Below are 53888 nucleotides of genomic sequence, written 5' to 3' on the forward strand. Positions count from 1 at the left end.
AGACCCACAGACCCTCAGACCCTCAGACCCACAGACCCACAGACCCTCAGCCCTTCAGACCCACAGGCTGTCAGGCCATCAGCCTCTCGGACTGCCATCCCCTCAGTCGATATTCTGTGCGATGCGCCACAGCACGCCGGCGGGATCGTACAGACAGAACTCCTTCATGCGCCACGGCTGGGTGACGAGCTCTGTGACCCGGACGCCGTAGCGGGCGGCGATCTGGCTCGCCTCCACTTGGGCCCGCCAGGCGGCCACGTCCTCCACCAGGAGGTGCATCATGAGCTGCTCGGCCAGCCCCGGGGGGTTGCCATCCTGCAGCAGGAAGCTTGCGTTGCCGAGATGAAAATAGGCTACGCCGTCGCCATCGGAGGCCAGGGTAAAGCCGAGATCCTGATAGAACTGCTTTGACAGCGGGAAATCCCGGGCAGGCACGAACGCCTTGATTTCGGTCACGTTGAGATTGGGCATGGGCTCCTCGCGGCGCTGGGAACAGGGGAAGATGGCTTGCCAGTATGACCGGGCATTTCGGGGCAGACCAGACGAATGGTGCGAGTTTGCACTCTTAAAGTGCTTGTGCCCCTCGGGTGGGGGGATATTGGTCGTCAGCCTCATTTGATTTCACCATGGTATGGCCCATTTCATTTATTTCATAAATACCTTAGCGGGATAGATAAGCCTGCCAGGGTGACATCACCACGGGTTCGCCCCGTCATTGTGAAGCGATTGGGTCATCCTGGTGCATTTTCCCGGCAATGCACAGCCAAAGTGCGATTTTCCCCCTGTAACCGGGCGTCGTGCGCCAAGATGGTGCGTGTTGAATATGATAAAAACATAACGCCATGAAATAAAAGGATTATTTTTCTTGGCCTGCTTTATGCTTTCCCCATGTCATGTCGCCATGATGTCTCCGTGAGCCACACAGGTGCGGTGGGCAGGTGGCCAGGTTGGAAATGCATATCAGGAAATGGACCCGGATGCCGGGACGACAAGGAGAGGGCTGTATGTTCAAGAGACTCGTAATGACTGGCCTGCTGGCGCTGGCCGCCACCATGGCCGCCCCGGGCTGGGCCGAAGAGGTGGCCGCGCAGGCCGATGTGGTACAGGCGGCCGCGACCGTGACCATCAACAAGGGGGACAATACCTGGCTGATGGTGGCGGCGGCCCTGGTGATCCTGATGTCCGTGCCGGGCCTCGCCCTCTTCTACGGCGGCCTGGTGCGCGCCAAGAACATGCTGAGCGTGCTGATGCAGGTGTTCACCCTGTTCTGCCTCATCACCGTCCTCTGGGTGGTCTACGGCTACTCCCTGGCCTTCACCGAGGGCGGCGCCTTCTACGGCTCCTTCGACAAGGTGCTGTTGATGGGGGTGACGCCGGATTCCATCGCCGCCACCTTCAGCAAGGGGGTCGGGATCAGCGAGTTCATCTACGTGGTGTTCCAGGGCGCCTTTGCCGCCATCACCTGCGGGCTCATCGTCGGCGGCTTTGCCGAGCGGATGAAGTTCTCGGCGGTGCTGCTGTTCGCGGTGATCTGGTTCACCTTCGCCTATATCCCGATGGCGCACATGGTGTGGTACTGGGCGGGTCCGGATGCCTACACGGATGCGGCCGCCGCCGAAGCGGCCGGTGCCACCGCAGGCTATCTGTTCCAGCACGGCGCTCTGGACTTCGCCGGCGGCACAGTGGTGCACATCAACGCCGCGGTGGCCGGTCTGGTTGGGGCCTTCATGGTGGGCAAACGGGTTGGCTATGGCCGTGACCCCATGACCCCCCACAGCCTGACCATGACCATGATCGGTGCCGCCCTGCTGTGGTTCGGCTGGTTCGGCTTCAACGCCGGCTCCTCCCTCGAAGCCAACGGCACGGCGGCCCTGGCCTTCGCCAACACCTGGATCGCGCCGGCCGCTGCCGCCCTCTCCTGGACCTTCGCCGAGTGGGCGATGAAGGGCCGTCCCTCCCTGCTTGGCGCTGTCTCCGGTGCGGTGGCGGGCCTGGTCGCCATCACCCCTGCCGCCGGTTTCGTCGGTGTGGGGGGCGCCCTCATCATCGGCCTGCTCAGCGGTGTGGCCGGTTTGTGGGGCGTGCACGGTCTCAAGCGTCTGCTGGGGGCCGATGACAGCCTGGACGTGTTCGGCCTGCACGGGGTGTGCGGGATCCTGGGGGCCGTGCTGACCGGGGTGTTCGCCAGCCCGGATCTGGGCGGCACCGGGGTGTGGGACTATGTGACCAACCAGGTGGCCGAGGGATACTCCATCCTGGCCCAGGTCAAGGTACAGGTCATCGGCGTGGGGGTGACCGTGGTCTGGACCGCCCTGGTCTCGGCCGTGGCCTACAAGCTGGTGGACCTGCTGATCGGTCTGCGGGTGAAGGAAGATGCCGAGCGCGAAGGGCTGGACGTGACCAGCCACGGCGAGAAAGCCTACAGCCATTGATCCTGCTGCCATGAATGTCATACCGCCGGCCCCGTCCGGCGGTTTTTTTATTGGGGCGGGCTGGCCAGGCTGCCCGGACCGGGCCGCTGGTGGCCGGGGTCGCTATTTGTGTTTGCGGGGTCTTTTATGCCTGCATTTTGGGCGGATCTCCGCTAAACTCTGCCACCCTTTATTCGGGGTCGCCGGGTCTGCCCCGTCGTCACCCTCTCTTTCATGCCTTCGGAGCCGCTCATGCCGTTAGTGGGACACCAACATCAGATCGATATTCTGGAACTGACCGACAAGGGGGATGGCAAGGGTCGCCTGTTCGATCGCCCCCTGTTTGTCGAGGGTCTGCTGCCCGGTGAGCAGGCGCTGGTCGAGTTGACCGAGGTCAAACCGAACTACCTGCACGGCAAGCTGGTCGAGCTGACCCAGCCGTCCGCCGACAGGGTGCCGGATTTTTGCCCCAATACCGAGTGCGGTGGCTGCCAGGTGCGCCCGCTGGCCTATCCGGCCCAGCTTGCCCTCAAGCAGAGCCTGGTGCAGAGCGCACTGGAGCAGGTCGGGCTGGGTGAGGCCGTGGTCAACCCCATCCTCGGCATGGAGACGCCGTTTGCCTACCGCAACAAGGCCCAGTACGCGGTGCGTGGCAGCGAGGCGGGCGCCGAGATCGGCTTCTACCGCAAGCACTCCCATGACCTCATCACCGCCGATGATTGCGCGGTGCAGGACTCGCTGCACGTGGAGCTCAATGCCCGGGTACGCAACTGGATGCGCGAGCACGACATCGCGGCCTATGACGAGGTGGCCCACACCGGCTGCGTGCGCAACCTGATGACCCGCAAGGGCTTCAAGAGCGGCGAGCTGATGGTGGTGCTGGTGACCCTGGGCGAAGCGCTGCCGTTCGAAACCGAGCTGCTGGCGGCCCTGGCGGATCTGCCGGTCACCACCCTGGTGCAGAACATCAACGAAGTGCGTACCAACCGCATCCTGGGTGACAAGAGCCGGGTGCTGCTGGGCAGCGGGGTGATCCGCGACAAGATCCACGAGCTCGAATTCGAGATCTCGCCCCTCTCCTTCTTCCAGAACAACCCGAGCCAGACCGACGTGCTCTACTCCAAGGCGCTGGAGTATTGCGAGCTGACCGGCAACGAGACGGTGTTCGACATCTATTGCGGCATCGGCACCATCTCCCTGTTCCTGGCCGGCAAGGCCGCCAAGGTGGTGGGGATCGAGTCGGTGGAGAGCGCCATCAACGATGCCCGTCGCAATGCGGCCCTCAACGGCATCGAGCAGACCGAGTTCCACGTGGGCAAGGCGGAGCAGCTGATGCCTGCCCTGCACGCCGACGGGGTGAGTGCCGACGTGGTGGTGATGGATCCGCCCCGCAAGGGCTGTGACAAGGCGGTATTGCAGACCCTGGTGGCCATGGCGCCGCGCCGGCTGGTCTATGTCTCCTGCAACCCCCAGACCCTGGCCCGGGATCTCGCCTGGCTGGTCAAGCAGGGCTTCGTGCTGGACGAGGTGCAGCCGGTGGACATGTTCCCGCACTCCATGCACGTGGAAGCCGTTGCTCGCCTGAGCCTGCCAGCGAAGGCCTGATCATCGCTCGGGATCTTCCCCTCGCGCGATGCAGGTGGAAGCGGTCGCCTGCCTGAGCCTGCCAGCGAAAGCCTGATCGGGCCGAGGGCGTGGCGTTAGCCAGATGGCTCTGATAAAAACGACTCCTGAGGGAGTCGTTTTTTTTATGGTCGTGGTCGGCAGAACCACCAGGCAGGGAGGTCGGCGTGATGATTCGTATGGCAGGGGTGGAGGATGCGGCGGTGCTGGATCGCTTCTTCGGGCAACTGGACAGGGAGACCCGCTTCATGCTGTATGAAGCGGGAGAGCGCCCCTCGGACATCGAGGGGCAGCGCAGGCGGCTCGAGGCCATGGCCGCGGCCCCCAATCAGGCCATGTGGCTGCTGGAGCTGGCGGGGGAGGTGCAAGGGTTTGCCGCGCTCCTTGGTGGCGGCCTGGCACGCAACCGCCACTGCGCTCTGGTGGTGATGGGGCTGCGTTCGGGGGCGCGCGGGCAGGGATGGGGGGAACGGTTGCTGCGTACCCTGATCGCGACCGCGAGGGATCTCGGTATCCACCGGCTGGAGCTGGGAGTGATGGCCCACAACGAGGTGGCCCACGCCTTGTATCGCAAGTGCGGGTTCGTGGAGGAAGGGGTGAGACGGCAGGCCTATCGGCTGGACGAGGGCTATGTGGACGAGATTGCCATGGGGCTGCTGCTGCCGCTGGACAGGCCATGACGCCGCTGGCCCCGAGATGCTGGTCTGGGGAGTTGGATTGGGGCAGGCTTGTGGGGAAACCATCAAGACAAGGAGGCGCCCATGAAGGGGATATTGCTGCGTTGGCTGGCTCGCTACGATGCCTGGTGCCAGGAGTGGGGACTCACACCGGAGAACCGGCGCTGCTGCGCGCCGGTACGCCATGATGAAGATGAGAAGCGCCCGGAGAAGGGCGACGACCTCACTGGAACTGGCGGGTCACGGCGCCAGTGACGCTGTTGTAGTCGAACGAGAGCCCGTCGGGGTATGCCGGGAAGCGGCCCACGGAGCTGCGCAGGGTATAGCGGCAGTTGTCGTGACGAAGGGCGCCGTCAGCCTGAGCGTCTGCCGGGATGAGCCGGGAGATGTAGTCACTGTCTGAATCCTGGTGCAACTCATCGGCCACCGTCAGATCGGTATCGAGCAGGGCGCCAAACAGGCTCTCGCAGTCGTCCCGGCTGCTGACGGAGATCTGATCGCTGTCGCCACCGGGGAAGACGGTATCGGGCCCCTGACCTCCCTGGTCCTCCTTGGTGCCAACCGGCCAGCCATGGCTGTTGATGTCGAGATCCTGCCTGCCCATGCCGCTAAAGTTGTAGAGTGCCAGGGGCTCCCCCTTCACCTTGACCGCCCAGCCGGCGTGGGCGAGCCGGGCGGCACTGGCAAAGCTGCCCGCCGTGGCCGAGACGCTGCTCTTGAGCCCGTCGTCCTGGATGTTGATGAAGCGGGGCAGGGCGGTCACGGCCAGGATCCCCAGCACGATGATGACCAGCACCAGTTCTATCAGGGTAAAGCCTCGGGAAACGTGTGTTGGCATGGAATGAACCCATTGAGTACGACAGACAGGTAAGCGCGACATGGAATTGATAGACACCCACTGCCACCTCGATTTTCCGGTCTTTGACACCGATAGGGAGGCGCTGCTGACCCGGTGGCGCCAGCTGGGGGTGGGCGAGTATATCATCCCCGCCGTGGGAGAGGAAAACTGGGGGCGGGTGATGGCGCTGGCCGGGCGCCACGACGACATCCGCTATGGCCTGGGGATCCATCCCTGGTATGTGGGCAAGCAGCCTCGGGATGCACTGACCCGGTTGGAGACCCTGCTGGCGAGTCGGCCCCGTGGGCTGGTGGCCGTGGGGGAGTGCGGGTTGGATCTGCGCTCCCATGTGCCGCAGGAGGGGCAGGTCGAGATGTTCGAGGCGCAGGTGCGGCTGGCCATGGCGCATGAGCTGCCCCTCATCGTCCACTCGGTGCGTGCCAACGACACGGTCGCCAAGATCCTGCGGCGCTTCACTCCGCCACAAGGGGGGGTCATTCACGCCTTCAGCGGCTCCCTGCATCAGGCGGAGGTGTTCTGGCAACTGGGTTTCAGGCTGGGGATCGGGGGGGTCATCAGCTATGAGCGCGCCAACAAGACCCGGGAGGCGATACGCCAGATGCCGCTGGAGGCCTTGCTGCTGGAAACCGACGCTCCCGACATGCCGCTGCAAGGCCAGCAGGGGGAGGTGAACACGCCGGCCAGCCTGCCGACCATAGCCCGCTTGTTGGCACAATTGCGGCAGCAACCGCTGGAGGATGTTATTTCGGTGTTACATGGCTCCACCCGGCGGCTGTTCCCCCCAGGAAATCATGAAATTAACATTTGATTATCAAATGATGACCGAGTGATAAAAAACAGGGCCCATAAAAATCGTTTGCGGTCTAATTAAACGATGTTCAGGCCGTTTGTGGCTTATAAAATGTGACCAGTATTCTATTTTGTCGCACCGTAATTAGTATAATGCGCACCCTTGATTAGCGGCTTCAATACACAAATCGTTAACAAGCTGGCAGGTGCTACTAAAGAGGAAGTGTTAATAATGAATCTGATAATGGGTCTGGTAGGGATGGCGACGCTCATCCTGATTGCGGTGCTGTTCTCCAGCAACCGCAAGGCAATCAAAATTCGTACCGTAGGTGGCGCCTTTGCCATCCAGGCCGGTCTGGGGGCCTTCGTGCTCTACGTGCCGGTCGGTCGTGACATCCTGGTAGGCGTGTCCGACGCCGTCTCCAGCGTCATCGGTTATGGCCAGAACGGCATCGAATTCCTGTTCGGTGGTCTGGTTGGCAACAAGATGTTCGAAGTATTCGGTGGCGGTGGCTTCGTCTTCGCCTTCCGCGTCCTGCCCGTCATCATCTTCTTCTCTTCCCTGATCGCGGTACTCTACTACCTCGGCATCATGCAGTGGGTGATCAAGCTGCTGGGCGGCGGTCTGCAGAAGGTGCTGGGCACTTCCCGTACCGAATCCCTCTCCGCCACTGCCAACATCTTCGTCGGTCAGACCGAAGCCCCGCTGGTGGTACGTCCCTTCATCTCCAAGATGACCGACTCCGAGCTGTTTGCCGTCATGTGTGGTGGTCTGGCTTCCGTTGCCGGCTCCGTGCTGGCCGGTTACGCCTCCATGGGCGTCAAGATGGAATACCTGATCGCCGCCTCCTTCATGGCTGCCCCGGGTGGTCTGCTGTTCGCCAAGCTGCTGGTACCGGAAACCGAGACCCCGAGCTACGACGAGAACACCGCAGAAGGTGAGCTGGACGACAAACCTGCCAACGTGATCGACGCCGCTGCCGCCGGTGCCTCCGCCGGTCTGCAACTGGCCCTGAACGTGGGTGCCATGCTGCTGGCCTTCATCGGCCTCATCGCCATGATCAACGGCATCTTCTCCGGTGTGGGCGGCTGGTTCGGTTACCCGCAACTCTCCCTGGAGCTGCTGCTGGGCTGGCTGTTCTCCCCGCTGGCCTTCCTGATCGGCGTGCCCTGGAGCGAAGCGGTCGTGGCCGGTTCCTTCATCGGTCAGAAGCTGGTGGTCAACGAGTTCGTGGCCTACCTGAACTTCGCTCCCTACCTGAAGGATGAAGTGCTGATCAACGGTGCGGCCATGTCCGAGCACACCAAGGCGATCATCTCCTTCGCCCTGTGCGGCTTCGCCAACCTGTCCTCCGTCGCCATCCTGCTGGGTGGTCTGGGCTCCATGGCACCGAACCGTCGCGGCACCATCGCCAAGTTCGGTCTGAAGGCCGTGCTGGCAGGTTCCCTGTCCAACCTGATGTCTGCGACCATCGCAGGCTTCTTCCTGGCGCTGTCCGGCATGTAACATCGCCTGACTGACAGGATAAAGACGAACGCCACAGCGATTTGCTGTGGCGTTCTCGTTTGGGGTGGTGACAACCGTTTTCCTGTCAAGACTAATAATAAAGTGAGTCAAATCGGAGGTTCTATGAATGAAGTGCTACTGGCTATGGCGGCCGGCTTTATCGTTGGGGTGTTGTTTTCTTTCCTCAAGTTGCCGATACCGGCGCCGCCCGTCCTCTCCGGCGTCATGGGGATCGTGGGGGTCTATCTGGGGGGCATTGCCTACTCCTGGATCCTGACCCGCTTCTTCTCTTAAGCGCCTTCCAGCGCTGGATTTGCCGGGTGTGAGGTACCTCTGAAATTGGCAAATCCGGCTTGCAAACACGGGGTATCTCGGCTGAAATAGGCGATGCCAGCAGGGTGCTGGCATTGACTAATGCCCGGTGAATCCGGGTGTTGGCGGTCAAATGGAATTGATTGGGAAGTCGGGTCTGCGTAGTCGGCCTTTCTCAAGTCTTCATGGAACCAAGTCCGCACTTTTGTAAGAAAGTGACAGGGCTCTTGCCTTATTTGCAGCCGTATTGCCTGTGCATTTGCGCTGCAATTCCATATCCCGTTGCTCCGGGAACGTCTCTGCCGACCCTTGGTGTTCGGTGAAGCCGATCGCGGGTGATGGGGCTTAACAAGACTTTGGAGACATAGCATGACTGATCTGAAAGTGGCCGCCCAACGCGCCCTGAACCTGATGGACCTGACCACCCTGAACGATGACGACACCGATCAGAAGGTGATCGACCTGTGCCACAAGGCCAAGTCTCCGGCCGGCCTGACCGCCGCCGTCTGCATCTACCCCCGTTTCATCCCCATCGCGCGCAAGACCCTGCGTGACATCGGCGCCGCCGACGTGCGCATCGCGACCGTGACCAACTTCCCCCACGGCAACGACGACATCGAGATCGCCGTGGCCGAGACCCGCGCCGCCGTGGCCTACGGTGCCGACGAGGTGGACGTGGTCTTCCCGTACCGCGCCTTCATGGCTGGCAATGAACAGGTCGGCTTCGATCTGGTCAAAGCATGTAAGGAAGCCTGCGGCGCCAAGGTACTGCTGAAAGTGATCATCGAGACCGGCGAGTTGAAGGAAGAGGCGCTGATCCGTCGCGCCTCCGAGATCTCCATCGACGCCGGTGCCGATTTCATCAAGACCTCCACCGGCAAGGTGCCAGTGAACGCGACCCCGGAAGCTGCCCGCATCATGATGGAAGTGATCAAGGCCAAGAACCCGAAAGTGGGCTTCAAGCCGGCCGGTGGCGTGAAAGACGCCGCCGTGGCGGGTCAGTACCTGGCCATGGCCGAAGAGATCCTGGGCAAGGACTGGGTATCCGCCCGCACCTTCCGCTTCGGCGCCTCCAGCCTGCTGGCCAGCCTGCTGGCGACCCTGGGGCATGGCGACAAGCCTGCCAATACCAGCGGTTACTAAGCGGTGGCAGGGGGCGGTGCGCCGCCCCCTTCCGGATCTGGTTCGGTCTGTGTTCGTGCGTGATGCACGGAGGGAATGAAAGATGTTTTTGCCTCAAGAAATTATTCGCAAGAAGCGCAACGGTGAAGCGCTCAGTACCCAAGAGATTCAATTCTTCGTCCAAGGCATAACCAACAACACCATCGGTGAGGGGCAGATCGCGGCCCTGGCCATGGCGGTCTACTTCAAGGACATGACCATGGATGAGCGGGTCGCCCTGACCTGCGCCATGCGCGACTCCGGCATGGTATTGACCTGGGATCACCTCAACCTGGGCGGCCCCATCGTCGACAAGCACTCCACCGGCGGTGTGGGTGACGTCGTGTCCCTGATGCTGGGCCCCATGGTCGCTGCGTGCGGCGGTTTCGTGCCCATGATCTCCGGCCGTGGTCTCGGCCACACCGGCGGTACCCTGGACAAGCTGGATGCCATCCCCGGCTACCAGACCTCAGTCGACAACGACCGCTTCCTGAAAGTGGTGAAAGAGGCGGGTGTCGCCATCATCGGCCAGACCGGCGATCTCGCCCCGGCCGACAAGCGTATCTACGCGGTACGGGATATCACCGCCACCGTCGAGTCCATTGCCATGATCACCGGCTCCATCCTCTCCAAGAAGCTTGCCTCCGGGCTGGAAGCGTTGGTGATGGACGTGAAGGTGGGCTCCGGCGCCTTCATGCCGACCTTTGAAGCCTCCGAGGAACTGGCCAAGAGCATCGTCGCCGTGGCCAACGGGGCCGGCTGCCGCACCTCTGCACTCCTGACCGACATGAACCAGGTGCTGGCCTCCAGCGCCGGCAACGCCGTGGAAGTGCGCGAAGCGGTGCGCTACCTGACCGGTGAGTATCGCAACCCGCGCATCCACGAAGTGACCATGGCCCTGTGCGCCGAGATGCTGATCTCCGCCGGTCTTGCCAGCGAGGACGGCGATGCCCGCACCAAGCTGCAAGCGGTGCTGGACAACGGCAAGGCAGCCGAGATCTTCGGGCGCATGGTGACCGGCCTCGGTGGTCCCGCCGACTTCATGGAGCGCTACGACGCCTACCTGCCCAAAGCCGCCATCGTGCGCCCCGTCTACGCGGCCCACAGCGGATTCGTCACCGCCATGGACACCCGTGAACTGGGTCTGGCCGTGGTGGCCATGGGCGGCGGTCGCCGCGCCGCCGCCGACAAACTCGATTATGCGGTCGGTCTGACCGACTTTATCCGCCTGGGTCAGAGCGTCGATGCTGACAAGCCGCTCGCCCTGATCCACGCTCAGACAGAAGCTCAATTTGCCGAGGCTGCCCGCATGGTGCAGGCTGCCGTGAAGATCGGCGACACCCGACCAGAGGCGCTGCCCGAGGTTTACCGTCGCATCGGTCTGGCTGATTTGTAACAAGGGGAAGTCCCATGAAACGTACCTTTATTCTGATGATGGACTCTTTCGGTATTGGTGCTGCCGCCGATGCCGACAAGTTCGGCGACGTGGGGGCCAATACCCTTGGCCATATCGCCAAGGCGTGCGCCGCCGGTGAGATCGAGGGCCGTGGCGCTCTCAACCTGCCAAACCTCAGCAAGCTGGGTCTGGGCCACGCGGGCGAACTCGCCAGCGGCACCTTCCCGGCCGGACTGAACAAGGATGTCGAGGTGATCGGTGCCTACGGCTTTGCCCAGGAGCTCTCCTCCGGCAAGGACACCCCGTCCGGTCACTGGGAGATTGCCGGCGTGCCCGTCTTGTTCGAGTGGGGTTATTTCCACGACCATCACAACAGCTTCCCGCAGGAGCTGCTGGATGCCATCGTCGAGAAGGCCGGTCTGCCCGGGTATCTGGGCAACTGCCACGCCTCCGGCACCCAGGTGCTGGACGATCTGGGCGAAGAGCACATGCGCACCGGCAAGCCGATCCTCTACACCTCTGCTGACTCCGTGTTCCAGATCGCCTGCCACGAAGAGACCTATGGCCTCGAGAAGCTCTATGAGCTGTGCCACATAGTGCGCGAGCTGCTGGAGCCCTACAACATCGGCCGCGTCATCGCGCGTCCGTTCGTGGGCAGCGGCAAGGGCAACTTCAAGCGCACCGGCAACCGCCACGACTACTCCGTGCTGCCGCCGGCGCCGACCGTGCTGGACTACATGAAGGAAGCGGGTGGCCAGGTGGTCTCCATCGGCAAGATCGCCGACATCTATGCCCAGCAGGGCATCACCAAGCAGGTGAAGGGGACCGGTCTGACCGAGCTGTGGGACAGGACTCTGGAAGAGGTGAAAGCGGCCGGTGACCAGACCATCGTCTTCACCAACTTCGTGGACTTCGACTCCTCCTACGGTCACCGCCGTGACGTCAAGGGCTACGCCGATGCGCTGGAGTACTTCGACTCCCGCCTGCCGGAGCTGTTCGACCTGCTGCAGGATGGCGACGTGGTGGTGCTGACCGCCGACCACGGCTGTGACCCGACCTGGAGCGGTACCGACCACACCCGCGAATACATTCCGGTACTGTTCTACGGCAAGCCGGTCAAGGCGGGCTCCGTCGGTCGTCGCGAGACCTTCGCCGACATCGGCCAGAGCATCGCGGCCTACCACGGCCTGCCCAAGCTGCAATACGGTACCAGCTTCCTGTGATGGTGACCCCGGGCCGGTTCGCCTGCCCGGGGTGCCACAGGGCCCCGGTTTCCTGTAATGTACCGCCGCCGCGCAGGCAGCGGACAATCCATAAAGACAATAAAACTCAACCTAGTGTGAAGGAATAAAGAGAATGGCAACTCCTCATATCAATGCGAAAGATGGCGCCTTTGCTGATACCGTGCTGATGCCGGGCGACCCCCTGCGTGCCAAGTACATCGCCGAAACCTTCCTGGAGAACGTCGAGCAGGTGTGCGACGTGCGCAACATGTTCGGTTTCACCGGCACCTACAAGGGTCGTCGCATCTCCGTCATGGGTCACGGCATGGGCATCCCGTCCTGCTCCATCTACGCAAAAGAGCTGATCACCGACTACGGCGTGAAGACCCTGATCCGCGTGGGCTCCTGCGGTGCCGTGCGTGAAGACGTGAAACTGCGTGACGTGGTGATCGGCATGGGTGCCTGCACCGACTCCAAAGTGAACCGTCTGCGCTTCAAGGACCACGACTTCGCCGCCATCGCCGACTTCGACCTGGTGGCCAATGCCGTTCAGGCCGCCAAGAACAAGGGCGTGGCCGTGCGCGTGGGCAACATCTTCTCCGCCGATCTGTTCTACACCCCGGACCCCTCCATGTTCGACGTCATGGAAAAATACGGCATCCTGGGTGTCGAGATGGAAGCCGCCGGTATCTATGGTGTGGCCGCCGAGTACGGTGCCAAGGCGCTGACCATCTGCACCGTCTCCGACCATATCCGTACCGGTGAGCAGACCACCTCCGAAGAGCGTCAGCTGACCTTCAACGACATGATCGAAATCGCGCTGGACTCCGTCCTGCTGGGTGACAACTGATCCCCCTCGCGCATAAAAAAACGGCGGCCCTCGGGCCGCCGTTTTTTTATGCGAAGCACGGTCAGAGATCGAGGGCGAAGCGCCCCTTGCCCGACTGCTTGGCCCGGTACATGGCGGCATCGGCCCGGTGCAGCAGATCGTCGATGTGACAATACTGGCCCGAGTGGCAGAGGGCGCTCCCTATGCTGCCGGCAAGGGGCAGCCGATGACCGGCTACGTCCCCAGGAACCGCCATGGCCGCCAGCAGCCGCTCGCACAGGGCGGGCAGCTCCTGCGCCGGTTGGCGCAAGGCGGGCAGTATGATGGTGAACTCGTCGCCGGCCAGGCGCGCCACCATGTCCCCCGGGCGCACCTCGGCACTCAGCACCTGGGCGAAGCGTTGCAACAGGGCATCGCCGACGTGGTGTCCCAGCCTGTCGTTGATCCCCTTGAAGCCGTCGAGATCGAGGAACAGCAGGCCCAGGGGTTCGGCATTCTGGCGCACCCGCTCCAGCTCCCGGGAGAGGCGCAGGGTGAAGGCGCGTCGGTTGGGCAGGCCGGTGAGGGGGTCGTGAGCCGCCTCGTGTTCCAGCTGGCTTTGCAGCGCCTTGAACTCGGTGATGTCGCTGCCGAGGATGTAGACCCCGGGCTCGTCGCCCCGGCTCGGGATCATGGTGATCCTGAGGTCGCGTCTGCCTATGGGGAGATCGAAACGGTGCTCGAAACTCACCTGCTCACCGGCGAGGGCCTTTGCCACATAGGCCATGGCCCTGCCGTGGGCCTCCTCGCCGATGACGTCCCGCACGCTCATTTCCCGCATCTGTTCGGTATCGAGCCCGAAGTAGCGGCAATAGGCCTGGTTGGCGAACAGGTAACGCCCCTCGGGCGACACCATGCTGATGGTGACCGGCAGGCCATCGGTGATGGCCCGCAGTCGGGCACGGCCACGCTCGATCTCCGCGAGCACCTGGCGGCGGGCCGTGATGTCGTGCAAAAACAGGGCGATGCGCACCTTGCCGTCGAACTGGTAACGCTCGGCAATCACCTCGACCGGGATGTGCCGGCCTGTGCGGGTGATGATGTCGCACTCCAGCCGCCGTGGCGGACTCTGCGGGTTGCCTGACAGGCTCAGCAGGGGATGCTCGGCGCCGAGCAGCCCGAAGAGGGGACGGCCCAGCATCTCGTCGGCGTGCCAGCCGAGCAGGGTGGTGGAGGCCGGGTTCCAGCCTGTGATGATGAAATCGGCATCGAGCTCGAGGAAGGCGTTGCTGGTGTGCTCCAGCATGTGCTGCAGGCGGCGCTGCTCCTGCCACAGCTGCTGCTGCATGGCGCCGCGCTCGCGCATCTCCTGATGCAGCTGTTCCACCGTGCGGGAGAGCTCCCGGGTCCGTGACTGCACCTGCTGCTCGAGCCCTTGCTGCAGCCGCACGAGTTCGGCTTCGGCCTGTTTGCGCTCGGTGAGGTCGGCAAACACGGCGATCATGTGGGGGGCCATGGTGCGGCTCTGGCAGAGGGTCACGCTGAGCTGGACCCAGCACAGGGTGCCATCGGCCCGGATCATCCGCTTCTCCAGCCGGTAATCCTGCCGTTGCCCCGCGATCAGGGCATCGAACAGGGGCTGCTCCCGTTGCAGATCTTCGGGATGGGTCATGGCGAGCCAGGTCCGGCTCAGCATCTCATGCTCGCTGTAACCGAGCAGCCGCTCCAGCCCCGGGTTGGCCCGCAGCCACTTGCCTTCGAGGGAGGAGAGGGCCATGCCCACCGACGACTGGTTGAAGGTGAGGGTGAAGAGATGCTCCTTGTCTTCCAGCACCTGGTTGAGGGTGCGCACCTGGTGGCGCCGCTCCAAATCGTGCAGGGTGTTCTCCACCAGGCGGCCGAAGTCGTCGAGATCCCGGCAGGCATCTTCGTCGAGATGGCGCGGCACATGGTCCACCAGGCAGAGGGTGCCGAGCACCACGCCATCGAGGGCGCGCAGTGGGCGGCCGGCGTAGAAGACCACGCCGGGATCATCGGTCACCAGCGGGTTGTCGGCAAAGCGGAGATCCCGTCTGGCATCCGGTACCTGCATGATGTCGGGGCGCAAAATGGCATGACCGCAGAAGGAGTGTTCCCGGTTGAACTCGCACATATCGACCCCGGTGCGGGCGAGAAACCACTGCCTGTTCACGTCGGTCAGGGAGACCATGGCGATGGGGAGTGCGAAATGCCGGGTGATGAGCCGGGTGAGGCGATCAAGCTGATCGATGGGCTCGTGGTCGAGCAGGCCGAGGATGCGCAGTCGTTCCAGTCGACTGTGTTCATCCCGCGGCAAGGGGGGGGCAATCATGTGGCTCTCCTGCCAGTGATCTTGCCAGTGTTATATACAAGCCGGAGGATGTGATCCACTCCCGCTTATTGCGGAGCGGCGGGTTTGCTCTGTTTCTTGTGCTTGCGCACCCGCATGTAGTTGCGACGCACCCCGTAGGAGATGAGCAGGCCGGCCAGCAGCATCACCAGCAGCATCAGGCGCTGTTTCTCCTGGTTGACCTTGAGATGGGTATCTTGTGCGGCCAGCAGTTTCTGCTCTTCCAGGGTGATCCTCAGATAGCCCAGGGTCAGGTTTCCGTCCTGGATCTCCTGGACGAATTGGATGCGCCCCTTGCCCTGCTCCGGCAGGGATTTGTTGTCGCTGCCGATGGGCAGCAGGCTGTCCAGCGGCAGGGCGTTGTCCGACTGGGCGAGGGGAATGCCGCGGGCGTCATAGAGGGTGACGTCCAGAATGTCAGGCTCGGCGGCCAGATCCTGCGCCAGTCTCTCCAGCTCGCTCTCCTTGTCCTCCTTGATCCAGCGGCGCATGTCCCGGGCGGCATAGGCGACCAGCGCCTGTGCCCTGTCCCGTGCCGCCGCGTGCAGGGCGGCCTGGCTCTCTCCCTGCATGTGGATGAGCAGCACCAGCACCCAGAGACCGAGCAGGACTCCCGCCGCCAGACTGACAACACGTTTGATGGGAAGATGACGCACAGAACCGGGCCTCTGGTAATGGATGAGCGGGGCTGGCTGGTGCCCCGGTGCCGCGAAGCGGGAAACAGGGTGGTCTGTTTCCATGTCTGCCCGCACCGCAGGCGGGATCTTGGCGCTTGCCTGTACAAAAAGCAATACGCTACTCTGGGCCCGCATGATGAACCCCATGATTTCCAAGGAAGGCGTCTCTCTTATGTTGTTGTCCCAACTTCCCCGCTCCCTGCACGACTGGTCCGGGGCCCTGAGCTGTGCCCCCTGCTGGCAGCTCACCAACGAAGCCCTGCTGCCCGCGGCCAACGCCCACGACAGCGCCTGGATTGTCCTGTTTGGCAAGGGGCTGGAGGCCGGTCATCTGGCCCGCCTGGCCCAGCAGCTGGATGCCCTGGGGCTTGAGTCAAGCCTCTATCCCGCAGGGGAGCAGGCCGGTATTCCGCTGCTGCTGCTTGGCACCAACCGCTTTTCCCCCGAGCTGGTGCAGGCGCTCAAAGCCCAGGAGTGGGACATCGACCTGTGTCATCTGGCCGCCCTGCCTACCCTGAGTGAGCCCGGTCTGCTGGTGATGGACATGGATTCCACCGCGATCAGGATAGAGTGCATCGACGAAATCGCGCGGCTGGCCGGGGTCGGTGAGCAAGTGGCGGCCGTTACCGCGGCGGCCATGCAGGGCAAGCTGGAGTTTGCCGACAGTCTGCGTGCCCGGGTGGCGCTGCTGGAAGGGGCGCCGGTCACCATCCTCGACGAGGTGGCGGCCGACATGCCCTGGATGCCGGGCCTGCCACTCATGGTCGATGCCCTCAAGCAGGCTGGCTGGAAGGTGGCGATCGCCTCCGGTGGCTTCACCCGCTTTGCCGGCGAGTTGCAGCGTGCTCTGGGTCTGGATGCCATTTTCGCCAACGAGCTGGCGGTGGAAGGGGGCTTGCTGACCGGCAAGGTGAGCGGCCCCATCGTCGATGCCGCCGCCAAGGCCGAAGCACTGCAACAGCTGGCCTCGGAGTACGGGGTGGTTGCATCCCAGACGGTTGCGGTCGGCGATGGTGCCAACGATCTCAAGATGATGGCGGTGGCGGGGCTTGGCATTGCCATTCATGCCAAACCCCTGGTACGTGCCCAGGCGGCGGCGACCCTCAATCACCACGATCTGGAAGGGGTGCTCTGCCTGCTCGGCGCCCTGGCTTGTCGCGACCGACGCTGGTGCTGATCCCGCTCAAGGAGGAGCCGATCACGAGATGGAACTGTTACAGCAATCCCTGTTTGTCCCCTGCGGTGAGCATCGACTCCATGTGCGCCATATCCAGCCCGGTGTCGCGGTGCATGCCGACCCCATCCTGATGGTGCACGGGGCCATCGAGAACGGCCGCATCTTCTACACCGAATCGGGCAAGGGGCTTGCCTGCTTTCTGGCTCGCCACGGGTATCAGGTCTATGTGGCGGATCTGCGTGGTCGGGGTCTGAGCACACCGACCATCGCCGAGCGGGCCGGCCACGGCCAGCATGAGCTGATCACCGAGGATCTGCCCGCCCTGCAGCGCTGGGTATCGGCCCGCCATGCCGGTGCCCGGGTGCACTGGATGGCCCACTCCTGGGGCGGCGTCATCATGGCCTCGACCCTGGTGCGCTTCCCCGAGCTGGCGGAGCAGGTTGCCAGCCTGGTGTTCTTCGGCACCAAGCGGGGGGTCTCGGTGCAGAACCCGGAGCGCTGGTTGAAGGTGGATCTGATCTGGAACCGGCTCGCCCCCTGGCTGGCGCGCCGCCGGGGGTTTCTGGCCGCCCGCCGGTTGAAGATAGGGGCCGATGATGAGCCCCTGCGCTACCTGCAGGAGACCATCCCCTGGGTCAAGTGCGGGCCCTGGCAGGATCCCTTTGACGGTTTCGCCTATGACGAGGCGGCGAGCCGGATCAACTGGCCCCCGCTCTGGATGATCTCCGCCAAGGCGGACAAGGTACTTGGCCACCCCGTCGACGTGCGCCGCTTCAGCGACGAGATGGGCTCGGCTGCCCGCCACACCCGCCTTGGGCGGGACAACGGCAACCGGCTCGATTACGACCACATCAACATGCTGACGGCCCCCCAGGCACAGGAGGATCACTTCCCCGACATCCTCGCCTGGCTGCGCAACCCCCAGGCTGCCTGATAGACAAAAAAAACGGGCGCTTGCGTGCCCGTTTTTTGTTGTCTCCCGGCCCTGCTGGCTAGCGGGGCCCGGATGGTATGCCAAGGCGGAACAGGGTCGCCTCGGTGGTATCGGTCAGTTCACCCACGCCCACGACACTCCAGAGCTCCTCTTCCAGCTTCTTGGCCTTGTGAATGGCGAACTTGGCGATGTAGTCCAGTTCACCCGCGATGAAGCTGGTGTCCGGGCGGCCGGTGCGCGAAATACCCACCAGTACCGAATAGAACTCGCCCTGTTGCCGGGCCAGCTCGATGAAGCGGCGCTTTTGATCCGGTGAGCTGAAGCTGCTGGCCAGGTGGCTGCGAAACAGGGGTGTTCCCCCCTGAGAGTGGAGTGCGGCGATGTAGACCTCCTCCTCTTCCGGCTTGTCTTCCCGCTCGATGGCGCGCAGGGGATTGAGCAGGAGGGCCTTGAGCAGTGCCCCCTGGAACAGGGGATACAGGTTCAACTGCTGATCCTGCTCGGTACAGATGCGCAGCAGACGGGAAAGGCTGCGTGGCTGTGGCGAGAGGCCGGCCGCGGCCAGTTTCGGTGCGGCCTTGAGCTTGTTCACATAGACGGGGGTGTTGAACAGGTGGTGGGTGTAGAGGTTGCGCAGCGCCCTGGCCATGCCGCGATAGCGATTGAACTCCCGGGTGGTCTTGAGCTTGTTCTGGTTGCTTTCGATCAGCAGGCTGAAGAACTGGTGGCCGGTATGGCGCTCGGCCGTCCCCTCGATGCACAGATGCAGCACTGTTCTGCTCAGGTTGAGGCTGACCAGCCGATAGGGTAGGCGTTGCAGGTCCATGTTCCTGGCGAGCTCCTGCAAGCGGGGCAGAGCCACAGTGATGATGTCTCCCTTCTCCCCGTCGAACGGCTCCTCCAGCTCGATTTGCATGCCGTGGGCAGAGATGTCTCGGGTCCAGCCGACCCAGGATCGCTCCTTGTGATGCAAGACGATGGCCGTCTTGTGCATGTAGCGCGCCTCCTTGCGCAGTTGCACATAGTGCAGCGTCTCTATCTCGAAGGGGGCGGCATGGATGTCATGGCCAAAGCGCTGCAAGGCGTTGGCGTTGAGCGGATCCTGACCCGTCTCTCGCTGGAACTCGTCGCGCTGGTTGTCCAGGTTTATCTCCTGCAGCATGCCCACGTAACCGAGCTGGGCCAGGCGCTCGCGCAGCAGCCTGTCCTGCAACTGGCTCGCCCCGCCCTGGGGGTTGTCGAGGTCGGCCTCCCGCAGGGTGCAGGCTTCCATGCTGAACTTGTACACCCGCCAACTGGGGCGGCGGGCGCCGATCTGGAAGAAGAGCGCGGTCAGTCCGCTCTGTTCCAGCTCCTCCCGGGTCGCGGAGAAGAAGTAGAGGTGGCTGCGTACCGCATGGGTAAAGCTGTAGATCAGCGTCTCGCGCAGTCCCTCTTTGCCTGGGAGCAACGAGGGCATGCGGGCAGCGGTGAAGAGGCTGGCGAGCATGTCGCGATTCTTGGCGTCGCGCCAGTATTCGAGAATGTGCTGGTTGTTCTCGGTGCGCAGGGCGATCTCGAGGGCGGGGACGCTGCCCTTGCCGAAATAGAGGGGCATGCCGGTCATGCGCGGCAGATAGAACTGCTCATACCCCTTGATGACGGCGGCGGAGAGCAGGTAGTCGACGCTGACGCGATAGCGGCTGCGGTTGCGCTCGATGAAGTCGCGCAGGAACTCGTCGAACACCGGATGCTCGCCGTTCTTGAGCAGCCTGAGCCAGAATTTGTCCTCTTTTCTCTCCTCCCCCAGGATCTGGTAGCTGACCGGGTCACGCAGCAGGGGATGGGGATGATCGCGTTCCAGTCCGGTGAAGAAGACGGCTATCAGGTCGCCTGTCTGGTAGTCGGGCAGATAGGGCACGGATACCCGGATGCCGCCGAGGGAGATGTCGGAGCTCTTGGCGAGGATCTTCTCGCCGTTGGCGAGCTGGAGCACCATGGGAGAGCTGAAGTGCATGCGCTCTTCCTGTCGCCCGTAATGGCTGGCGAAGGGGATGGCGCTGACATCGAACGGACGAAACGGGCTGATGGGCAGCGCCAGATTGTCGCTGCGCCCCTGGTTGAGTTTGTACCAGGCTTGCAGCGCCTCGTAGACTCCCAGGGTGTAGCTGTCCCGGTAGAGGTAGCACTGGGATTGAAACAGCTCAATGGCCTCGGCGGGCATGAAGTGGGTCACCCCGTCGAACTCATGCACCTGGCAGAGGGCGCCCAGCTCGTTGCGCATGTCGATGACGCGCCGACAGGGGGTGCACTTGCGTTTGAGTTCCATCTTCAGCAGGAACCGGCTGTTCGTATTTTCGTTCTGGGTCAGACGGTTGAAGATTTCGTCGAAGTCCTTTTCCCGGAGCAGGGGGACAAGTTGTTCTATCAGATGTAGTGGTTGTTCTGAATCCATGTATTCCTGCCGCGGAAAGTCACTTTTCCGATTCTGGGTTTGATCTGCCGGTCGCAAACAAGTATATCAAGCAGGAATTCATCCTGTCCCCGAGTTATCCATGGCCAAAAACAAAACCGCCTATGTTTGTTCCGAATGTGGAGCCGACTTCACCCGCTGGCAAGGCCAGTGCAGCGAGTGCAAGGAATGGAACACCATCACCGAGGTGCGACTGGGGGTGACGACACCCGGCAAGAGCGCTCGCTATACCGGTTATGCGGGCGCCGTCGGCAGCCAGGTGCAGACCCTGGCGGAGATCGCCACCACGGAGATCCCCCGTTTCAGCTCGGGCTTCAAGGAGCTGGACCGCGTACTCGGTGGCGGCGTGGTCCCTGGTTCGGCCATTCTCATCGGCGGCAACCCCGGGGCCGGCAAGTCGACCCTGTTGCTGCAGACCATGTGCGGCCTGGCGCAGCGCATGAAGACCCTCTATGTGACCGGTGAGGAATCACTGCAACAGGTGGCGATGCGGGCCGGTCGGCTGGGTCTGCCCACGGACAAGCTGCGCATGTTGTCCGAGACCAGTGTCGAGCAGATCTGCCTCATCGCCCAGCAGGAGCAACCTCAGATCATGGTCATCGACTCCATCCAGGTGATGCACGTGGCGGATGTGCAGTCTGCGCCGGGGTCCGTCTCCCAGGTGCGGGAGTCGGCGGCGCTGCTGACACGCTATGCCAAGCAGAATCATGTGGCCATCTTCATGGTGGGCCACGTCACCAAGGACGGCACCCTGGCGGGCCCCAAGGTGCTGGAGCACTGCATCGACTGCTCCGTGCTGCTGGATGGCGGGCACGACTCGCGTTTTCGCACCCTGCGCTCCCACAAGAACCGCTTCGGTGCGGTCAACGAACTGGGGGTCTTCGCCATGACCGGGCAGGGAATGAAGGAGGTGAGCAACCCTTCCGCGATTTTCCTCAGCCGCGGGGAGGAGCAGGCTCCGGGCTCCATCGTCATGGTGATCTGGGAAGGCACGCGCCCCCTGCTGGTGGAGTTGCAGGCGCTGGTGGATTACTCCCAGCTCTCCAATCCGCGCCGGGTGGCGGTGGGGATGGACCACAACCGTCTCGCCATGCTGCTGGCGGTGCTGCATCGTCACGGCGGGTTGCAGATGGCGGATCAGGATGTGTTCATCAACGTGGTGGGTGGCGTCAAAGTCGAGGAGACCAGTGCGGATCTGGCGCTGCTGCTGGCCATGGTGTCGAGCTTCCGGGATCAGGCCCTGCCCAAGGATCTGGTGGTCTTTGGCGAAGTGGGGCTCTCCGGCGAGATACGGCCCGTGCCCTCGGGTCAGGAGCGACTGCAGGAGGCGGCCAAGCACGGTTTCCGCCGAGCCATCGTCCCGCATGCCAATGCGCCCAAACATCCCATCGAGGGGATGGAGGTGGTGCCGGTGAAGAAACTCTCCGATGCCCTCGAGGCCCTGTAACCGACCATGAAAAAGGAGCGTATGGACGCTCCTTTGTTTTTCTGCCTGCCCGCTCAGGATTCGGGGGGGACGTGGTCTCGGTGCTCTTGCAGCAACTGCTCCAGCTCGCGATGGAGCAGTTGCTCCTCTCCGATGTTCAGCTCGATCATCCGCTTGAGGTGAGTGGCGCTGTCGATGTCGATGTGGTGGCAGTAAAACCCCAGCTTCTTGCTGGCTTCGTGGGTCAGCTCGACCTGCATCTTGATCTCGATGTCGCTGCCCCCGAGCACGAAGCAGATTTCGTACTCCTTGTCCTCGCTGGCGACCCAATCCTCGGGTCTGAGCAGCAGGGCTCCCTGCAGGGAGACATCGACCAGCTGGGTGCGCCACTGGTGTTCACCCTGGGTGAGCTTGGCGGCGGTCAAATAGAAAATCCGAGTAAAGTGGCGGCGCTCGGCCATGGTCGTCTCCGGTCTGCGTGCGAGCAAGATGCTCATCCTTCATGTTGCAGAGTGTAATGTAGCTGGTGCATCAGGATGTTGAACTGGCTCCGATATTGAATATCAGACCTGCTGATGGCTGAGGGATTCCACCACCTGCAGCGCCTTGACCAGCCGATCCTCCTGTTTGAACCTGTCCTCCAGCACGGGGCCGAGCTGGTTCAGATCCTCGTCCAGTTGCAGCAACTGGGCTTCGTCGGCGTTGCTGTACTTGTCGTTGAACTCCAGCGCGAATTCGGTACAGGCACGGATATGGGGGTAGATACGCTTGGCCAGCTCCAGTTTGTCCCCGCTGGCTTGCTCAAAGGCGGTGACGACGTGGTTGTAGATCTCGAAATGGCCTGCGCTGACGTAATCGACCAGTTGTTCGCAAAAACGTTGCAGTTCGACGTGGCCTGGGAGGGTGCGTTGCTTGCACTTGGCGGGCATGAGGCCTGCAAGTCGCATGTACTCGACCAGCAACGCCTGTCTGGCATCCAGCCAGTCATCTATTGCTCTGTGCTTGCCTGCCAGTGCGCGCTTGGTTTTTTCCAGTTCAGTTAACATAGTCCCTCCATGGGCATGGCATGCGGCTCTCGGGTCGCATGCCTTCGGTCATTCTCATCGACTGACGACACTCCTATAACTAGGGAAAATCCAGTTGACCGTCAATAGGAGTGTAGGGATATTGTTACATCAGGTGGGGATTTGCATGCCTCTCCCCACCGGTACTTCGCATCCTGTCGCCCATCCAGGGGACAAGGGGGCGATATATGTGACTATTTCCGCAGATCTTGATGAAAACCCCAGCATTCAAGCCAATCCGGCTGATAAAGCCTTTGCCTGAGTGTTTTTTTTTGAATAGAGTGGCACGGTGCTAAATGCCCGATCATAAAGGAAATGTTATGAACAAAGCTCAACTTGTCGATGCAATTGCCGCCAAAGCAGACCTGAGCAAAGCTCAGGCCAAAGTCGCTCTGGAAGAGATCATCAATGGTATTACCCAGAGCCTGAAAGAGGGCGATGCCGTTCAGTTGGTGGGTTTTGGTACCTTCAAGGTCAACCATCGCGCGGGCCGTACCGGTCGCAACCCGCAAACCGGTAAAGAGATCCAGATTGCAGCTGCCAATGTGCCGTCCTTCGTGGCTGGCAAGGCGCTGAAAGACGCTGTCAAATAAGATCGTCTTGTAATCAAATGAAACCCGGCTTGTGCCGGGTTTTTTCTTGCCATCTTCGTCAAAATTTGTTTCAGATACACTCAGGATATGGCATGCGCTGTAGCGAGGTGGATATGGAACAGAAAAATGCCATTCGGCAGGTAGCCGTCCCCTGGGCTCCCTCTCGTCAACTCCCTCCCGGCCTGGTCGTTGCCGAACTGCATCAGGATATCTGGAGCGACACCCTGACCGTCATGCTGGGGCGCGCTCGCAGCATCGATCTGCCTCCGTTGCCCCTGTGCCGGGTGAGTTTTCGCCACATCTTCGCGGTGCGGGTGATGGAGGACTGCGATCTGGCGGAGGGGCGTGATAGCCACGTCATCGAGGAGCAGATCCAGCTCATCACCCCGTCCCGTTTCGCCAGCTGGTTCCATCAGGAATCCGATGGACTGCACTTGGATGAAGATTTGCAGCACTACCGCATCTCGACCTGGGATTACTGCGCCGATGTGCTGACCTCTTCTCCCCCTGAACTCCAGTTCATGGTTCAGGAGGAGTAAGCCAGACTGTCGGGCCGCCTCCGTGGTGACAAAAAAGCCGGCGCAGGGGCGTCGGCTTTTTCTTGTTCGGGAGAGGTGGCGTTCAGCCCAGGAGTTGGTCCCGGTGCAGCCCCAGCACGATCAGCAGCCCGATGAAATAGAAGGCGCTGAGCTTGATGCCGAGAATGGTGAGCAGGCCGGCGCACAGACGCACCAGGGCCTTGTGCAGCCAGGATCCGGTGAAGCGGTACATGATCACTCCACCGCGTCGGCTGGCGCGAACTCCGGCACCTTGGCCATGGCGTCCAGCACCACTTGAATGTCGGCCCCCGGCTTGCAGGCATTCTCGCTCAGATGGCGACGCCAGGCGCGCGCCCCCTGCATGTTCTGGAACAACCCCAGCATGTGGCGGGTCATGTGGGAGAGGTAGTTTCCCTTGGCCAGCTCCTGTTCGATGTAGGGCAGCATCATCCGCACCACCTCGTGGCGGCTTGGCACGGCACGGTTCTCGCCGAACACCAGATTGTCCACCTGGGCCAGAATGTAGGGATTCTGGTAGGCTTCGCGGCCCATCATGACCCCGTCGAGGTGCTGCAGATGTTCAAGAGTCTGTTCCAGACTGGTCACTCCGCCGTTGATGGCAATGGTCAGATCCGGGTAATCCTGCTTGACCTGGTAGACGCGAGGATAATCGAGGGGCGGGATCTCGCGGTTCTCTTTCGGACTCAGGCCGCTCAACCAGGCCTTGCGGGCGTGGACGATGAAGGTATCGCAACCGGCGTCCCTTACCTGCTCGATGAAGGCCTGCAAGAACTCGTAGGAGTCTTGCTCGTCGATGCCGATACGGGTCTTCACGGTGACCGGAATGTCGACTACGTCGCGCATCGCCTTGACGCAATCAGCCACCAGTGCGGGTTCGCCCATGAGGCAGGCGCCGAAGCGGCCGTTTTGCACCCGATCGGAAGGGCAGCCGACGTTGAGGTTGACCTCGTCATACCCGCGCTCCTCGGCGAGCCTGGCGCAGCGGGCCAGGTCTGCCGGGTTGCTGCCACCCAGTTGCAGGGCGAGAGGGTGTTCCTGCTCGCTGTAACCCAGATAGTCGCCCTTGCCGTGGATGATGGCGCCCGTGGTCACCATCTCGGTATAGAGCAGGGTCTGGCGGGTCATCAGACGGTGGAAATAACGGCAATGCCGATCGGTCCAGTCCAGCATGGGGGCGATGGAAAAGCGCTGCGCCTGCATAAAAATCATCCGGGTTGGCCAAACAAGGGGCGGGATTCTATCACAACGTGAGACAGCCCCAGAAAATGAATTTTGTCGCCGCGCACTGGGGGCCCTGTGATAGTATCCGGCTAATTGACAGGGTATCTGCGTGAACATGAATCAAGACCAACTTCTACAACGAGCGGAGCGCCTCTGCGAGCAGCGCGGGATCCGTTTCACCCCGACACGGCGCCAGGTGCTCCGGCTGCTTGCCGCCCACGGCAATGCCATCAGTGCCTATGATTTGCTGGCCCAGTTGCAGCAGACCGAGGCTCATGCCAAACCGCCTACCGTCTATCGGGCGCTCGACTTCCTGCTCGAACAGGGCTTTGCCCACAAGGTGGAGTCGCTCAACGCCTTCATCTTCTGCTGCCACTTCGACCATGCCCACCCGATGCAACTGCTGATCTGCGATCGTTGCGGTGAGGTAGTGGAGCTGCACGATCCCGCCATCGACGGCGCCTTTTCCGAGCAGGCTCATCAGCATGGTTTTACTATTACCAACAAGACCATAGAAGCCCATGGTCAATGTGCCCGCTGTTCCGTTACCGTAGGAAGTCAAGATGAAGGCTGATTTTGTAAACCCGTTCCTGCTCTCCCTGCTCAACGTGCTCTCCACCATGGCACAGCTGGAACTCAAACCGGGCGCGCCCAAGCGCAAGACGGACGAGCTGGCTCGGGGAGATGTCTCCGGCCTGATTGGCATGGTGGGTCCGCAGACCCGGGGTTCCCTCTCCATCAGCTTCGAGAAGGGGCTGGCACTGGAGATCATGCGTCGCATGCTGGGGGAGGCGCCGGCGACCATCAACGAGGAAGTGACCGACATGGTGGGCGAGATCACCAACATGGTGACGGGCGGCGCCAAACGCATGCTGGGGGAGAAGGGCTATGAGTTCGACATGGCGACCCCGGTCATCGTCTCCGGTCCCAATCACACCATTACTCACCGGGCCGACGGCGCCAAGATCATGATGCCGTTCGAATCGGAGTATGGCCGTGCCACCATCGAGATCTGCTTCGAGTAATCGCCATGTGGAAGATGCTGAAATGGAGTGTCATCGGTGGGGTGGTGCTGCTTATCCTGTCGGATATCGAGATCAGCACCTCTCTCTACAAGTACGAAGACAACCGCGTGGAGATCAACTTCCCGCGCTGGCAGGCTGACCAGCCCTGGGGCACCCTGCGCTGGCATGCGGGCCGGTTTGAGCATCACTGGTACGGTCTTGCAGGCAAACCCAAGCCAGCAACCGTCCTCTGAAGAGCGCTCTCCACAACGGATGAACCAGATTGCACCAACAAAAAAGAGGCCAGCGAATGCTGGCCTCTTTTTTGTTGGTCAAGATCTGTTATCAGGCAGCTTCTGCTGCCAGCTTGCCATTGCCACGCACCATGACACCGAGGCCACAGGCCAGCAGGGTCGGCAGCAACCAGGCCAGGCCCTTGTCAAACAGCGGCAGGAAGGCGAAAGCATCCATCTTCATGCCGGCGGCGCCCAGGCCGTCCAGGCAGCCGAACAGGAAGGCGACCAGCAGCACGGAGCGGAACACCAGGCGGGGGCGACCGAAGTAACCCTTCAGGAAGGTGACCAGTACCAGCGCCACGGCAACCGGGTAGATGGCGACCAGCACCGGAATGGAGAGGCTGATGAGCTGGCTCAGGCCCACGTTGGCCACGACGCCGCAGATGACACCCAGCAGCACGACCAGCTTCTTGTAGCTCATGCCGGTCAGGTTGTGGAAGAAGTCGGAGCAGGCGGAGATGAGGCCGACGGCCGTGGTGAAGCAGGCCAGGGTGATGATGGCAGCCAGGATGAACTGACCCGGTTGGCCGAACAGACTCAGCACGTAGGCGTTGACGATGGCACCGCCGTTGCTCACGTCTGTGGCGACGCCGGCAGCGGTGTTGCCCAGCTGGAACAGGGAGACATAGACCACGGAGAGACCGATGGCGGAGATGATGCCCGCGATGGCCAGGTACTTGAACTGGCTCTGGTAGTCATGGATGCCTTTCTGGCGCAGCAGGTCGACGATCAGGGCGCCGAACATCAGGGACGCCAGGGTGTCCATGGTGTTGTAGCCTTCCAGAATGCCTTTCACGAAGGGGGTGCTCTGGTAGTCACCGGATGCGGCAGGCATGCTTCCTTGCGGTGCGACGAAGACACCGATGGCCAGGGTCAGCAGCAGCAGCATCAGCAGCGGGGTCAGGTACTTGCCGATGGCATCCATCAGCTTGCCCTGGTTGAGGGAGACCAGGATGGCCACGCCGAAGAACAGTACTGTGTAGGCAGCCAGACCGGATGGTCCCATGTCGCCAAGGAAGGGCTTGAGGCCCATCTCGTAGGCCACCAGGCCGGTACGGGGGGCGGCGAAGGCCGGGCCGATGATGATGTAGATGGCGACGGCCAGTGCGGTGGCCACGCCGGCCGGCAGCAGCTTGGTCATGCCGGCCCAGCCGTTGCCAGCCTTGGCGACGGCGATGATGGTGATGAGGGGCAGGCCCACGGCGGTGACCAGGAAGCCCAGCATGGCCAGGGAGAGGTGCTCACCCGCCATGAAGCCGGCCAGGGGCGGGAAGATGATGTTGCCTGCGCCCAGATAGAACGCAAAGGTCATGAAGCCCAATCCGAGTACATCGGACAATGTGAGTGATTTCGTCAAGTTCAACCTCGTCTGTCTTGTAAACTATTGCTTGTTATAGTTTTTTATTTGTCAGTGACCGGCACTTTCCGGGGGTAAAAAAAAGAGCCCCGCTGGTTTTTTCATCGCGACCAGTGGTTTGAACTGGTCTTGAGCGGGCGCTCATTTAGCAGTCAGCATAATGATGTGAAAAAATAGTTCAAGGCAAAATTTACATCTTCAAATAGAAGGGGCTGGTTAGTTGGATATATCTGTCGGAATAGCCTCCCGTGGCAGAATGGATCACAATTTCACCCCTCTCACACTTGTTTAATCCTCTGCCAAGCAGCAATAAAACACGATTTGCCTCTTTCCCCTCTCTGGTGGTAACAGCCAGATAACAACGCTCATACAGATCATAACTCGACGAAATGCATAAAATTTCATCCGCCATCGCCGTGGGCAGCACCAGGGCCAGTTGCCCGGTACGGCTCAGCAGGCGATCGCTGGCGGCCAGCAATCCCCTGGGGTCGAGCCCCCCGGTATGTCGCGCCAGAGCCCTGGCCGGATCGCGAAGTGTCTGGCCTGCCGGGAAATAGGGCGGGTTGGAGACGATGAGATCGTAAGGGGGGGCGAGGTGATCCTGAATGGCGCTCTCTATGATGGTGACCCGCTCACGCCAGGGGGAGGCCGTCACATTCTCATGGGCCTGCATGGCTGCATCCTTATCCAGCTCCACCCCGTCTATGTGGCAGTCGTTCGTGCTGCGCTGGGCCAGCATCAGGGCGATGAGGCCGCTGCCGGTGCCGATGTCCAGCACCCGGCGGGCGCTGTCGACCGGCGCCCAGGCTCCCAGCAGAATGCCGTCCGTACCGACCTTCATGGCGCAGCGGTCGTGATCGATGTGAAATTGCTTGAACGTGAAACCGTTGTTGCGCCCCATTCGGCCCTCCTCCTGTGCCTGCCCGCGGAAAATGGCCGGCGATTATAGCGGCTAAGCCACAGTCACCATAGGAGCCGGCGGCATAATCGCCTATAATCTGCCGCTTCCTTAATGACCGAGTATTGCCATGAGCCAGTCCTTTGATGATTTCGACCTGAATCCAGCCCTCAGTCGGGCCTTGGCCGAGATGGGATTCACCCGCCCCACCACCATCCAGCAGATGGTGCTGGAGCCAGCCCTGGACGGCCGCGATATTCTGGCTTCTGCGCCGACCGGAACCGGCAAGACCGCCGCCTTCCTGCTGCCCGCGATGCAGCACTTGCTGGACTTCCCGCGTCGCAAGCCGGGTCCGTGCCGCATGCTGATCCTGACTCCGACCCGCGAGCTCGCGCTGCAGGTGAGTGCTCACGCCAAGGCCCTGGCGGTGCACACCCATCTCAGCATCGAGACCATCATCGGTGGCGTCAGCCATGAAGAGCAGCTGCCTGCCCTGACCAAGACCACCGACATCGTGGTGGCCACCCCGGGCCGTCTGCTCGAGTACATCGAGAAAGAGGAGTTCGAGAGCCACGACATCGAGGTGCTGGTGCTGGATGAAGCGGACCGGATGCTGGACATGGGCTTCATCAAGGACGTGAACCGCATCGTGGAAGAGGCGCGCTACCGCAAGCACACCATGCTCTTCTCCGCCACCCTGGAAGGGGCCGGCCTCGAGAAGTTTGCGAGCGAGATCCTCAAAGACCCGGTTGAGCTGCACGCCGAGCCGCCCCGCAGCGAGCGCCGCCCCATCACCCAGTGGATCCACCTGGCCGATGATGCCGCCCACAAGCTGGCTCTGCTGGTGCACATCCTGAAAAACCCGGAAACCCAGAAGGCCATCATCTTCGTCAAGACCCGTGAGCGACTGGCGGAGCTTTCCGGCCAGTTGCAGGCGGCAGGCGTGCCCTGCGCCTGGATCCGTGGCGAGATGGAGCAGGCCAAGCGCATCGAGTCTATCCGCAAGTTCCACGAAGGGGAGGTGCCCTTCCTCATCGCCACCGACGTGGCCGCCCGCGGCATCGACCTGCCGAACGTCAGCCATGTCATCAACTACGACATGCCCTACGGCGCGGATGTCTATGTGCATCGCATCGGTCGTACCGGTCGTGCCGGCAACCGCGGCTGCGCCATCAGCCTGGTGGAAGCTCACGACATGGCCATGGTCGCCAAGATCGAACGCTACACCGAGGAGCGCCTCAAGCGCCGGGTGATCGATGAGCTGCGCCCCAGACACAAGGAAGCGCGGGTGCCGGTGAAGAAGAAAAAGCCGAAGGATGCCAAGAAGTCGGCAAAGAAGAAAAAGAAGTAATGCCCCCGAGCACAGTTGAAACGGCCATCCCAGGATGGCCGTTTTGCTGTCTGCTGCCTGGGGAGTGGCCTGAGAGAGGCGCAGAAAAAAGCCGACGCAAGGACGTCGGCCAACAAAAAGTGCTTACAACAGAGGATTCACAGAGTCAGACCCGAGGATCTCCGACTTGGTTCCCTTGAATGTGTAATTAATTTTCAGCGCGCTTGAACATCAGGGTATTGGCGTCGGACTCTTCCGGTACAAAGTTGTAGCCGTCGGCATTGAAACCGGTCAGCTGTTCCACCCGGGTGAGCCGATGCTTGATGATATGACGTGCCATCATGCCGCGGGCCTTCTTGGCGTAGAAGCTGATGATCTTGAACTGGCCGTTCTTCTCGTCCTTGAAGACCGGGGTGATGATGCGCCCCTGCAGGGCTTTCGGGCGCACCGACTTGAAATACTCGTCGGAGGCGAGGTTGATCAGTACGTCGTCCCCCTGGGCTGCCAGCGCCTTGTTCAGGTGCGCAGTGATGATGTCGCCCCAGAACTGGTAGAGGTCCTTGCCGCGCTGGTTGTCGAGGCGGATCCCCATCTCCAGGCGGTAGGGCATCATGAGGTCAAGCGGCCGCAGTACGCCATAAAGGCCGGAGAGCATGCGCAGGTGGGCCTGGGCGAAGTCGAGGTCGGCCTCGCTGAAATCTTCTACGGCCAGACCGGTGTAGACGTCCCCCTTGAAGGCCAGCAGCGCCTGGCGGGCGTTGGCCGGCGTGAAGTCAGGCCGCCACTCGGCAAAGCGGGCGGCGTTGAGGCCGGCGAGCTTGTCGCTGATCTTCATCAGGCTGGCGATCTGGTCCGGGCTCAGTTGACGAGCCCGGGTGATCAGTGCTGCGGAGTGGTCCAGCAGTTCGGGTTGGGTGAAACGGGAGGTCACCAGGGGTGACTCGTAATCCAGCGTCTTGGCCGGGGAAACCACAATCAGCATAACTGTCCTTTACTAGCGATGACGCACGCCCCTCATTCATCCAGGGTCACGTTGTCGAGAGTGCCTGCGCCCAGCTGCTCGCGACCCGACAGCTTGATGAGCAGTCGCAGGTCGTTGGCGGAGTCGGCATGGGCAAGGGCCTCACTGTAGCCAATTTGGCCGGCGCAGAACAGGCCGAACAGCGCCTGATCGAAGGTCTGCATGCCGAGCTCGCCGGATTTGGTCATCACCTCCTTGAGTCTGTGCATCTCTCCCTTGCGGATGATGTCGGTGACGAGCGGGGTGTTGAGCAGGATCTCGAAGGCGGCGACCCGGCGCTGCCCGTGAGCGGAGGGGAGCAGCTGCTGGGCGACGATGGCGCGCAGGTTGAAGGAGAGATCGAACAGGAACTGGCGGTGCTTCTCCTGGGGGACCAGATGCAGGATGCGATCCAGCGCCTGGTTGGCATTGTTGGCGTGCAAGGTGGCGAGGCAGAGGTGCCCCGTCTCGGCGAACTGGATGGCGAATTCCATGGTCTCCTGGGAGCGGATTTCACCGATGAGGATGACATCCGGGGCCTGGCGCAGGGAGTTTTTGAGGGCGACATCGAAGGATGCGGTGTCGATCCCCACCTCCCGCTGGGTCACCAGACAGCGATCGTGCTGATGGACGAACTCCACCGGATCCTCCACCGTCAGGATGTGGCCGTCACCGTGTTGGTTGCGAAAGCCGATCATGGCCGCCTGGGTGGTGGACTTGCCGGCGCCAGTGGCGCCGACGAAGAGCACCAGCCCGCGTTTGGCCATGGCGACCTCCTGCAGGATGGGAGGCAGCACCAGCTCGTCAAAGGTGGGGATGCGGGTCTCGATGCGGCGCAGCACCATGCCCGGCATATCCTGTTGCCAGAAGGCGCTGACCCGAAAGCGCCCCAGCGAGCCCCGCTGGATGGCGTAGTTGGCCTCGCGGGTGTGCAGGAAGCGCTCGAAGTGGGTCTCATCCAGGCTCTCCCTGATCAGCGCCAGCGCTGTCGTCTTGTCGAGGGGGGCTGGTCCGAGCGACACCAGACGCCCGTTGACCTTGAGGGTCGGGGGGGCATCGACCGTGATGAAGAGATCCGAGCCCTTTTGTTCAACCAGTGCGGCGAGCAGAACATCCATGTTCATGGCGACTCCTTGGGTGTGCGAGCTTAAATGGTATTGGGATCGACCGCCTTGGCTTTGGCATCGAGAGAGGCGACGACCCCCCGGTTGACCAGCTGCTTGAGGCTCTGGTCCATGGTCTGCATGCCGTGGGTCATCCCGGTCTGGATGACGGAATAGAGCTGGGCCACCTTGTCTTCCCGGATGAGGTTTCGCACCGCCGGGATCCCCAGCATGATCTCGTGGGCCGCCACCCGGCCGCCACCGATACGCTTGAGCAGGGTCTGGGAGATGACCGCCCGCAGGGATTCGGAGAGCATGGAACGCACCATGTCCTTCTCCGAGCCGGGGAAGACGTCGATGATACGGTCGATGGTCTTGGCGGCCGAGGAGGTGTGCAGGGTGCCAAATACCAGGTGACCGGTTTCGGCGGCGGTCATGGCGAGGCGGATGGTTTCGAGGTCCCGCATTTCACCTACCAGGATGATATCCGGGTCTTCCCGCAGGGCCGAGCGCAGGGCGTTGCTGAAGCTCTTGGTGTCGCGGTGTACTTCCCGCTGGTTCACCAGGCAGCGCTTGTTCTCGTGCACGAATTCGATGGGATCCTCGATGGTGAGGATGTGGTGGTGGAAGTTGTCATTGATGTAATCGACCATGGCGGCCAGGGTGGTGGATTTGCCCGAGCCGGTGGGTCCAGTCACCAGCACCAGGCCGCGAGGGTACTCCGCTATCTTGCGAAATATCTCCGGCGCCCCCAGATCGTCCAGGGTCAGAACGGTGCTCGGGATGGTACGAAACACGGCGCCCGAGCCGCGCGCCTGCTGGAAGGCGTTGACCCGAAAGCGTGCCATGCCGGGTACTTCGAAGGAGAAGTCCACCTCGAAGTTCTCCTCCAGCTCCTTGCGCTGGTGGTCATTCATGATGTCGTAAATGAGAGCATGGACTTCCCGGTGATCCAGGGCGGGCAAATTGATCTTGCGAACCTCCCCATCAACCCTGATCATCGGGGGGACCCCGGCCGAGAGGTGTAGATCCGAGGCCTTATGCTTTACACTGAATGCCAATAACTCTGTGATATCCATAGATTTGTTATTCTCCCATCACAAGATTACGAACGAAATATGAGCCAGATTGCCCAGCACCTGCTTCAGGTAAAGGAACGTATTGTAGAGGCTGCCCGGCGTGTTGGCCGCAGCCCAGATCACATCCAGTTGCTTGCTGTCAGCAAAACCAAGCCGCTGGGGGACATTCAGGCTGCCTATGCCGCCGGTCAGCGGCGCTTTGGCGAATCCTACGCCCAGGAGGCCGCGCTCAAGATTGATGCCTTGCGCGAGCAGAACGCCTGTACAGACATAGAGTGGCACTTTATCGGCCCGCTGCAATCGAACAAGTCCAAGCTGGTGGCGGAGCGGTTCGACTGGGTTCAAAGTGTCGATCGCGACAAGCTCATCGAACGCCTCAACAATCAGAGACCGAGTGGGCTCGCGCCGCTAAATATCTGTCTGCAAATCAATATTAGCGGAGAGAGCAGCAAATCCGGTACGTCGGAGCAAGAGATTTTCCGCCTGGCCTCTCTGGTGGCCCAAAGCGAGCGGCTGCGGTTGCGCGGCCTGATGGCCATCCCCGAGCATACCCGCGACGAGGGGGTGCTGGCGGCCCAGATGGCGCGCATGCAGGCTCTGTTCACCGAGCTTGCGCAACAATACCCGAGCGTCGACACCCTTTCGATGGGAATGACCGAGGATCTTGAGCCTGCCATTGCCCATGGCAGCACCATGGTGCGGGTCGGGACCGCCATCTTCGGGGCCCGTGACTATTCATGAGCAAGAGCCGGGGCGAGAAACACCCCCGGTCGTGCTTTTTTTTTCAGGTAACAGGCGCGTGTGATGCTGTCAGCCCGCACAGGCTGGGTCGGCATCCGCTGCGATGTCAGTAACAGGAGTGTTTGATGCAGCAGAGAACCCTCGCCTTCATCGGGGCAGGCAACATGAGCCGCAGTATCATTGCCGGCCTCATCCAGGCGGGTTACCCGGCAGAGCGTATCATCGCCGCCAATCCGAGCCGCCCCAAGCTGGACGAACTGGCCAGCCAGTTCGGCATCCGTATCACCCAGGACAACGCCGAGGCGGCCCGGGAGGCCGAGGTGATCGTGCTGGCGGTCAAGCCCCAGCTGATGGCGGGCATGCTGACGGCGCTGGTGGCCGAGCTTGGCTCGCTGGATGGCAAGTTGCTCATCTCCATCGCCGCCGGCATTCGCGTCGCACGCTTGCAGGAGATGGCGGGCGGTCACGATCGCATCATTCGCACCATGCCCAACACCCCCTCCTTGCTGGGGCTGGGGATGACCGGGCTCTATGCACCGCCCGCCATCGGGCAGGCCGATCGTGCTGTGGCCGAAAAGATGATGCAATCCGTGGGCAAGACCCTCTGGGTGGATGAGGAGGCCAGTATCAACGGCGTTATCGCGGCGGCGGGCAGTGCCCCGGCCTACTTCTTCCTGTTCATGCAAGCGATTGCCGAGGAGGCCGAGGCCATGGGCTTTACGCCAGAGCAGGCCCGCCTGCTGGTGCAGCAAACCGCCCTGGGGGCGGCCGCCATGGTGGAGCAGAATCCCGAGCTGTCGCTGCAGACCCTGCGCGAGCAGGTGACCAGCAAGGGCGGGACCACGGCCGAGGCCGTCAAGACATTCCAGGAGCAGGGGCTGATGCCGCTGACCGCAAGAGCCATGCAGGCGGCCGTTACCCGGGCCGGCGAAATGGAAACCCTTTTCTGAATCCCTTTTAGCAAGGAGCCCGGATGAACACGGCTTACTTTTTGATTAACACTGTCTTTGATCTCTACCTCATGGTGGTGCTGCTGCGGGTCTGGCTGCAGTGGGCGCGGGCCGACTTCTACAACCCCATGAGCCAGATGGTGGTCAAGCTGACCAACCCGCTGGTGGTGCCCCTGCGCCGCGTCATCCCGGGTTTTGGCGGGCTGGACATGGCCTCTGTGCTGCTGGCGCTGCTGATCGCCGTTGGCAAATTGGTCCTGCTCAAGAGCATGAATGTGCTGCAGGCGGACTGGCTCACTCTCTGTCTGTTTGCGACGCTCACCGTGCTGAAGAAGGCGGGTTCCATGATCTTCTGGATCCTGCTTATCCGCGCCATCCTGAGCTGGGTCAGCCAGGGTCGCAACCCCATTGAATACGTGATGCACCAGCTCACTGAACCCTTCCTGGCCCCCATTCGCCGCATCCTGCCTGCACTGGGCGGGCTGGATCTCTCCGTGCTGGTCGCTTTCATCGCGCTGCAGGCCATCAACTACCTGATGGGGGATCTGTTCGGCCAGTTGTGGTGGATGATCTGATGCCCGCCGTCCTGCTGGAAGGGGACGAGCTGGTGTTGCATCTGATGATCCAGCCCAAGGCGAGCCGGGATCAGATCATCGGATTGCACGGTGACGAGTTGAAAGTGGCCATCACGGCACCGCCGGTGGATGGTCAGGCCAACAGTCACCTGATCAAGTACCTGGCCAAGCAGTGCAAGGTGGCCAAGGGGCAGGTTCGCATCCTGCGGGGGGAGCTGGGTCGGCACAAGACGGTCGCCATCGACGCGCCAAAGCAGATCCCCGCCGAGATTGCCGCTCTGCTCGATAATCAGGGTTGATACGAGAGGGATGACATCATGAAAACAGCCTGGATGAGTTGCCTGCTGGCACTCCTGATGACGCTGCCGCTGCGGGCTGAGCAGATGCAGGAGCTGGGCCCCTGGAAAGTGCACTACAGCGCGTTCAACTCCAGCTTCCTCACCCCCGAGGTAGCCAGGACCTATGGCCTGGAGCGCAGCCGCTATAACGGCATCGTCAATATCGCGGTGCAGAACAAGCAGGGGGTGGCACAGGCGGTGGGGATCAGCGGCGAAGCCCGCAATCTGACAGGCACCCTTCGCACCCTGAATTTTCAGGAGGTGAAAGAGGGGAATGCCATCTATTACCTGGCAGTGCTGCCCTATCGCAATGAGGACACCTACCAGTTCACCCTGAAGATCATGGGGGAGGGGCAGCAGCAGACGCTGACCTTCCAGCAGACCTTCTACGTCGACTAGATTGCAGGGTGAATGCAGATGCCCTGCCCCTACGGGGGCGGGGCATTTTTTTGCCCGGTGAATCGGTGCTCGACGTCAGTGGCTGGCCAGGGGATAGGTAAACAGGGCCAGGTGGGCGAAGTTGAACAGGAAGTGGAGCAGGATGGCGACACTGAGGCGCCCGCTCAGCTGGAACGCCAGGCCATAGCAGGCCCCCGCCAGCGCGGCGAACAACACTAGCAACGGGCCACCGGCAAGATGGGCTGCGCCGAACAGCAGGCTGGCGACCAGGAGACCTGCCCAGGGCGTGCTTCGGCTTGCCACCCCTTGCTGGATGCATCCCCGGAACAGCGCTTCTTCCGCCACACAGGTGAACAGCAGGTTGTTGAACGCGAACAGCCACCACCAGTGGGGCAGTCCCGCTTCGGGTTTGAGGGCGCCCAGTTGCCAGGCGGTGATGAGCAGGGCCGCGAGCGGCAGGATGAGCAGGGCCAGCGGCCGCCAGCGCATCGTTCCACCCGGGCCGAGCAGGCCGGGGATGGCCAGCAGCAGGGCGAAGAAAATGAGCGGCTTGTCCAGATTGAGGTAAAGGGTGAAGGGCACGCTGGCCGGGCCCGCCTGTACCTTGTCGAGCACCCTGATATTGTCAAAGCCGGGCACCAGATGCAGCGTCAGGGCGAGGGACCACAGCAGGATCAGCGTCAGTGCGACGCCACGCCAGGGTGGGGGCAGGGTGGGGGTACGCCAGGCCAGCAGCAGACCGGCGAGGCTGACAAGAGCGGCGAGGGGCGCGAGTCGCTCAAGCCAGAGGGCGGTAAGCAGGGCAAGTCCCAACAGGAGCATGCCGGGCCTGGTCCGGCGGGCGAGGCAGCAGAGTACGGAGAGCCCCAGGACGAGCCAGATGAGGATATCGGGGAGTGGTAACATCGAGTCTCCTTGTATGAATGAAGGGCGCACCTTAACGATCCCCATGGTCTGGTTCAAGGAAAAGGGACTGGCCGGCAGAAGACGCGCAATGAAAAGCCGGAGCTGGGCTCCGGCTTGGGCGGCGGCAAGATGCCACCGAGAGAGGCGATGGCCTTCCCGTATCAGCGACCGGACTCGGCGATGACCCGGGCGATGATGTCGGCGCGTTTGCTGGCTTCCAGCTCGCCCAGGGCGATGAGACCGGCCTTGAAGATGACGTTCTTCGGCAGACTGACGTCATCCAGGGTGGTGATGGCCTCGACGTGCATGCCGTTCAGGCGGCTGGCATCGCGCGGGCTCAGGTTGACCTGGGTGTTCAGCACCTGCTTGCCCTTCTTCTTGGGCTGGGCGGGTTTCTTCGGTTGATCCAGCTCGTCTTCCGGCAGTTCGTCATCAAAATCGTAAATGGACATAGTCAATCCTGTTGGGTTGCAAGGGGCATGCTCGCCCGAATGGGGGTAATCAGCCCATATCCTCGTTGCGGATAAAGGCGCGCCAGGAGCCGAGCACCTGGGCAAAATCTTCCAGCCCGCACATGGCCAGCTGTTCATCATCGTAGTAGGCGAGATCGTCGAGATCCTCATCCTGCTCGATATTGAGGACGTTGGCTTTCACCTCGGCCTCCTCGTGGGTCAGCAGCAGGGAGTAGTCGCCGCCAAGCAGCCGGTATTCGACGCGAGTCCGGCTGGAGAGCTGATCGATGATGGCGAACAGCTCGTCGAGCTTCTCCTCGTCCTTGCCCACCTCGTCGATCAACCACTGGCCGATGGCTTCATGGCCCATGGAGAACCGGGCGCGATAGCCACCGAACGGGTCGCGGCGAAATTCATAATCCATAGCGGAGTCCATATCGGAGGGTGAAACCACCACGGCGCAAAGCGGCATGATGCCGGATCCTTGATCCATGGTGGGGCACTGATAGCGTAAAGTGGCCTATTCTAGCGATCCCCCCCGCGCTTGTCTTGATGATGTGGGATCTTTAACGGGTGATCCCGGTGATGGCGCACGCCGGGGACCCTGTCAACGAATGGTATGGAGAGGCAATGCAGCTCAACGACGCGCTCGCGCATCAGATAGTCAGCCGGGCGATGAAGATCCTCTCGTTCTCGGTCAACGTCATGGATGAGCGGGGACTCATCATTGCGTCCGGCAATCCGGAGCGGCTGCACCAGCGCCACGAGGGGGCCGTGCTGGCCCTGACCGAGAACCGGGTGGTGGAGATAAGCGAGGCCACCGCCCGGGAGCTCAAGGGTGTGAGGCCCGGCATCAACCTGCCCATCGCCTATCAGGGGGAGCTGCTCGGCGTCATCGGCATCTCTGGGGATCCGGACATCGTGCGTGCTTACGCCGAGCTGGTGCGCATGACCGCCGAGCTCATCCTGGAACAGGCGGCACTCACCGAGCAGTTGCAGTGGGACAAGCGCCACAAGGAGGAGCTGGTGTTGCAGCTCATTCGCGGCGAAGGGCGGGCCGATCAACTGCAACAGGTGGCCCGCTTCCTCGAGCTGGATCTCGCCCAGCCCCGGGTGGTGGCCGTGCTGGCGCTGGAGGAGGCCGAGCCCGCCCAGGTGAGGGAGCTGGTTCACCTGCTGGAAAACCCGGAGCGGGACAACTTGGTGGCCATCAACGGCCTGGACGAGATAGTGGTGCTCAAACCCGCCCAGCTCAGCGACGGCGTCTGGCAGTCGGCGCAGGAGCGCAGCCGGATCCGGCAGCTGCTCTCCCGTATTCCCCATTTCAAGGTTCGCATCGGGGTGGGTGATTACTTCGCCGGCATCCCCGGGCTGGCGCTCTCCTACCAGACGGCGCGAGACACCTTGCGCCGTGGCATGCGCCAGTCGCCCCGCAAGCAGGTCTATTTCTTCGAGGATTACCGGCTCTCAGTGCTGCTCGGCACCCTGGCGGACTCCTGGCAGGCGGATCAGCTGCGGGCTCCGCTGCAAAAGCTGGCGCAGGAGGACACAAAGGGAACGCTGCAAAAGACGCTGCGCCAATATTTCTTGCAGGATTGTGATCTGCATCCCTGTGCCGAAGCCCTGTTCATTCACCCCAACACCCTGCGTTATCGACTGACCCGGATAGAGCAGATAACCGGCTTGAATTTCAACAAGTTAGATGACAAGTTTCTGCTCTATCTCGGGCTCAGTCTCGATAGCTGATTTGTCATTTCTAACAAAAATACAAGGCCGGTAAATGCTTTTTTTGGTTTTATGGCCAAAGCATTCCAGGCGGGGATCCCCATAATGGCGCCACTCATTACAACAACAAGGTGCCCGTCATGATCCCAGTCTCCGCGCTCGGCGCGCTCGGCGCGCTCGCCGCGCTTTCCATCGCCATCTTCCTCATCCTGAAGAAGGTGCCGCCCGCTTACGGCATGATTGTCGGTGCCCTGGCCGGTGGCCTGATCGGTGGCGCCGACCTGACCCAGACCGTCGCCCTGATGATCGGCGGCGCCCAGGGGATCACCACGGCAGTGATGCGGATCCTGGCGGCGGGTGTGCTGGCCGGGGTGCTCATCGAATCGGGCGCCGCCACCACCATCGCCGAGACCATCGTCAAGAAACTCGGCGAAACCCGCGCCCTGCTGGCCCTGGCGCTGGCCACCCTGATCCTGACCGCGGTCGGCGTCTTCGTGGACGTGGCCGTCATCACGGTCGCCCCCATTGCGCTGGCCATCGCCCGCCGTGCCGATCTCTCCAAGGCGGCCATCCTGCTGGCGATGATAGGCGGTGGCAAGGCGGGCAACGTCATGTCTCCCAACCCCAACGCCATCGCGGCAGCCGACGCCTTCCACCTGCCTCTCACCTCGGTGATGGCGGCGGGCATCATTCCCGGCCTGTTCGGTCTGGTGATGGCCTACTGGCTCGCCAAGCGCCTCAACAACCGGGGCAGCAAGGTGGCCGCCGACGAGGTGGTGAGCTTTGACGGTGCCAAGTTGCCCGGCTTTGCCGCCGCCATCAGTGCGCCCCTGGTCGCCATCCTGCTGCTGGCCCTGCGTCCCATCGCCGGCATCGTGGTGGACCCGCTCATTGCGCTGCCCCTCGGCGGCCTGGTGGGGGCCCTGATGATGGGCAAGTTCACCAAGGTGAACCAGTTTGCCGTCTCGGGCCTGGCCCGCATGGCGCCGGTGGCCATCATGCTGCTGGGGACGGGGACCCTGGCGGGCATCATCGCCAACTCCGGCCTGAAAGATGTGCTCATCAGCGGCCTGACCGCTTCCGGTCTGCCCTCCTATCTGCTGGCCCCCATCTCCGGTGCCCTGATGTCGCTGGCGACCGCCTCGACCACGGCCGGGACCGTGGTGGCCTCCAACGTGTTCAGCGCCACTCTGATTGAACTGGGGATCAGCAGCCTGGCAGGGGCCGCCATGATCCACGCCGGCGCCACCGTGTTTGACCACATGCCCCACGGCTCCTTCTTCCATGCCACCGGCGGCAGCGTCCACATGGGCGTCGGCGAGCGACTCAAGCTCATCCCCTACGAAACCGCGGTCGGTCTGACCATCGCCGTTGTCTCCACCCTGATGTTTGGCGTGTTTGGCCTCGCCTAAGGAACTGATATGAAAATTGTGATCGCCCCCGATTCATTCAAGGAGAGCCTGAGCGCCATGGCGGTGGCCGATGCCATCGAGGCCGGTTTCAAGCAGGTGCTGCCGGATGCCACCTACGTCAAGCTGCCCATGGCCGATGGCGGCGAGGGGACGGTGCAGTCTCTGGTGGATGCCACCGGTGGTCGCATCCTGCCGGTCGAGGTGACCGCCCCCCTCGGTAACAGGGTGCAGGGCTTCGTGGGCCTGCTGGGGGATGGCAAGCGCGCCGTCATCGAGATGGCGGCGGCCTCCGGCCTCCATCTGGTGGCGCCCGAGCTGCGCAATCCGCGGCTCACCTCGAGTGTCGGCACCGGGGAGTTGATCCTGGCCGCGCTGGAGATGGGGGTGAACCACCTCATCCTCGGCATCGGCGGCAGCGCCACCAATGACGGCGGTGCCGGCATGATCCAGGCACTCGGCGGCAAGCTCCTGAAAGCAGATGGTACCCCCATCGCGCCGGGCGGTGCCGGTCTGGCCGAGCTGGCCACCATCGACCTGAGCGGGCTGGATCCACGTCTGAGCGGGCTCCACATCGAGGTGGCCTGCGACGTGGACAATCCGCTGTGCGGCCCGAAAGGGGCGTCCGCCGTGTTCGGTCCGCAGAAGGGGGCAACTCCCGAGATGGTGGCCGAGCTGGATGCCAATCTGGCCCGTTACGCGGACTGTATCGAGCAGGCGCTCGGCAAGCAGGTGAAGGAGATCCCGGGAACGGGGGCCGCAGGCGGCATGGGGGCAGCCCTGGTGGGGCTGCTCGGCGCCGAGCTCAAACCCGGCATCCGGATCGTCATCGAGGCGCTGAACCTGGCCGAGGCGGTGGCCGATGCGGATCTGGTCATCACCGGCGAGGGCCGCATCGACAGCCAGACCATCCATGGCAAGACGCCCATCGGGGTAGCTCGCTGTGCCAAACAGTTCGGCAAGCCGGTGATCGGCATCGCCGGATGCCTCACCGATGACTGCGGCGTGGTGCACGAGCATGGGCTGGATGCGGTGTTCGCCGTGGTCAATCGGGCCATGTCCCTGCCGGAGGCGCTGGCCACCGCCACCACCAACCTGCAGCTCACGGCCCGCAACGTGGCGGCTCTCTACCTGCTGCGCAAATGACCCTCTCTCCCGGCCGATGCGGTGCATCGGCCTGACCCTGCCCCGTGCAGCAGAGTGAGCGGCCCGGCGTGGCACCTCTGACGCACTTGCCGATCCTTGGGTCGGCTTTTTTTATTATCCTGCTGTCTTTCATATGGTTTTTGTATTCTGAGAAGGGGCTTTGCGGCATAGTGATCTCCCGACAGTGAGGGAGCCACGAGAAACAAGGCCCGCCTGAGGGAGGGCTTCCCATTCCGGGGGGCAATATGCGAGGAGCGAGCCATGATCCTGCTGACCCTGGGGGTGGTGTTGTTCACCCTGACTCATCTTTACCCCTGTTTCGCGGCACAGCACCGCGCCCGTCTGCGGGAGCGGCTGGGGGAGAACCGCTACAAGGGGCTCTTCTCGCTGCTGGTGTTCGTCGCCATCGGCTGCATCCTCGCAGGCTGGCGCAGTGCCAGCCCCATGCCCCTCTATTTTCTGCCTGTCTGGGGCCCCACCCTGGTGATGGGGATCATGCCGATCGCCCTTGTCCTGCTGTGTGCGGGGCAGGGGGCGAACCATTTCCGCCGTTGGCTGGTGCATCCCCAGCTGCTCGGGGTGCTGCTCTGGTCGGGGGCCCATCTGGCGGTGAACAGCGAGGCGCGTTCTCTGGTGCTGTTTGGCGGGCTCGGTCTCTGGGCTCTCATCAGCATCGTCTGGATTTCGATGCGGGAGTGGGGTCGTCACCCCCGTGCCGCCGCCACCTGGCAGGGGACGGGGATCAGTCTGGGGACGGGGCTGGCCCTCACGGCTCTGCTTATCTTCTGGGGACACGGCTGGCTGACCGGGATCCCCCTGCACTGATCCCTGAACCAGATTCCGGGGTCTTGCGTATGATGGACAAAACAATGGGAGTCACGTCGATGAAATGGTTCACCCTGCTGCTGATGCTCGGCTCGGGGGCGGTCTCTGCCGCCTGCCCCGATTACTTCAACGTGGAGATGCGGGAGCTCAACAGCACCCAGCGCCACAACCTCTGTCAGTTGACCGAGGGCAAGGTGGTGCTGGTGGTCAACACCGCCTCCTACTGCGGTTACAGCGGTCAGTTCCGGGATCTGGAAGCCCTCTATCAGGGCTACAAGGAGAAGGGACTGATGGTGCTGGGCTTCCCCTCCAACGATTTCTGGCAGGAGGCGGGCAACGAGAACAAGACCGCCGAGGTGTGCCGCCGGGACTACGGGGTGACCTTCCCCATGTTCAACCGGGTGGCGGTGCGGGGTTCGGATGCGGTGCCGCTGTTCAAGGGGCTGGCCGCTGCTGCCGACGGTGATGCGCCCAACTGGAACTTCCACAAGTACCTGGTCGGGCGGGACGGCAAGCTGATTGCGAGCTATGGCGCCAACCAGAATCCGTCGGATGATCCTCTCAAACAGCAGATCATCGATGCCCTGGGGCACTGACCCTACCCCATGGCGGGCCACTCTGGAATAATGCGGCCCCGCCATCCACTCCGGTGACACCGTGCTGCAACGTCTTCCCCAAATGGTGATCTTCGATGCCCTGGTTCGTGAACAGGGCATCTCGGCGGCTGCGCGCCGCCTCGGGGTCTCCAAATCCCACATCAGCAAGCAGCTCGCCCTGCTGGAAACCGCGCTCGGCGCCCAGCTGGTACAGCGCACTACCCGCCGTTTCGGGCTCACCGAACTGGGTCTGGAGTATGCCCGCCACTGCCGCGCTCTGGTGGCGGTGGCGCTGGAGGCGGAGTCCATGGTGGCGGAGCGCCGTGGCAAGGTGAGCGGTGTGCTCCATCTGGGGGTTGGTCAATCCTTCGGGCGGTTGCACGTGATCCCGCGCCTCAAGGCGTTTCAGGCACGTTATCCGGATCTGGAGCTGGAGGTGTCCCTGTTCGATCACCGCACCAATCTGGTGGATGAGGGGCTGGATCTCTGGATCACCACCTACGAGGACAAACCCGAGTCCCTGGTAGGGCAGCGACTGGCAGACATCGGTTTCGTGCTGGTGGCCTCGCCGGATTATCTGCTGAGTCACGGCACACCACTGCACCCCAGGGATCTGGCCCATCACAATTGCATCACCTACCAGAGCCGGGAGCGGCGCTACCACGAGTGGTCATTTCGCCAGGGCAAGGAGCGCCAGACGGTGCAGGTGGCGGGCAACTATCGGGTGGATCTGGCGGAAGCGGTGCGGGACGCCGCCCTGGCCGGGCTCGGCATCGCCTATGTGGCCAACTACCTGCTGGACAAGGAGCTGCAATCTGGTCAGCTCATCCCTCTGTTGCCCCAGTGGCAACCGAACCAGAAGATGGCGGTGCACGCCGTCTATGCCAGGCGAGAGCATCTGGATCCCAAGATCCGCCTCTTCATCGACTTCCTCAAGGAGAGCTTCGGACCCGGGCCCTACTGGGCGCAGCGACTCACACCCTGGCTCGGGGGGAAATTGTCCGGCACCGAGGAATAATCGTTTCCATACAAGAACACTGGCGTGAGTGCGGTTTCAAAGTTGTGTCAAATCAGTCAGTTGGCGCAACCGATATCGTGCAAACGTTTTTGCTAACAGGGTTGTAACCCGGCGGGGTTGCGGCGGTGAGGGGAGGGGAGCAGAATCCGCGCCCATCTTCAGCCTCACTGGATGGAATCCCCATGATTGCCCTGCTTGGTATCCTGAGCATCCTGGCCCTGGCCGCACTCTGCTCTGATAATCGTCGTCGTATCCCGTTGCGAACAGTGGGCTTTGCCCTCTGCCTGCAAGTGCTCTTCGCCGCCCTGGTGCTCTGGCTGCCCGCCGGTCAGCAGGTCTTGAACGGTGTCAGCGAGAGCGTCAGCAGCGTCATCGGCTACGGCCAGGAGGGGATTGCCTTCCTGTTCGGGGATCTGGCCAAGTTCAAGCTGGGCTTCATCTTCGCCTTCAACGTGCTGCCGGTGATCATCTTCTTCTCCGCGCTGATCGCCATCCTCTATCACATCGGCCTGATGCCCAAAGTGATCGCCCTGCTCGGCGGCGGCCTGCAGAAATTGCTGGGCACCGGCCGCGCCGAGAGCCTCTCTGCCACCGCCAACATCTTTGTCGGCATGGTGGAAGCGCCGCTGGTGGTCAAACCCTATCTCTCCAGGATGTCCGATTCCCAGTTCTTTGCGGTGATGAGCTGCGGACTGGCCTCGGTAGCTGGCGGCACCCTGGTGGGCTACGCCAGCATCGGGGTCGAGCTGAAATACCTGATTGCGGCGGCCTTCATGTCCGCCCCTGCCGGGCTTGCCATGGCCAAGATCCTGGTGCCGCCCGCCGCGCAAGAGGAAGATCACCACGAAGACGTGGAGATCCCCCGCGCCACCAACGTCATTGAAGCGGCCGCCGATGGTGCCATGGCGGGTCTCAACATCGCCGTCGCCGTGGGGGCGACCCTGCTGGCCTTCGTCGGCGTGATCGCCCTGCTCAACGGCCTGCTGGGCTGGGCCGGCGACCTGGTGGGGCTGGAGCTGAGCTTCCAGATCATCCTGGGCTGGCTGTTTGCCCCCGTTTCCTGGCTCATTGGCGTTCCCTGGGATCAGGCCCAGGCGGCTGGTGCCCTGATCGGCACCAAGATCGTCATCAACGAGTTCGTCGCCTTCATCGCCCTGGTGCAGGATCAGACCCTGAACGAGTCGAGCAAGGCCATCGTCACCTTCGCCCTGTGCGGTTTCGCCAATATCTCTTCCATGGCGATCCTCATCGGCGGCCTGGGGGCCATGGTGCCGGAGCGCAAGTCCTTCATCGCCCGCTACGGCATGCGCGCCATCCTGGCGGGGGTGTTGGCAAACCTGATGAGCGCCTCCCTGGCAGGCTTGTTCCTCGCCCTCTGATAGACCCTGGAAGTCAGCACCTTCCGGTCATTGCCCGCTTCGGCGGGCTTTTTTGCACCCGGTTGCAGGCAAAAAAAAGCGCCTCTGGGGAGGCGCGGGGAAAAGACAGATTGGAAGCGTCACATGGGTGCCACCTGAATGAGGGATGAGCCGTCCCATCCAAGTGTGAAGCCATGATGCCTGATGCTCTCTGAAGCGCTTCTGAGGCGATTCTTCATACTGTGTTCATTTTCAAAATGCTGCCGCAATGTGATTTTTAAATGATTGATGCTGAAATAAAATAAATAATCAGTGATTTATTTTGTTGTACAGCTCAAAGGAAAGATGAATCGGGGCGGTGGGCATGCTCCTGCCATGGGGCGGATCCGGCAGCAGATTATCCCGGTGCAGGCTCAACACATCACGCAACCATACTGTCAGATGGCAAGCAACCAGCATGTGATGGAGATGCTGTCCGTCATGGGCAGTGCAACGCCGCCTGCGGTCTTCTGTTGGGCCCAGCAACTCGTATGTGATGAAGATGCCGCTCGTCAGAGGATCCGCGCAAGTGGCCTGCGGTCTGTGGTGCCTGCACCCGCAACCCGCATTTGACAGGAGGCGCACCCTTTCATGGGGTCAGCGCGAAGTGGTCTGCGGTCTCCTGCTCCAGTGCCAGCAACCAGCGCTTGATGGGGATACCTCCCCCGTAGCCGGTCAGTTCACCGCTGCGCCCTATGACCCTGTGGCAGGGCACTATGATGCTGAGGGGATTGCGGCCGTTGGCGGCGCCCACTGCCCGCACGGCCCTGGGGTTGCCGATGGCCTCTGCAATCTGGAGGTAGCTGACGGTCTCGCCGTAGGGAATGTCGCACAACGCCCGCCACACGGCCTGCTGGAATGGTGTGCCCGTGGCGGCCAGGGGGAGATCGAAGCGCCGCAGGCGGCCGGCAAAGTAGGCGGCAAATTGCTCGACAAAGGGGGCCAGGGCGGCATCATCCCGCTGCCACTCCGCTTGCGGCAGGACGGGGCGCTCCCCTTGCATGAATTCCACGTGGCGCAGCCCGGCCCCATCGATGGCGATGAGCAGGGGCCCCTTGGCACATTCACAAAAGCTGTACTGCATTCTCTTGTCCTCGGGGTTGTGGCAGGTCACTCCAGCACGGGCTTGCCGCGGGTGGATTTGATCTCTCCCTTGCGTTTCTTGGCATCGACCCGCTTGCGTTGGGAGCTGCGGGTCGGCTTGGTGGCGTGGCGGGCCTTGGGGCGCCACGCGGCTTTTTTCAGCAGCTCGGTCAGGCGGCTCATGGCCTCCTTGCGATTCATGTCCTGGCTGCGATGGGTCTCGACCCTGATCTGGATGAAGCCGTCGTGAACCCGGTTGTCGCTGAGCCGCTCCAGTCCCTCCTTGTAGAGCGGCGGCAGGCTGGGGGAGTCGCGATAATCGAAGCGCAGCCAGACGGCGGAGTCGGTCTTGTTGACGTGCTGGCCGCCATTGCCCTGGGCCCGCATGGTCTGGAATTGCAGTTCATGCCAGGGGATGATCACGCTGTTGGAGATGACTAACATGGGGTGATGCTCTCATTTGGTGCATCAAGGGAGTCTGGTGCAGCTTGGTGCCTCATTATGGGGCGAGATGCGCTTCCTTGGTGATCCTGAGCCTTTCTGGCTCAGAGTGTCATGTCTATCTATATGAAAATAAACGATAAAAATACTTGGCACAAGAATTGATGACCCATTCGTGACATACCATGGATTGGGAGCAACCAGATGAAGCTGATTACTGCGATTATCAAACCTTTCAAGTTGGACGACGTGCGCGAGGCCATCGCCAACCTGGGGGTGGAAGGCCTGACCGTCTCCGAAGTGAAGGGTTTTGGTCGCCAGAAGGGGCACACCGAATTATACCGGGGGGCCGAGTACCAGGTCGACTTTCTGCCGAAGGTGAAGCTGGAGATCGCCACCGCAGACGAGAACGTCGAAGGGGTGATCGAGGCCATCTGCAAGGCTGCCTATACCGGCAAAATCGGTGACGGCAAGATTTTCGTCTATGACCTGCTGCAAGCGGTGCGTATTCGTACTGGTGAGAGCGACGACGAGGCGCTCTGAGTACGCTCCTTTGCCCGGCCGGGTCGGGCAAAGGTCCGGGCAGGTTCTGCCGACAGTGTGAAGGGGTGGTCGTCGAAAGACCGGATGGGATTCCATCCGGTCTTTTTGTTTGGCCGCTGATTAAATAGATCGTTCCAACCCAGCAAACCGCCTTGATCCTCTCCTCCCGATTCATGCAGAATGCAAACGAAAATGGTTATCACTCTTTACGCAGACAAGGAACGGATGATGAAAATGAAGATGTTGGCACTGGCTTTCTCCACGCTTGTCGCCCAGTCGGCGTTCGCCGCCCAGGAGGTAAACGTCTATTCGAACCGTCAGGATGAGCTGATCAAGCCCATCATCCAGCAGTTCGAGAAGGAGACCGGGATCAAGGTCAATGTGGTGTTTGCCAAAGAGGGGCTGAACGAGCGTCTGGAACGGGAAGGCAAGCTCTCTCCGGCCGATCTGATGCTGACCGTGGACATCAGCCGTCTGACCGAGCTGGTGGACAAGGACCTGGTGCAGCCGGTGGACAGCAAGACGCTGCAGGAGAACATCCCCTCCATCTATCGCGATCCGGACAACAGCTGGTTCGCCCTGACCACCCGGGTGCGTGCCATCTACTCCAGCAAGGAGCGTCTCGGCAAGCTCGACACCATCCGCTACGAAGATCTGGTCAAGCCTGAATTCAAAGGAAAAATTTGTACCCGTAGCGGCAAGCACGAGTACAATGTGGCGCTGGTTTCGTCCATGATTGCCCATCACGGCATGGCGGACACCAAGACCTGGCTGGAAGGGGTCAAGGCCAACCTGGCGCGCAAGCCCCAGGGCAACGACCGTGATCAGGTCAAGGCGATCAAGGACGGCATCTGTGATGTCTCCCTGGGCAACAGCTACTACCTGGGTGCCATGTTGAAGGACCCGGCGCAGAAGTCCTGGGCCGACGCGGTGGAAATCAACTTCCCGAACCAGGGTGATCGCGGTGCCCACGTCAACGTGAGCGGCGTGGCCATGACCAAGTATGCCAAGAACAAGGATGCAGCACAGAAGCTGATGGAGTTCCTCTCCGGGGATACCGCCCAGCACATGTATGCGGATGTAAATGCCGAGTACCCGGTCAAGGCGGGGGTCGAGCCTTCTGCCATGGTCAAGTCCTGGGGCACGTTCAAGTCTGACCCCATGCCGGTCAGCGATTATGCCAAGCACCGCAAGGACGCCTTGCAACTGCTGGATGAAGTGAAATTCGACTTGTAATCAGATGGGGCCAACGGCCCCATCAACTTCTGTGGACTCATGAAACATTTTGGATGGATTGCCGGCAGCTGGGCCACCGCCCTGCTGCTGGGTTTGCCGGTACTCGCCCTGGTCTTCTCCGCCTTCTCGGCTGATGGGGAACTGTTTGCCCACCTCGCCGATACCGTACTGCCCGACTATCTGCGAAACACGTCCGGCCTGGTGCTGGGGGTGGTCTGCCTCAGCCTGCTGTTCGGAGTGCCCACCGCCTGGCTGGTGGCCATGTGCGAGGTGCCGGGGCGCCGCGCCCTGCAATGGGCGCTGATGCTGCCCATGGCGATGCCCTCCTATATCGTTGCCTACGTCTATACCGACCTGCTCGACTACTCGGGCCCGCTGCAGGCGGGGCTGCGTGCCCTGTTTGGCTGGCAGGGACCGACCGACTACTGGTTCCCGGCCATTCGCTCCCTCGGGGGCGCCGCCTGGGTGCTGGCGCTGGTGCTCTTCCCCTATGTCTATCTGCTGGCACGGGCCTCCTTCCTGGAGCAGTCGGTCAGCCTCATTCACTCCAGCCGTCTGCTCGGCTGCACCCCCTGGCAGAGCTTTCGCCGCCTGAGCCTCCCCCTGGCCCGCCCGGCCATCATGGTGGGGGCATCTCTGGTCGCGATGGAAACTCTGGCGGACTTTGCCACCGTCCACTTCTTTGCCATCAATACCCTGACCACCGCCATCTACGACACCTGGCTAGGCTACGGCAGCCTGGCGACCGCCGCCAAGCTCTCCTGTCTGATGCTGCTGGCGGTGGTGCTGCTCATCGCGCTGGAACGCCGCTCCCGCCAGCGCCAGCAGGTGTTCCAGAAGTCCATGGGCTTCGAGCAGCCCCTGCGTTACCCCCTCGGGGGCCTGAGGGGCGTGCTGGCCGGGCTCTGGTGCTGGGGCCTGGTGCTGGCGGGGTTCGCCCTGCCGTTCGTCATCCTGTTCGATTACGGGGTGCGTTACTTCGCGCTGTCGTGGACGCCCGAATTCGTGCGCTTTGCGGGCAACAGCCTCGCCATCTCGGCCCTGACCGCCCTGCTGGCCATGGCCATTGCCCTGCTGCTCGGCTTCTTCCGTCGCCTCGATGGGGGGACTCGCAGCCTGCTGCCCCTGCGCCTCGCCGCCATGGGCTATGCCATGCCGGGGACCGTGCTGGCCATCGGCGTGCTGGTGCCGCTCACGGCCCTGGATTTTGGCATCAACGATCTGGCCGAGTGGCTCGGGATGCCGGGCCCCGGTCTGCTCCTGACCGGCACCCTCACCGCCATCGTGTTCGGCTATCTGGTGCGCTTCGTGGCCATCGCCATCGGGTCGGTGGAGAGCAGCATGAGCAAGATCTCCCCCAGCCTCGACATGGCGGCCCGCTCTCTGGGGCAGGGGGCGGGCGGCATGCTGCGTCGCATTCACCTGCCGCTGGTACGGCGCGGCCTCTTTGCCGGCGCCATGCTGGTGTTCATCGAATCCATGAAGGAGCTGCCCGCCGCCCTGCTGCTGCGGCCGTTCAACTTCGAAACCCTGGCGACCCACGTCTATCAGTTCGTCTCGGACGAGATGCTGGAGCGGGGGGCGCTCGGTGCCATCGTCATCGTGCTGGTGGGGCTGGTTCCCCTGCTGTGGATCAACCGTACCCTGGATGGTCCAGGCCATTGAACGGCCCCGTCCGGCATCACTACGCGAGAGGAAAAGAACCTTGTCCTGCCTGAATATCGAGAAGGTCAGCTGTCACTACAATGGCCGCCCCGTGCTGGAGCAGCTCTCCCTGCAGGTGGCCGACAACGAGATAGTCTGTCTGCTGGGGGCCAGCGGCTGTGGCAAGACCACGCTGCTCAAGGCGGTGGCCGGTCTGCTGCCCCTGGCCCAGGGGGAGATCCGGCTGGGAGAGACCCTGCTCGATGCCCCCGGCGTGAGTGTGCCGCCGGAGGCCCGCCATATCGGCATGATCTTCCAGGATTACGCTCTCTTTCCTCACCTGACGGTGGCCGAGAACGTCGGCTTCGGACTGACCGGGCAGGATCGCGGCAGCCGCCAGCAGCAGGTGGAAGAGGCGCTGGCGCTGGTCAACCTGCAGGGGTTGGGGGAGCGCTATCCCCACCAGCTCTCCGGCGGCCAGCAGCAGCGGGTGGCCATCGCCCGCGCCCTGGTGTGCAAGCCGCGCCTGATGCTGCTGGACGAGCCCTTCTCCAACATCGACACCCAGGTGCGGATGAAGCTGATCCTCGAGATCCGCGCCCTGCTCAAACAGCAGGGCATTGGTGCCATCTTCGTCAGCCACAGCAAGGAAGAGGCCTTCGCCTTCGCCGACCGGCTGGCCCTGTTTCGTGCCGGTCGCATCGAGCAGGTGGGGGAGCCGGAGCAGCTCTATCGCCGCCCCGGGAACCGCTTCGTGGCGGAGTTTCTCGGCGGGGTCAATTATCTGGCGGCCGAGGTGGTGGACAGTCACTGCGTGCAGACCCTCCTTGGAACCATCTGCGGTCAGGAGCCCCATGGCCGCGCGGTGGGGGAGCGGTTGCAGCTCATGCTCAGACCCCAGCAACTGGCGCTGACGGCGGCGGATGACGGTGAGCTCCGGGTGCGTGAGCAACAGTTCCTGGGCCATCACTGCCGGGTTCTGGTCGAGTGTGGCGGCCAGCAACTGGAAGCCAGCATCGGTGAGCCCCTGGAAGGGGAGCGTGCGCGGGTGGCCGTGGCGCCTCATGCCCTGGTGTTGTTTGACCCCTTGCCCTGAGTGCGTGGTATTGTCGTGAAATCAATGAACTGGAAGCGCGCTGGTTTATAATCGCGCCACGCCCATAGCCAACGCACTTGGAGAGAGACATGAAAGCCCAAGCCGGGATCTGCGCAGAGCCGAATCTGCACGCCCTCTATCTGATGTTCAATCGCACCGGTGACGCCGCTGCCCTGACCTCCCGCCTGGCCAGCCTGCCAGCACTCTGGGAGGCGGTGAGCGCCGACTTCCCCGATGCGGCCTTCAGCGGTCTGGTCGCCGTCGGGGCCGACGCCTGGGATGATCTCTATCCTGTCGCCCGGCCGCCCCAGTTCCGCGGTTTCATGGCGCAATCCGCAAACGGTCAGGAGGCCCCCAATACCCCGTTCGATCTCTTCGTACAATTGCGTGCTGATCGGGTGGACGTGCTGCATCATGCCGGTCATCGCGTCATGGCCCTGCTGGCCGGGCTTGTTGAATTGGCCGAGGAAGTCCGCGGTTTTCGCAACCAGGATTGCCGGGATCTGACCGGTTTCGTCGACGGCACCGAGAACCCGCAGAATGAGCACCGCGCCGAGGTGGCGTTGCTGGACGGCGGCGAGTTCGCCGGTGGCTCCTATATCCACGTGCAGCGCTGGGTCCACGCCATGAGCGACTGGGAGAAGCTGGCCCTGAAGGAGCAGGAAGACATCATAGGTCGCACCAAGGTCGACAACATCGAATACGAGTCCGCCGACAAGCCGCTCACTTCCCACATCAAGCGGGTCAACCTCAAGACCCCGAAGGGGGAGTCCATGGAGATCCTGCGCCAGAGCATGCCCTGGGGCACCATGAGCGAGCAGGGGCTCTACTTCATCTCCTGCTGCCGCACGCCGCTGCACTTCAACGCCATGCTGGCCAGTATGTACAAAGGGGAAGGCAGCCACTTCGACCACCTGCTGCGCTTCACCCGGGCGGTGACCGGCGCGGCCTTCTTCGCCCCTTCCGTCGATTTTCTGGTGGCCGAGGGCAAATAAACCCGGCCTGCCGACCGTTCAAAACAAAAAATCCCGGCCAAGGCCGGGATTTTTGTGCGGATCGCCCAAGGCGACCGGATCAGGGCGTCTGCTCGAACAGCTCGAGGGCGGAGAGGTAGAGCTCCTCGATGTCGGTATCGCTGGTCGGGGTGATGAAGATGGTGTCATCACCGGCGATGGTGCCGAGGATCCCTTCGGCCTTGCCGAGGGAGTCAAGCAGGCGGGCGATCAGCTGGGCTGCGCCGGGGCTGGTGTGGATCACCACCAGAGCGCCGTTGTGGTCGACATCCAGCACCAGGTTCTTGAGGGGGCTGGAGGTGGTGGGCACGCCCAGTTCCACCGGCAGACAGTAGACCATCTCCATCTTGGCATTGCGGGTGCGAACGGCGCCGAAGCGGCTCAGCATGCGCGAGACCTTGGACTGGTTGATGTTCTCGAAGCCCATCTCTTGCAGGGCAGTCACTATCTCTGCCTGGGAGCCGAAACGCTCCTCTTTCAGCAAGGCTTTAAAGGCCTTGGCCAGTTTTTCTTGCTTGTCGTTATGTTTCATCTTGGACTCACGAATGAGGGGAGTGACCGCCTGTCACGCTCAGGCGGCAGATACGAACAGCGCTGCTATTTTGCATTCATATGCCTGTTTTGGCAAGGAAGCGGCGCTTGTTCTGCATATTGATTCAAATATAGCTTGCATCAACTTATGCTGGCGCTAGAATCAGGACGAAATTTTGAAAACTTATTCAATTGGGCTGTATGGGTATCGAATTAATCGGCATCGAAAAATCCTGGCACAAGGTGCCGGTACTGCAGCAGGTGAGCTTTCGGACTGCTCCCGGCGAGACCTTGGTATTGCTGGGCCCGAGCGGGGCAGGCAAGAGCTCTCTGCTGCGCATGATGAACTTGCTGGACACGCCGGATGCCGGTGTGTTGCGCATCGCAGACAGTGAATTTTCTTTCCCGTCCAGCCTCTCCGCCGCCGAGTTCAACCGTCAGGCTCAGGCGCTGCGCCGCAAGGTGGGCATGGTGTTCCAGCAGTACAATCTCTGGCCCCACCTCACTGTGATGGAGAAC

The 53888-nt window shown here is 62.3% G+C and carries 58 protein-coding genes (1 of these 58 only partly in view); 38 read left to right on the top strand and 20 right to left on the bottom strand.

Features of this window, described 5'->3' with window-relative positions:
- Positions 1 to 102 precede the first annotated feature (102 nt).
- Positions 103 to 471 (bottom strand): VOC family protein, encoded by a 369-nt coding sequence (locus BGO64_RS06065; RefSeq protein WP_128341747.1) that lies wholly within the window; start codon positions 469 to 471, stop codon positions 103 to 105.
- A 533-nt stretch (positions 472 to 1004) separates the two neighbouring features.
- Here BGO64_RS06065 and amt point away from each other — a divergent pair.
- The 4 genes from amt (at position 1005) to BGO64_RS06085 (ending at position 4966) form a co-directional block, all read left to right on the top strand.
- Entirely contained in the window at positions 1005 to 2432 is a 1428-nt protein-coding gene (gene amt, locus BGO64_RS06070) for an ammonium transporter (RefSeq protein ID WP_010673021.1), read from the top strand.
- Between the two features lie 231 nt (positions 2433 to 2663).
- Positions 2664 to 4016, top strand: coding sequence for a 23S rRNA (uracil(1939)-C(5))-methyltransferase RlmD (gene rlmD, locus BGO64_RS06075; protein WP_286700338.1), 1353 nt, complete (start codon positions 2664 to 2666; stop codon positions 4014 to 4016).
- Positions 4017 to 4204: 188 nt separating this feature from the next.
- Positions 4205 to 4714 carry a GNAT family N-acetyltransferase gene (locus tag BGO64_RS06080; RefSeq protein WP_174722089.1) on the top strand — a complete coding sequence of 170 codons (510 nt, stop codon included), beginning with the start codon at positions 4205 to 4207 and terminating at the stop codon, positions 4712 to 4714.
- 81 nt (positions 4715 to 4795) lie between these two features.
- Positions 4796 to 4966: a DUF5363 family protein gene (locus tag BGO64_RS06085; RefSeq protein ID WP_164882078.1), complete on the top strand. Its 171-nt coding sequence runs from the start codon at positions 4796 to 4798 to the stop codon at positions 4964 to 4966.
- Here BGO64_RS06085 and tppF read toward each other — a convergent pair.
- On the bottom strand, positions 4935 to 5549 hold the full coding sequence (tppF, locus tag BGO64_RS06090; protein WP_029313748.1) for a type IVa pilus pseudopilin TppF: 615 nt from the start codon (positions 5547 to 5549) through the stop codon (positions 4935 to 4937). The two genes, BGO64_RS06085 and tppF, sit on opposite strands and share 32 nt — an antisense overlap.
- Positions 5550 to 5589: 40 nt before the next feature.
- Between tppF and BGO64_RS06095 the strand changes: the two genes are divergently transcribed.
- The 7 genes from BGO64_RS06095 to deoD all read left to right on the top strand — a co-directional run bounded on the left by BGO64_RS06095 (position 5590) and on the right by deoD (position 12808).
- Complete coding sequence (locus BGO64_RS06095; RefSeq protein ID WP_286700339.1) at positions 5590 to 6378, top strand: TatD family hydrolase; 789 nt, start codon at positions 5590 to 5592, stop codon at positions 6376 to 6378.
- A 213-nt stretch (positions 6379 to 6591) separates the two neighbouring features.
- A complete protein-coding gene (locus BGO64_RS06100) occupies positions 6592 to 7866 on the top strand; it encodes a NupC/NupG family nucleoside CNT transporter (protein ID WP_286700340.1) in 1275 nt (424 codons plus the stop codon).
- A 123-nt stretch (positions 7867 to 7989) separates the two neighbouring features.
- Positions 7990 to 8160, top strand: a complete 171-nt coding sequence (locus BGO64_RS06105; protein WP_010673027.1) for a XapX domain-containing protein — start codon at positions 7990 to 7992, stop codon at positions 8158 to 8160.
- 387 nt (positions 8161 to 8547) lie between these two features.
- The gene (deoC, locus tag BGO64_RS06110) at positions 8548 to 9321 is read left to right on the top strand and encodes a deoxyribose-phosphate aldolase (protein ID WP_039039946.1); all 774 of its coding nucleotides are present in this window, start codon (positions 8548 to 8550) and stop codon (positions 9319 to 9321) included.
- Positions 9322 to 9403: 82 nt separating this feature from the next.
- Positions 9404 to 10735, top strand: a complete 1332-nt coding sequence (gene deoA, locus BGO64_RS06115; protein ID WP_286700341.1) for a thymidine phosphorylase — start codon at positions 9404 to 9406, stop codon at positions 10733 to 10735.
- Between the two features lie 14 nt (positions 10736 to 10749).
- Positions 10750 to 11958: a phosphopentomutase gene (locus BGO64_RS06120; protein ID WP_039039948.1), complete on the top strand. Its 1209-nt coding sequence runs from the start codon at positions 10750 to 10752 to the stop codon at positions 11956 to 11958.
- A 133-nt stretch (positions 11959 to 12091) separates the two neighbouring features.
- Positions 12092 to 12808, top strand: coding sequence for a purine-nucleoside phosphorylase (gene deoD / locus BGO64_RS06125; protein ID WP_005341325.1), 717 nt, complete (start codon positions 12092 to 12094; stop codon positions 12806 to 12808).
- 61 nt (positions 12809 to 12869) lie between these two features.
- Here deoD and BGO64_RS06130 read toward each other — a convergent pair whose 3' ends face one another.
- Together BGO64_RS06130 and BGO64_RS06135 are read right to left on the bottom strand one after the other, a co-directional pair.
- Complete coding sequence (locus BGO64_RS06130; protein WP_286700342.1) at positions 12870 to 15116, bottom strand: sensor domain-containing diguanylate cyclase; 2247 nt, start codon at positions 15114 to 15116, stop codon at positions 12870 to 12872.
- Between the two features lie 65 nt (positions 15117 to 15181).
- Complete coding sequence (locus BGO64_RS06135) at positions 15182 to 15790, bottom strand: AhpA/YtjB family protein (protein ID WP_010673032.1); 609 nt, start codon at positions 15788 to 15790, stop codon at positions 15182 to 15184.
- 193 nt (positions 15791 to 15983) lie between these two features.
- Here BGO64_RS06135 and serB point away from each other — a divergent pair, with 193 nt between their 5' ends.
- Entirely contained in the window at positions 15984 to 16988 is a 1005-nt protein-coding gene (gene serB / locus BGO64_RS06140) for a phosphoserine phosphatase SerB (RefSeq protein WP_041210929.1), read from the top strand.
- Between the two features lie 28 nt (positions 16989 to 17016).
- Positions 17017 to 17922, top strand: a complete 906-nt coding sequence (locus BGO64_RS06145; protein ID WP_286700343.1) for an alpha/beta fold hydrolase — start codon at positions 17017 to 17019, stop codon at positions 17920 to 17922.
- Positions 17923 to 17980: 58 nt separating this feature from the next.
- Here the strand turns inward: BGO64_RS06145 and BGO64_RS06150 are convergent, their stop codons facing one another.
- Entirely contained in the window at positions 17981 to 20356 is a 2376-nt protein-coding gene (locus tag BGO64_RS06150; RefSeq protein WP_286700344.1) for a PilZ domain-containing protein, read from the bottom strand.
- Between the two features lie 100 nt (positions 20357 to 20456).
- Between BGO64_RS06150 and radA the strand changes: the two genes are divergently transcribed.
- Complete coding sequence (radA, locus tag BGO64_RS06155; RefSeq protein ID WP_010673036.1) at positions 20457 to 21821, top strand: DNA repair protein RadA; 1365 nt, start codon at positions 20457 to 20459, stop codon at positions 21819 to 21821.
- 53 nt (positions 21822 to 21874) lie between these two features.
- Here radA and BGO64_RS06160 read toward each other — a convergent pair whose 3' ends face one another.
- Positions 21875 to 22261, bottom strand: coding sequence for a PilZ domain-containing protein (locus BGO64_RS06160; RefSeq protein ID WP_029313755.1), 387 nt, complete (start codon positions 22259 to 22261; stop codon positions 21875 to 21877).
- Positions 22262 to 22363: 102 nt separating this feature from the next.
- Positions 22364 to 22846 (bottom strand): Rsd/AlgQ family anti-sigma factor, encoded by a 483-nt coding sequence (locus BGO64_RS06165; protein WP_029313757.1) that lies wholly within the window; start codon positions 22844 to 22846, stop codon positions 22364 to 22366.
- A 338-nt stretch (positions 22847 to 23184) separates the two neighbouring features.
- Between BGO64_RS06165 and hupA the strand changes: the two genes are divergently transcribed.
- Positions 23185 to 23457 carry a nucleoid-associated protein HU-alpha gene (hupA, locus tag BGO64_RS06170; protein ID WP_005305063.1) on the top strand — a complete coding sequence of 91 codons (273 nt, stop codon included), beginning with the start codon at positions 23185 to 23187 and terminating at the stop codon, positions 23455 to 23457.
- 113 nt (positions 23458 to 23570) lie between these two features.
- Positions 23571 to 23996, top strand: coding sequence for a hypothetical protein (locus BGO64_RS06175; RefSeq protein WP_029313758.1), 426 nt, complete (start codon positions 23571 to 23573; stop codon positions 23994 to 23996).
- A gap of 82 nt (positions 23997 to 24078) precedes the next feature.
- Here BGO64_RS06175 and BGO64_RS06180 read toward each other — a convergent pair whose 3' ends face one another.
- The gene (locus tag BGO64_RS06180; protein WP_010673040.1) at positions 24079 to 24228 is read right to left on the bottom strand and encodes a hypothetical protein; all 150 of its coding nucleotides are present in this window, start codon (positions 24226 to 24228) and stop codon (positions 24079 to 24081) included.
- Positions 24229 to 24230: 2 nt separating this feature from the next.
- Positions 24231 to 25217, bottom strand: coding sequence for a tRNA dihydrouridine(20/20a) synthase DusA (dusA, locus tag BGO64_RS06185; RefSeq protein ID WP_221436116.1), 987 nt, complete (start codon positions 25215 to 25217; stop codon positions 24231 to 24233).
- A 136-nt stretch (positions 25218 to 25353) separates the two neighbouring features.
- Here dusA and zur point away from each other — a divergent pair, with 136 nt between their 5' ends.
- The 3 genes from zur to BGO64_RS06200 are packed head-to-tail and all read left to right on the top strand — an operon-like array spanning position 25354 to position 26496.
- Positions 25354 to 25812 carry a zinc uptake transcriptional repressor Zur gene (zur, locus tag BGO64_RS06190; RefSeq protein WP_042882157.1) on the top strand — a complete coding sequence of 153 codons (459 nt, stop codon included), beginning with the start codon at positions 25354 to 25356 and terminating at the stop codon, positions 25810 to 25812.
- Complete coding sequence (locus BGO64_RS06195) at positions 25802 to 26263, top strand: chemotaxis protein CheX (RefSeq protein ID WP_010673043.1); 462 nt, start codon at positions 25802 to 25804, stop codon at positions 26261 to 26263. Before zur ends, BGO64_RS06195 begins: the two co-directional genes overlap by 11 nt.
- A 5-nt stretch (positions 26264 to 26268) precedes the next feature.
- Complete coding sequence (locus tag BGO64_RS06200) at positions 26269 to 26496, top strand: hypothetical protein (protein WP_039039956.1); 228 nt, start codon at positions 26269 to 26271, stop codon at positions 26494 to 26496.
- Between the two features lie 91 nt (positions 26497 to 26587).
- On the opposite strand, the gene brnQ is transcribed toward BGO64_RS06200, so the two are convergent.
- Both brnQ and BGO64_RS06210 read right to left on the bottom strand, forming a co-directional pair.
- On the bottom strand, positions 26588 to 27850 hold the full coding sequence (gene brnQ, locus BGO64_RS06205) for a branched-chain amino acid transport system II carrier protein (protein WP_050485178.1): 1263 nt from the start codon (positions 27848 to 27850) through the stop codon (positions 26588 to 26590).
- 235 nt (positions 27851 to 28085) lie between these two features.
- Entirely contained in the window at positions 28086 to 28796 is a 711-nt protein-coding gene (locus tag BGO64_RS06210) for a tRNA1(Val) (adenine(37)-N6)-methyltransferase (protein ID WP_049636473.1), read from the bottom strand.
- Positions 28797 to 28923: 127 nt separating this feature from the next.
- On the opposite strand from BGO64_RS06210, the gene srmB reads away from it, so the two are divergent.
- Positions 28924 to 30144 carry an ATP-dependent RNA helicase SrmB gene (gene srmB / locus BGO64_RS06215; protein ID WP_041210934.1) on the top strand — a complete coding sequence of 407 codons (1221 nt, stop codon included), beginning with the start codon at positions 28924 to 28926 and terminating at the stop codon, positions 30142 to 30144.
- A 187-nt stretch (positions 30145 to 30331) separates the two neighbouring features.
- Here the strand turns inward: srmB and yaaA are convergent, their stop codons facing one another.
- The 3 genes from yaaA to tapT are packed head-to-tail and all read right to left on the bottom strand — an operon-like array spanning position 30332 to position 33305.
- Positions 30332 to 31105 carry a peroxide stress protein YaaA gene (yaaA, locus tag BGO64_RS06220; RefSeq protein ID WP_286700345.1) on the bottom strand — a complete coding sequence of 258 codons (774 nt, stop codon included), beginning with the start codon at positions 31103 to 31105 and terminating at the stop codon, positions 30332 to 30334.
- Positions 31106 to 31137: 32 nt separating this feature from the next.
- Entirely contained in the window at positions 31138 to 32247 is a 1110-nt protein-coding gene (locus BGO64_RS06225) for a PilT/PilU family type 4a pilus ATPase (RefSeq protein WP_041214461.1), read from the bottom strand.
- Between the two features lie 23 nt (positions 32248 to 32270).
- Positions 32271 to 33305: a type IVa pilus ATPase TapT gene (tapT, locus tag BGO64_RS06230; RefSeq protein WP_010673050.1), complete on the bottom strand. Its 1035-nt coding sequence runs from the start codon at positions 33303 to 33305 to the stop codon at positions 32271 to 32273.
- Between the two features lie 39 nt (positions 33306 to 33344).
- On the opposite strand from tapT, the gene BGO64_RS06235 reads away from it, so the two are divergent.
- From BGO64_RS06235 to BGO64_RS06255, 5 genes are all read left to right on the top strand, one after another.
- Positions 33345 to 34046, top strand: coding sequence for a YggS family pyridoxal phosphate-dependent enzyme (locus tag BGO64_RS06235; protein ID WP_042864460.1), 702 nt, complete (start codon positions 33345 to 33347; stop codon positions 34044 to 34046).
- Positions 34047 to 34171: 125 nt separating this feature from the next.
- The gene (gene proC / locus BGO64_RS06240; RefSeq protein ID WP_286700346.1) at positions 34172 to 34996 is read left to right on the top strand and encodes a pyrroline-5-carboxylate reductase; all 825 of its coding nucleotides are present in this window, start codon (positions 34172 to 34174) and stop codon (positions 34994 to 34996) included.
- Positions 34997 to 35019: 23 nt separating this feature from the next.
- Complete coding sequence (locus BGO64_RS06245; RefSeq protein WP_042014922.1) at positions 35020 to 35571, top strand: YggT family protein; 552 nt, start codon at positions 35020 to 35022, stop codon at positions 35569 to 35571.
- On the top strand, positions 35571 to 35870 hold the full coding sequence (yggU, locus tag BGO64_RS06250) for a DUF167 family protein YggU (protein ID WP_010673054.1): 300 nt from the start codon (positions 35571 to 35573) through the stop codon (positions 35868 to 35870). The genes BGO64_RS06245 and yggU overlap by 1 nt, the downstream gene beginning before the upstream one ends.
- An 18-nt stretch (positions 35871 to 35888) precedes the next feature.
- Positions 35889 to 36308, top strand: coding sequence for a DUF4426 domain-containing protein (locus tag BGO64_RS06255; protein ID WP_029313762.1), 420 nt, complete (start codon positions 35889 to 35891; stop codon positions 36306 to 36308).
- Between the two features lie 75 nt (positions 36309 to 36383).
- Here BGO64_RS06255 and BGO64_RS06260 read toward each other — a convergent pair whose 3' ends face one another.
- The 3 genes from BGO64_RS06260 to BGO64_RS06270 form a co-directional block, all read right to left on the bottom strand.
- Positions 36384 to 37214 (bottom strand): CPBP family intramembrane glutamic endopeptidase, encoded by an 831-nt coding sequence (locus BGO64_RS06260; protein ID WP_286700347.1) that lies wholly within the window; start codon positions 37212 to 37214, stop codon positions 36384 to 36386.
- Positions 37215 to 37375: 161 nt separating this feature from the next.
- On the bottom strand, positions 37376 to 37666 hold the full coding sequence (locus BGO64_RS06265; RefSeq protein ID WP_039039963.1) for a hypothetical protein: 291 nt from the start codon (positions 37664 to 37666) through the stop codon (positions 37376 to 37378).
- Positions 37667 to 37715: 49 nt separating this feature from the next.
- The gene (locus BGO64_RS06270) at positions 37716 to 38090 is read right to left on the bottom strand and encodes a YacL family protein (protein WP_011704605.1); all 375 of its coding nucleotides are present in this window, start codon (positions 38088 to 38090) and stop codon (positions 37716 to 37718) included.
- A gap of 206 nt (positions 38091 to 38296) precedes the next feature.
- Between BGO64_RS06270 and BGO64_RS06275 the strand changes: the two genes are divergently transcribed.
- The 7 genes from BGO64_RS06275 (at position 38297) to BGO64_RS06305 (ending at position 45764) form a co-directional block, all read left to right on the top strand.
- Positions 38297 to 39412 carry a sugar diacid recognition domain-containing protein gene (locus BGO64_RS06275; protein WP_039039965.1) on the top strand — a complete coding sequence of 372 codons (1116 nt, stop codon included), beginning with the start codon at positions 38297 to 38299 and terminating at the stop codon, positions 39410 to 39412.
- A 119-nt stretch (positions 39413 to 39531) separates the two neighbouring features.
- Positions 39532 to 40803, top strand: coding sequence for a GntP family permease (locus BGO64_RS06280; RefSeq protein WP_286700348.1), 1272 nt, complete (start codon positions 39532 to 39534; stop codon positions 40801 to 40803).
- 9 nt (positions 40804 to 40812) lie between these two features.
- Entirely contained in the window at positions 40813 to 41946 is a 1134-nt protein-coding gene (locus tag BGO64_RS06285) for a glycerate kinase (RefSeq protein WP_042882141.1), read from the top strand.
- A 261-nt stretch (positions 41947 to 42207) separates the two neighbouring features.
- Entirely contained in the window at positions 42208 to 42771 is a 564-nt protein-coding gene (locus BGO64_RS06290; RefSeq protein WP_182935762.1) for an NnrU family protein, read from the top strand.
- 59 nt (positions 42772 to 42830) lie between these two features.
- Positions 42831 to 43367 carry a glutathione peroxidase gene (locus BGO64_RS06295; RefSeq protein ID WP_010673063.1) on the top strand — a complete coding sequence of 179 codons (537 nt, stop codon included), beginning with the start codon at positions 42831 to 42833 and terminating at the stop codon, positions 43365 to 43367.
- A gap of 82 nt (positions 43368 to 43449) precedes the next feature.
- Entirely contained in the window at positions 43450 to 44385 is a 936-nt protein-coding gene (locus BGO64_RS06300; protein ID WP_286700370.1) for a LysR family transcriptional regulator, read from the top strand.
- 182 nt (positions 44386 to 44567) lie between these two features.
- Positions 44568 to 45764, top strand: coding sequence for a NupC/NupG family nucleoside CNT transporter (locus tag BGO64_RS06305; RefSeq protein WP_041214468.1), 1197 nt, complete (start codon positions 44568 to 44570; stop codon positions 45762 to 45764).
- Between the two features lie 607 nt (positions 45765 to 46371).
- Here the strand turns inward: BGO64_RS06305 and BGO64_RS06310 are convergent.
- Both BGO64_RS06310 and arfB read right to left on the bottom strand, forming a co-directional pair.
- Positions 46372 to 46866, bottom strand: coding sequence for a methylated-DNA--[protein]-cysteine S-methyltransferase (locus BGO64_RS06310; protein ID WP_286700349.1), 495 nt, complete (start codon positions 46864 to 46866; stop codon positions 46372 to 46374).
- A gap of 26 nt (positions 46867 to 46892) precedes the next feature.
- Positions 46893 to 47309 (bottom strand): alternative ribosome rescue aminoacyl-tRNA hydrolase ArfB, encoded by a 417-nt coding sequence (arfB, locus tag BGO64_RS06315; protein ID WP_053288110.1) that lies wholly within the window; start codon positions 47307 to 47309, stop codon positions 46893 to 46895.
- Between the two features lie 201 nt (positions 47310 to 47510).
- Between arfB and glnK the strand changes: the two genes are divergently transcribed.
- The 5 genes from glnK to BGO64_RS06340 all read left to right on the top strand — a co-directional run bounded on the left by glnK (position 47511) and on the right by BGO64_RS06340 (position 52820).
- Positions 47511 to 47849, top strand: a complete 339-nt coding sequence (gene glnK, locus BGO64_RS06320) for a P-II family nitrogen regulator (protein WP_005332325.1) — start codon at positions 47511 to 47513, stop codon at positions 47847 to 47849.
- Between the two features lie 228 nt (positions 47850 to 48077).
- On the top strand, positions 48078 to 49085 hold the full coding sequence (locus tag BGO64_RS06325; protein ID WP_286700350.1) for a Fe(3+) ABC transporter substrate-binding protein: 1008 nt from the start codon (positions 48078 to 48080) through the stop codon (positions 49083 to 49085).
- A 39-nt stretch (positions 49086 to 49124) separates the two neighbouring features.
- Complete coding sequence (locus BGO64_RS06330; protein ID WP_286700351.1) at positions 49125 to 50750, top strand: ABC transporter permease; 1626 nt, start codon at positions 49125 to 49127, stop codon at positions 50748 to 50750.
- Between the two features lie 40 nt (positions 50751 to 50790).
- Positions 50791 to 51825 carry an ABC transporter ATP-binding protein gene (locus tag BGO64_RS06335; protein WP_200164258.1) on the top strand — a complete coding sequence of 345 codons (1035 nt, stop codon included), beginning with the start codon at positions 50791 to 50793 and terminating at the stop codon, positions 51823 to 51825.
- 89 nt (positions 51826 to 51914) lie between these two features.
- Positions 51915 to 52820: a Dyp-type peroxidase gene (locus BGO64_RS06340; protein WP_286700352.1), complete on the top strand. Its 906-nt coding sequence runs from the start codon at positions 51915 to 51917 to the stop codon at positions 52818 to 52820.
- Between the two features lie 79 nt (positions 52821 to 52899).
- Here BGO64_RS06340 and argR read toward each other — a convergent pair whose 3' ends face one another.
- Positions 52900 to 53370 (bottom strand): transcriptional regulator ArgR, encoded by a 471-nt coding sequence (argR, locus tag BGO64_RS06345; protein ID WP_005308670.1) that lies wholly within the window; start codon positions 53368 to 53370, stop codon positions 52900 to 52902.
- A 200-nt stretch (positions 53371 to 53570) separates the two neighbouring features.
- Between argR and BGO64_RS06350 the strand changes: the two genes are divergently transcribed.
- Positions 53571 to 53888, top strand: the start of a protein-coding gene (locus BGO64_RS06350; RefSeq protein WP_286700353.1) for an ATP-binding cassette domain-containing protein. Its footprint extends 423 nt past the window's final position; 318 of the gene's 741 nt are visible here — the first part of the coding sequence; it begins with the start codon at positions 53571 to 53573; the stop codon falls past the right edge of the window.

Source organism: Aeromonas sp. 62-46 (assembly GCF_001898585.1).
GTDB classification, from domain to species: Bacteria; Pseudomonadota; Gammaproteobacteria; order Enterobacterales; family Aeromonadaceae; genus Aeromonas; species Aeromonas caviae.

What these genes read in the sequence shown, in the direction of transcription:
- BGO64_RS06065 (WP_128341747.1), bottom strand. Translation starts at nt 471, where the DNA reads ATGCCCAATCTCAACGTGACCGAAATCAAGGCGTTCGTGCCTGCCCGG.
- amt (WP_010673021.1), top strand. Translation starts at nt 1,005, where the DNA reads ATGTTCAAGAGACTCGTAATGACTGGCCTGCTGGCGCTGGCCGCCACC.
- rlmD (WP_286700338.1), top strand. Translation starts at nt 2,664, where the DNA reads ATGCCGTTAGTGGGACACCAACATCAGATCGATATTCTGGAACTGACC.
- BGO64_RS06080 (WP_174722089.1), top strand. Translation starts at nt 4,205, where the DNA reads ATGATTCGTATGGCAGGGGTGGAGGATGCGGCGGTGCTGGATCGCTTC.
- BGO64_RS06085 (WP_164882078.1), top strand. Translation starts at nt 4,796, where the DNA reads ATGAAGGGGATATTGCTGCGTTGGCTGGCTCGCTACGATGCCTGGTGC.
- tppF (WP_029313748.1), bottom strand. Translation starts at nt 5,549, where the DNA reads ATGCCAACACACGTTTCCCGAGGCTTTACCCTGATAGAACTGGTGCTG.
- BGO64_RS06095 (WP_286700339.1), top strand. Translation starts at nt 5,590, where the DNA reads ATGGAATTGATAGACACCCACTGCCACCTCGATTTTCCGGTCTTTGAC.
- BGO64_RS06100 (WP_286700340.1), top strand. Translation starts at nt 6,592, where the DNA reads ATGAATCTGATAATGGGTCTGGTAGGGATGGCGACGCTCATCCTGATT.
- BGO64_RS06105 (WP_010673027.1), top strand. Translation starts at nt 7,990, where the DNA reads ATGAATGAAGTGCTACTGGCTATGGCGGCCGGCTTTATCGTTGGGGTG.
- deoC (WP_039039946.1), top strand. Translation starts at nt 8,548, where the DNA reads ATGACTGATCTGAAAGTGGCCGCCCAACGCGCCCTGAACCTGATGGAC.
- deoA (WP_286700341.1), top strand. Translation starts at nt 9,404, where the DNA reads ATGTTTTTGCCTCAAGAAATTATTCGCAAGAAGCGCAACGGTGAAGCG.
- BGO64_RS06120 (WP_039039948.1), top strand. Translation starts at nt 10,750, where the DNA reads ATGAAACGTACCTTTATTCTGATGATGGACTCTTTCGGTATTGGTGCT.
- deoD (WP_005341325.1), top strand. Translation starts at nt 12,092, where the DNA reads ATGGCAACTCCTCATATCAATGCGAAAGATGGCGCCTTTGCTGATACC.
- BGO64_RS06130 (WP_286700342.1), bottom strand. Translation starts at nt 15,116, where the DNA reads ATGATTGCCCCCCCCTTGCCGCGGGATGAACACAGTCGACTGGAACGA.
- serB (WP_041210929.1), top strand. Translation starts at nt 15,984, where the DNA reads ATGTTGTTGTCCCAACTTCCCCGCTCCCTGCACGACTGGTCCGGGGCC.
- BGO64_RS06145 (WP_286700343.1), top strand. Translation starts at nt 17,017, where the DNA reads ATGGAACTGTTACAGCAATCCCTGTTTGTCCCCTGCGGTGAGCATCGA.
- BGO64_RS06150 (WP_286700344.1), bottom strand. Translation starts at nt 20,356, where the DNA reads ATGGATTCAGAACAACCACTACATCTGATAGAACAACTTGTCCCCCTG.
- radA (WP_010673036.1), top strand. Translation starts at nt 20,457, where the DNA reads ATGGCCAAAAACAAAACCGCCTATGTTTGTTCCGAATGTGGAGCCGAC.
- BGO64_RS06160 (WP_029313755.1), bottom strand. Translation starts at nt 22,261, where the DNA reads ATGGCCGAGCGCCGCCACTTTACTCGGATTTTCTATTTGACCGCCGCC.
- BGO64_RS06165 (WP_029313757.1), bottom strand. Translation starts at nt 22,846, where the DNA reads ATGTTAACTGAACTGGAAAAAACCAAGCGCGCACTGGCAGGCAAGCAC.
- hupA (WP_005305063.1), top strand. Translation starts at nt 23,185, where the DNA reads ATGAACAAAGCTCAACTTGTCGATGCAATTGCCGCCAAAGCAGACCTG.
- BGO64_RS06175 (WP_029313758.1), top strand. Translation starts at nt 23,571, where the DNA reads ATGGAACAGAAAAATGCCATTCGGCAGGTAGCCGTCCCCTGGGCTCCC.
- BGO64_RS06180 (WP_010673040.1), bottom strand. Translation starts at nt 24,228, where the DNA reads ATGTACCGCTTCACCGGATCCTGGCTGCACAAGGCCCTGGTGCGTCTG.
- dusA (WP_221436116.1), bottom strand. Translation starts at nt 25,217, where the DNA reads ATGCAGGCGCAGCGCTTTTCCATCGCCCCCATGCTGGACTGGACCGAT.
- zur (WP_042882157.1), top strand. Translation starts at nt 25,354, where the DNA reads ATGAATCAAGACCAACTTCTACAACGAGCGGAGCGCCTCTGCGAGCAG.
- BGO64_RS06195 (WP_010673043.1), top strand. Translation starts at nt 25,802, where the DNA reads ATGAAGGCTGATTTTGTAAACCCGTTCCTGCTCTCCCTGCTCAACGTG.
- BGO64_RS06200 (WP_039039956.1), top strand. Translation starts at nt 26,269, where the DNA reads ATGTGGAAGATGCTGAAATGGAGTGTCATCGGTGGGGTGGTGCTGCTT.
- brnQ (WP_050485178.1), bottom strand. Translation starts at nt 27,850, where the DNA reads ATGACCTTTGCGTTCTATCTGGGCGCAGGCAACATCATCTTCCCGCCC.
- BGO64_RS06210 (WP_049636473.1), bottom strand. Translation starts at nt 28,796, where the DNA reads ATGGGGCGCAACAACGGTTTCACGTTCAAGCAATTTCACATCGATCAC.
- srmB (WP_041210934.1), top strand. Translation starts at nt 28,924, where the DNA reads ATGAGCCAGTCCTTTGATGATTTCGACCTGAATCCAGCCCTCAGTCGG.
- yaaA (WP_286700345.1), bottom strand. Translation starts at nt 31,105, where the DNA reads ATGCTGATTGTGGTTTCCCCGGCCAAGACGCTGGATTACGAGTCACCC.
- BGO64_RS06225 (WP_041214461.1), bottom strand. Translation starts at nt 32,247, where the DNA reads ATGAACATGGATGTTCTGCTCGCCGCACTGGTTGAACAAAAGGGCTCG.
- tapT (WP_010673050.1), bottom strand. Translation starts at nt 33,305, where the DNA reads ATGGATATCACAGAGTTATTGGCATTCAGTGTAAAGCATAAGGCCTCG.
- BGO64_RS06235 (WP_042864460.1), top strand. Translation starts at nt 33,345, where the DNA reads ATGAGCCAGATTGCCCAGCACCTGCTTCAGGTAAAGGAACGTATTGTA.
- proC (WP_286700346.1), top strand. Translation starts at nt 34,172, where the DNA reads ATGCAGCAGAGAACCCTCGCCTTCATCGGGGCAGGCAACATGAGCCGC.
- BGO64_RS06245 (WP_042014922.1), top strand. Translation starts at nt 35,020, where the DNA reads ATGAACACGGCTTACTTTTTGATTAACACTGTCTTTGATCTCTACCTC.
- yggU (WP_010673054.1), top strand. Translation starts at nt 35,571, where the DNA reads ATGCCCGCCGTCCTGCTGGAAGGGGACGAGCTGGTGTTGCATCTGATG.
- BGO64_RS06255 (WP_029313762.1), top strand. Translation starts at nt 35,889, where the DNA reads ATGAAAACAGCCTGGATGAGTTGCCTGCTGGCACTCCTGATGACGCTG.
- BGO64_RS06260 (WP_286700347.1), bottom strand. Translation starts at nt 37,214, where the DNA reads ATGTTACCACTCCCCGATATCCTCATCTGGCTCGTCCTGGGGCTCTCC.
- BGO64_RS06265 (WP_039039963.1), bottom strand. Translation starts at nt 37,666, where the DNA reads ATGTCCATTTACGATTTTGATGACGAACTGCCGGAAGACGAGCTGGAT.
- BGO64_RS06270 (WP_011704605.1), bottom strand. Translation starts at nt 38,090, where the DNA reads ATGGATTATGAATTTCGCCGCGACCCGTTCGGTGGCTATCGCGCCCGG.
- BGO64_RS06275 (WP_039039965.1), top strand. Translation starts at nt 38,297, where the DNA reads ATGCAGCTCAACGACGCGCTCGCGCATCAGATAGTCAGCCGGGCGATG.
- BGO64_RS06280 (WP_286700348.1), top strand. Translation starts at nt 39,532, where the DNA reads ATGATCCCAGTCTCCGCGCTCGGCGCGCTCGGCGCGCTCGCCGCGCTT.
- BGO64_RS06285 (WP_042882141.1), top strand. Translation starts at nt 40,813, where the DNA reads ATGAAAATTGTGATCGCCCCCGATTCATTCAAGGAGAGCCTGAGCGCC.
- BGO64_RS06290 (WP_182935762.1), top strand. Translation starts at nt 42,208, where the DNA reads ATGATCCTGCTGACCCTGGGGGTGGTGTTGTTCACCCTGACTCATCTT.
- BGO64_RS06295 (WP_010673063.1), top strand. Translation starts at nt 42,831, where the DNA reads ATGAAATGGTTCACCCTGCTGCTGATGCTCGGCTCGGGGGCGGTCTCT.
- BGO64_RS06300 (WP_286700370.1), top strand. Translation starts at nt 43,450, where the DNA reads ATGGTGATCTTCGATGCCCTGGTTCGTGAACAGGGCATCTCGGCGGCT.
- BGO64_RS06305 (WP_041214468.1), top strand. Translation starts at nt 44,568, where the DNA reads ATGATTGCCCTGCTTGGTATCCTGAGCATCCTGGCCCTGGCCGCACTC.
- BGO64_RS06310 (WP_286700349.1), bottom strand. Translation starts at nt 46,866, where the DNA reads ATGCAGTACAGCTTTTGTGAATGTGCCAAGGGGCCCCTGCTCATCGCC.
- arfB (WP_053288110.1), bottom strand. Translation starts at nt 47,309, where the DNA reads ATGTTAGTCATCTCCAACAGCGTGATCATCCCCTGGCATGAACTGCAA.
- glnK (WP_005332325.1), top strand. Translation starts at nt 47,511, where the DNA reads ATGAAGCTGATTACTGCGATTATCAAACCTTTCAAGTTGGACGACGTG.
- BGO64_RS06325 (WP_286700350.1), top strand. Translation starts at nt 48,078, where the DNA reads ATGAAAATGAAGATGTTGGCACTGGCTTTCTCCACGCTTGTCGCCCAG.
- BGO64_RS06330 (WP_286700351.1), top strand. Translation starts at nt 49,125, where the DNA reads ATGAAACATTTTGGATGGATTGCCGGCAGCTGGGCCACCGCCCTGCTG.
- BGO64_RS06340 (WP_286700352.1), top strand. Translation starts at nt 51,915, where the DNA reads ATGAAAGCCCAAGCCGGGATCTGCGCAGAGCCGAATCTGCACGCCCTC.
- argR (WP_005308670.1), bottom strand. Translation starts at nt 53,370, where the DNA reads ATGAAACATAACGACAAGCAAGAAAAACTGGCCAAGGCCTTTAAAGCC.